Origin of the sequence: Kribbella sp. NPDC048915, from assembly GCF_040649595.1 — a bacterium.
In the GTDB taxonomy this organism is placed as follows: Bacteria; Actinomycetota; Actinomycetes; order Propionibacteriales; family Kribbellaceae; genus Kribbella.
Window position 1 is genome coordinate 1 of sequence record NZ_JBEZFT010000018.1, and the last position, 53962, is coordinate 53962.

At 67.7% G+C, this 53962-nt stretch carries 64 protein-coding genes, 2 tRNA genes and 1 riboswitch; of the genes, 43 read left to right on the top strand and 23 right to left on the bottom strand.

The features are described from left to right. Nucleotides 1-122: 122 nt before the first annotated feature. The gene (locus AB0B82_RS12345) at nt 123-746 is read right to left on the bottom strand and encodes a flavin reductase family protein (RefSeq protein ID WP_360165782.1); all 624 of its coding nucleotides are present in this window, start codon (nt 744-746) and stop codon (nt 123-125) included. 66 nt (nt 747-812) lie between these two features. Here AB0B82_RS12345 and AB0B82_RS12350 point away from each other — a divergent pair, with 66 nt between their 5' ends. Continuing rightward, nucleotides 813-1481, top strand: coding sequence for a helix-turn-helix domain-containing protein (locus tag AB0B82_RS12350; protein WP_360165785.1), 669 nt, complete (start codon nt 813-815; stop codon nt 1479-1481). Nucleotides 1482-1545: 64 nt separating this feature from the next. Beyond that, nucleotides 1546-1785, top strand: a complete 240-nt coding sequence (locus AB0B82_RS12355; protein ID WP_360165787.1) for a hypothetical protein — start codon at nt 1546-1548, stop codon at nt 1783-1785. Between the two features lie 469 nt (nt 1786-2254). Here the strand turns inward: AB0B82_RS12355 and AB0B82_RS12360 are convergent, their stop codons facing one another. The 5 genes from AB0B82_RS12360 to AB0B82_RS12380 all read right to left on the bottom strand — a co-directional run bounded on the left by AB0B82_RS12360 (nt 2255) and on the right by AB0B82_RS12380 (nt 5277). Continuing rightward, on the bottom strand, nt 2255-2914 hold the full coding sequence (locus AB0B82_RS12360) for a zf-HC2 domain-containing protein (RefSeq protein WP_360165790.1): 660 nt from the start codon (nt 2912-2914) through the stop codon (nt 2255-2257). After that, nucleotides 2911-3420: a sigma-70 family RNA polymerase sigma factor gene (locus AB0B82_RS12365; RefSeq protein ID WP_360165792.1), complete on the bottom strand. Its 510-nt coding sequence runs from the start codon at nt 3418-3420 to the stop codon at nt 2911-2913. The genes AB0B82_RS12360 and AB0B82_RS12365 overlap by 4 nt, the downstream gene beginning before the upstream one ends. Nucleotides 3421-3470: 50 nt before the next feature. Continuing rightward, nucleotides 3471-3851 (bottom strand): DoxX family protein, encoded by a 381-nt coding sequence (locus AB0B82_RS12370; RefSeq protein WP_360165795.1) that lies wholly within the window; start codon nt 3849-3851, stop codon nt 3471-3473. A gap of 97 nt (nt 3852-3948) precedes the next feature. Further along, a complete protein-coding gene (locus AB0B82_RS12375; RefSeq protein ID WP_360165798.1) occupies nt 3949-4794 on the bottom strand; it encodes a hypothetical protein in 846 nt (281 codons plus the stop codon). A gap of 63 nt (nt 4795-4857) precedes the next feature. After that, nucleotides 4858-5277, bottom strand: a complete 420-nt coding sequence (locus tag AB0B82_RS12380) for a MarR family transcriptional regulator (RefSeq protein ID WP_360165800.1) — start codon at nt 5275-5277, stop codon at nt 4858-4860. Nucleotides 5278-5329: 52 nt separating this feature from the next. Between AB0B82_RS12380 and AB0B82_RS12385 the strand changes: the two genes are divergently transcribed. From AB0B82_RS12385 to AB0B82_RS12400, 4 genes are all read left to right on the top strand, one after another. Continuing rightward, nucleotides 5330-5923, top strand: a complete 594-nt coding sequence (locus tag AB0B82_RS12385; RefSeq protein ID WP_360165803.1) for a TIGR03086 family metal-binding protein — start codon at nt 5330-5332, stop codon at nt 5921-5923. Nucleotides 5924-6095: 172 nt separating this feature from the next. Continuing rightward, nucleotides 6096-6197 carry a PASTA domain-containing protein gene (locus AB0B82_RS12390; RefSeq protein ID WP_360165806.1) on the top strand — a complete coding sequence of 34 codons (102 nt, stop codon included), beginning with the start codon at nt 6096-6098 and terminating at the stop codon, nt 6195-6197. A 108-nt stretch (nt 6198-6305) separates the two neighbouring features. After that, entirely contained in the window at nt 6306-6629 is a 324-nt protein-coding gene (locus tag AB0B82_RS12395; protein WP_360165809.1) for a YciI family protein, read from the top strand. Further along, nucleotides 6626-7849, top strand: coding sequence for a DUF6596 domain-containing protein (locus AB0B82_RS12400; RefSeq protein ID WP_360165812.1), 1224 nt, complete (start codon nt 6626-6628; stop codon nt 7847-7849). Before AB0B82_RS12395 ends, AB0B82_RS12400 begins: the two co-directional genes overlap by 4 nt. A 4-nt stretch (nt 7850-7853) precedes the next feature. Here AB0B82_RS12400 and AB0B82_RS12405 read toward each other — a convergent pair whose 3' ends face one another. Then, on the bottom strand, nt 7854-8519 hold the full coding sequence (locus AB0B82_RS12405) for a GntR family transcriptional regulator (protein WP_360165815.1): 666 nt from the start codon (nt 8517-8519) through the stop codon (nt 7854-7856). 137 nt (nt 8520-8656) lie between these two features. On the opposite strand from AB0B82_RS12405, the gene AB0B82_RS12410 reads away from it, so the two are divergent. Next, nucleotides 8657-9337: an alpha/beta hydrolase gene (locus tag AB0B82_RS12410; RefSeq protein ID WP_360165818.1), complete on the top strand. Its 681-nt coding sequence runs from the start codon at nt 8657-8659 to the stop codon at nt 9335-9337. A gap of 109 nt (nt 9338-9446) precedes the next feature. Here the strand turns inward: AB0B82_RS12410 and AB0B82_RS12415 are convergent, their stop codons facing one another. Further along, a complete protein-coding gene (locus AB0B82_RS12415; protein ID WP_360165821.1) occupies nt 9447-9677 on the bottom strand; it encodes a hypothetical protein in 231 nt (76 codons plus the stop codon). After that, entirely contained in the window at nt 9677-10582 is a 906-nt protein-coding gene (locus AB0B82_RS12420; RefSeq protein ID WP_360165824.1) for an ABC transporter ATP-binding protein, read from the bottom strand. Before AB0B82_RS12420 ends, AB0B82_RS12415 begins: the two co-directional genes overlap by 1 nt. A 72-nt stretch (nt 10583-10654) precedes the next feature. On the opposite strand from AB0B82_RS12420, the gene AB0B82_RS12425 reads away from it, so the two are divergent. Continuing rightward, the gene (locus AB0B82_RS12425) at nt 10655-11242 is read left to right on the top strand and encodes a TetR/AcrR family transcriptional regulator (RefSeq protein ID WP_360165827.1); all 588 of its coding nucleotides are present in this window, start codon (nt 10655-10657) and stop codon (nt 11240-11242) included. A gap of 494 nt (nt 11243-11736) precedes the next feature. Here the strand turns inward: AB0B82_RS12425 and AB0B82_RS12430 are convergent. From AB0B82_RS12430 to AB0B82_RS12440, 3 genes are all read right to left on the bottom strand, one after another. Further along, nucleotides 11737-11838, bottom strand: a tRNA-OTHER gene (locus AB0B82_RS12430). Between the two features lie 85 nt (nt 11839-11923). Then, complete coding sequence (locus AB0B82_RS12435) at nt 11924-12400, bottom strand: hypothetical protein (RefSeq protein ID WP_360165830.1); 477 nt, start codon at nt 12398-12400, stop codon at nt 11924-11926. 544 nt (nt 12401-12944) lie between these two features. Further along, nucleotides 12945-14060, bottom strand: a complete 1116-nt coding sequence (locus AB0B82_RS12440; protein ID WP_360165833.1) for a Shedu anti-phage system protein SduA domain-containing protein — start codon at nt 14058-14060, stop codon at nt 12945-12947. A 153-nt stretch (nt 14061-14213) separates the two neighbouring features. Between AB0B82_RS12440 and AB0B82_RS12445 the strand changes: the two genes are divergently transcribed. From AB0B82_RS12445 to AB0B82_RS12520, 16 genes are all read left to right on the top strand, one after another. Beyond that, on the top strand, nt 14214-15056 hold the full coding sequence (locus tag AB0B82_RS12445) for a phosphoribosylaminoimidazolesuccinocarboxamide synthase (RefSeq protein WP_360165836.1): 843 nt from the start codon (nt 14214-14216) through the stop codon (nt 15054-15056). Between the two features lie 2 nt (nt 15057-15058). Next, a complete protein-coding gene (locus AB0B82_RS12450; RefSeq protein WP_360165839.1) occupies nt 15059-15250 on the top strand; it encodes a hypothetical protein in 192 nt (63 codons plus the stop codon). Nucleotides 15251-15320: 70 nt separating this feature from the next. Further along, entirely contained in the window at nt 15321-16064 is a 744-nt protein-coding gene (locus tag AB0B82_RS12455) for a GntR family transcriptional regulator (protein WP_360165842.1), read from the top strand. 149 nt (nt 16065-16213) lie between these two features. Further along, nucleotides 16214-16534 (top strand): hypothetical protein, encoded by a 321-nt coding sequence (locus tag AB0B82_RS12460; protein WP_360165845.1) that lies wholly within the window; start codon nt 16214-16216, stop codon nt 16532-16534. 49 nt (nt 16535-16583) lie between these two features. Beyond that, nucleotides 16584-16931 (top strand): hypothetical protein, encoded by a 348-nt coding sequence (locus tag AB0B82_RS12465; protein ID WP_360165848.1) that lies wholly within the window; start codon nt 16584-16586, stop codon nt 16929-16931. A 128-nt stretch (nt 16932-17059) separates the two neighbouring features. Continuing rightward, on the top strand, nt 17060-17914 hold the full coding sequence (locus tag AB0B82_RS12470; RefSeq protein WP_360165851.1) for a hypothetical protein: 855 nt from the start codon (nt 17060-17062) through the stop codon (nt 17912-17914). Continuing rightward, nucleotides 17907-18749, top strand: coding sequence for an FtsK/SpoIIIE domain-containing protein (locus AB0B82_RS12475; protein ID WP_360165854.1), 843 nt, complete (start codon nt 17907-17909; stop codon nt 18747-18749). Before AB0B82_RS12470 ends, AB0B82_RS12475 begins: the two co-directional genes overlap by 8 nt. Nucleotides 18750-18751: 2 nt before the next feature. Further along, nucleotides 18752-18970, top strand: a complete 219-nt coding sequence (locus tag AB0B82_RS12480) for a hypothetical protein (protein ID WP_360165857.1) — start codon at nt 18752-18754, stop codon at nt 18968-18970. Then, nucleotides 18967-19293: a hypothetical protein gene (locus AB0B82_RS12485; protein WP_360165860.1), complete on the top strand. Its 327-nt coding sequence runs from the start codon at nt 18967-18969 to the stop codon at nt 19291-19293. Before AB0B82_RS12480 ends, AB0B82_RS12485 begins: the two co-directional genes overlap by 4 nt. Continuing rightward, on the top strand, nt 19290-19676 hold the full coding sequence (locus tag AB0B82_RS12490; protein WP_360165862.1) for a hypothetical protein: 387 nt from the start codon (nt 19290-19292) through the stop codon (nt 19674-19676). Before AB0B82_RS12485 ends, AB0B82_RS12490 begins: the two co-directional genes overlap by 4 nt. After that, the gene (locus AB0B82_RS12495) at nt 19673-19936 is read left to right on the top strand and encodes a hypothetical protein (RefSeq protein ID WP_360165865.1); all 264 of its coding nucleotides are present in this window, start codon (nt 19673-19675) and stop codon (nt 19934-19936) included. The genes AB0B82_RS12490 and AB0B82_RS12495 overlap by 4 nt, the downstream gene beginning before the upstream one ends. After that, nucleotides 19936-20991: a hypothetical protein gene (locus AB0B82_RS12500; RefSeq protein WP_360165868.1), complete on the top strand. Its 1056-nt coding sequence runs from the start codon at nt 19936-19938 to the stop codon at nt 20989-20991. Before AB0B82_RS12495 ends, AB0B82_RS12500 begins: the two co-directional genes overlap by 1 nt. A 114-nt stretch (nt 20992-21105) precedes the next feature. Continuing rightward, a complete protein-coding gene (locus AB0B82_RS12505) occupies nt 21106-21378 on the top strand; it encodes a hypothetical protein (protein WP_360165871.1) in 273 nt (90 codons plus the stop codon). 91 nt (nt 21379-21469) lie between these two features. Then, the gene (locus tag AB0B82_RS12510) at nt 21470-23026 is read left to right on the top strand and encodes a replication initiator (RefSeq protein WP_360166062.1); all 1557 of its coding nucleotides are present in this window, start codon (nt 21470-21472) and stop codon (nt 23024-23026) included. 26 nt (nt 23027-23052) lie between these two features. After that, nucleotides 23053-23250 carry a helix-turn-helix domain-containing protein gene (locus tag AB0B82_RS12515; RefSeq protein ID WP_360165874.1) on the top strand — a complete coding sequence of 66 codons (198 nt, stop codon included), beginning with the start codon at nt 23053-23055 and terminating at the stop codon, nt 23248-23250. A 2-nt stretch (nt 23251-23252) separates the two neighbouring features. Beyond that, nucleotides 23253-24470 carry a tyrosine-type recombinase/integrase gene (locus AB0B82_RS12520; RefSeq protein ID WP_360165877.1) on the top strand — a complete coding sequence of 406 codons (1218 nt, stop codon included), beginning with the start codon at nt 23253-23255 and terminating at the stop codon, nt 24468-24470. A gap of 42 nt (nt 24471-24512) precedes the next feature. On the opposite strand, the gene AB0B82_RS12525 is transcribed toward AB0B82_RS12520, so the two are convergent. Then, nucleotides 24513-24588, bottom strand: a tRNA-Lys gene (locus AB0B82_RS12525). 269 nt (nt 24589-24857) lie between these two features. Between AB0B82_RS12525 and AB0B82_RS12530 the strand changes: the two genes are divergently transcribed. Continuing rightward, a complete protein-coding gene (locus tag AB0B82_RS12530) occupies nt 24858-25397 on the top strand; it encodes a G5 domain-containing protein (protein ID WP_360165880.1) in 540 nt (179 codons plus the stop codon). Between the two features lie 6 nt (nt 25398-25403). On the opposite strand, the gene AB0B82_RS12535 is transcribed toward AB0B82_RS12530, so the two are convergent. Both AB0B82_RS12535 and AB0B82_RS12540 read right to left on the bottom strand, forming a co-directional pair. Then, complete coding sequence (locus AB0B82_RS12535; RefSeq protein ID WP_360165883.1) at nt 25404-25898, bottom strand: YceI family protein; 495 nt, start codon at nt 25896-25898, stop codon at nt 25404-25406. A 61-nt stretch (nt 25899-25959) separates the two neighbouring features. Beyond that, entirely contained in the window at nt 25960-26295 is a 336-nt protein-coding gene (locus tag AB0B82_RS12540) for a pyridoxamine 5'-phosphate oxidase family protein (protein WP_360165885.1), read from the bottom strand. Between the two features lie 141 nt (nt 26296-26436). On the opposite strand from AB0B82_RS12540, the gene AB0B82_RS12545 reads away from it, so the two are divergent. The 3 genes from AB0B82_RS12545 to AB0B82_RS12555 all read left to right on the top strand — a co-directional run bounded on the left by AB0B82_RS12545 (nt 26437) and on the right by AB0B82_RS12555 (nt 28473). Next, nucleotides 26437-27378 (top strand): DUF5937 family protein, encoded by a 942-nt coding sequence (locus AB0B82_RS12545; RefSeq protein ID WP_360165888.1) that lies wholly within the window; start codon nt 26437-26439, stop codon nt 27376-27378. 16 nt (nt 27379-27394) lie between these two features. After that, nucleotides 27395-27503: riboswitch (TPP riboswitch) on the top strand. Then, the gene (gene thiS, locus AB0B82_RS12550) at nt 27494-27697 is read left to right on the top strand and encodes a sulfur carrier protein ThiS (protein WP_360165891.1); all 204 of its coding nucleotides are present in this window, start codon (nt 27494-27496) and stop codon (nt 27695-27697) included. It overlaps the preceding riboswitch by 10 nt. A 2-nt stretch (nt 27698-27699) precedes the next feature. Next, nucleotides 27700-28473, top strand: coding sequence for a thiazole synthase (locus AB0B82_RS12555; RefSeq protein ID WP_360165894.1), 774 nt, complete (start codon nt 27700-27702; stop codon nt 28471-28473). Nucleotides 28474-29281: 808 nt separating this feature from the next. On the opposite strand, the gene AB0B82_RS12560 is transcribed toward AB0B82_RS12555, so the two are convergent. Further along, a complete protein-coding gene (locus AB0B82_RS12560; protein WP_360165897.1) occupies nt 29282-31144 on the bottom strand; it encodes a DUF6807 family protein in 1863 nt (620 codons plus the stop codon). An 81-nt stretch (nt 31145-31225) separates the two neighbouring features. On the opposite strand from AB0B82_RS12560, the gene AB0B82_RS12565 reads away from it, so the two are divergent. Further along, entirely contained in the window at nt 31226-31621 is a 396-nt protein-coding gene (locus tag AB0B82_RS12565) for a RidA family protein (protein WP_360165900.1), read from the top strand. A 35-nt stretch (nt 31622-31656) separates the two neighbouring features. Here AB0B82_RS12565 and AB0B82_RS12570 read toward each other — a convergent pair whose 3' ends face one another. Then, on the bottom strand, nt 31657-32529 hold the full coding sequence (locus tag AB0B82_RS12570; protein ID WP_360165903.1) for a serine hydrolase: 873 nt from the start codon (nt 32527-32529) through the stop codon (nt 31657-31659). Beyond that, nucleotides 32526-33398 carry a LysR family transcriptional regulator gene (locus AB0B82_RS12575; protein ID WP_360165906.1) on the bottom strand — a complete coding sequence of 291 codons (873 nt, stop codon included), beginning with the start codon at nt 33396-33398 and terminating at the stop codon, nt 32526-32528. The genes AB0B82_RS12570 and AB0B82_RS12575 overlap by 4 nt, the downstream gene beginning before the upstream one ends. 116 nt (nt 33399-33514) lie before the next feature. Here AB0B82_RS12575 and AB0B82_RS12580 point away from each other — a divergent pair, with 116 nt between their 5' ends. Further along, complete coding sequence (locus tag AB0B82_RS12580; protein ID WP_360165909.1) at nt 33515-34459, top strand: MBL fold metallo-hydrolase; 945 nt, start codon at nt 33515-33517, stop codon at nt 34457-34459. Nucleotides 34460-34471: 12 nt separating this feature from the next. Here AB0B82_RS12580 and AB0B82_RS12585 read toward each other — a convergent pair whose 3' ends face one another. Both AB0B82_RS12585 and AB0B82_RS12590 read right to left on the bottom strand, forming a co-directional pair. Next, nucleotides 34472-35206 (bottom strand): GNAT family N-acetyltransferase, encoded by a 735-nt coding sequence (locus tag AB0B82_RS12585; RefSeq protein ID WP_360165912.1) that lies wholly within the window; start codon nt 35204-35206, stop codon nt 34472-34474. 52 nt (nt 35207-35258) lie between these two features. Next, nucleotides 35259-36656 carry a PLP-dependent aminotransferase family protein gene (locus AB0B82_RS12590; protein ID WP_360165915.1) on the bottom strand — a complete coding sequence of 466 codons (1398 nt, stop codon included), beginning with the start codon at nt 36654-36656 and terminating at the stop codon, nt 35259-35261. A gap of 79 nt (nt 36657-36735) precedes the next feature. On the opposite strand from AB0B82_RS12590, the gene AB0B82_RS12595 reads away from it, so the two are divergent. Together AB0B82_RS12595 and AB0B82_RS12600 are read left to right on the top strand one after the other, a co-directional pair. After that, entirely contained in the window at nt 36736-38004 is a 1269-nt protein-coding gene (locus AB0B82_RS12595) for an FAD-binding oxidoreductase (protein ID WP_360165918.1), read from the top strand. A gap of 7 nt (nt 38005-38011) precedes the next feature. Continuing rightward, nucleotides 38012-38515, top strand: a complete 504-nt coding sequence (locus AB0B82_RS12600; RefSeq protein WP_360165921.1) for a tetratricopeptide repeat protein — start codon at nt 38012-38014, stop codon at nt 38513-38515. A 51-nt stretch (nt 38516-38566) separates the two neighbouring features. Here the strand turns inward: AB0B82_RS12600 and AB0B82_RS12605 are convergent, their stop codons facing one another. Together AB0B82_RS12605 and nhaA are read right to left on the bottom strand one after the other, a co-directional pair. Continuing rightward, nucleotides 38567-39028: a rhodanese-like domain-containing protein gene (locus AB0B82_RS12605; RefSeq protein ID WP_360165924.1), complete on the bottom strand. Its 462-nt coding sequence runs from the start codon at nt 39026-39028 to the stop codon at nt 38567-38569. 89 nt (nt 39029-39117) lie between these two features. Next, entirely contained in the window at nt 39118-40998 is a 1881-nt protein-coding gene (nhaA, locus tag AB0B82_RS12610; protein ID WP_360165927.1) for a Na+/H+ antiporter NhaA, read from the bottom strand. Nucleotides 40999-41183: 185 nt separating this feature from the next. On the opposite strand from nhaA, the gene AB0B82_RS12615 reads away from it, so the two are divergent. Both AB0B82_RS12615 and AB0B82_RS12620 read left to right on the top strand, forming a co-directional pair. Continuing rightward, the gene (locus tag AB0B82_RS12615; protein WP_360166065.1) at nt 41184-41849 is read left to right on the top strand and encodes a GAF and ANTAR domain-containing protein; all 666 of its coding nucleotides are present in this window, start codon (nt 41184-41186) and stop codon (nt 41847-41849) included. A gap of 223 nt (nt 41850-42072) precedes the next feature. Beyond that, a complete protein-coding gene (locus AB0B82_RS12620) occupies nt 42073-43218 on the top strand; it encodes an ROK family transcriptional regulator (protein WP_360165930.1) in 1146 nt (381 codons plus the stop codon). Between the two features lie 447 nt (nt 43219-43665). Here the strand turns inward: AB0B82_RS12620 and AB0B82_RS12625 are convergent, their stop codons facing one another. After that, nucleotides 43666-43839 carry a hypothetical protein gene (locus AB0B82_RS12625; RefSeq protein WP_360165933.1) on the bottom strand — a complete coding sequence of 58 codons (174 nt, stop codon included), beginning with the start codon at nt 43837-43839 and terminating at the stop codon, nt 43666-43668. A 50-nt stretch (nt 43840-43889) separates the two neighbouring features. Here AB0B82_RS12625 and alr point away from each other — a divergent pair, with 50 nt between their 5' ends. The 9 genes from alr (at nt 43890) to fdhD (ending at nt 53955) form a co-directional block, all read left to right on the top strand. Beyond that, complete coding sequence (gene alr, locus AB0B82_RS12630) at nt 43890-45029, top strand: alanine racemase (protein WP_360165936.1); 1140 nt, start codon at nt 43890-43892, stop codon at nt 45027-45029. Next, nucleotides 45026-45991 carry a D-alanine--D-alanine ligase family protein gene (locus AB0B82_RS12635; RefSeq protein WP_360165939.1) on the top strand — a complete coding sequence of 322 codons (966 nt, stop codon included), beginning with the start codon at nt 45026-45028 and terminating at the stop codon, nt 45989-45991. Before alr ends, AB0B82_RS12635 begins: the two co-directional genes overlap by 4 nt. After that, a complete protein-coding gene (locus tag AB0B82_RS12640; RefSeq protein ID WP_360165942.1) occupies nt 45988-46608 on the top strand; it encodes a M15 family metallopeptidase in 621 nt (206 codons plus the stop codon). Before AB0B82_RS12635 ends, AB0B82_RS12640 begins: the two co-directional genes overlap by 4 nt. Before the next feature lie 81 nt (nt 46609-46689). Beyond that, nucleotides 46690-47184 (top strand): NAD(P)H-dependent oxidoreductase subunit E, encoded by a 495-nt coding sequence (locus tag AB0B82_RS12645; protein ID WP_360165945.1) that lies wholly within the window; start codon nt 46690-46692, stop codon nt 47182-47184. Continuing rightward, entirely contained in the window at nt 47181-48704 is a 1524-nt protein-coding gene (locus AB0B82_RS12650) for an NADH-ubiquinone oxidoreductase-F iron-sulfur binding region domain-containing protein (RefSeq protein ID WP_360165947.1), read from the top strand. The genes AB0B82_RS12645 and AB0B82_RS12650 overlap by 4 nt, the downstream gene beginning before the upstream one ends. 76 nt (nt 48705-48780) lie before the next feature. After that, nucleotides 48781-51603, top strand: coding sequence for a formate dehydrogenase subunit alpha (fdhF, locus tag AB0B82_RS12655; RefSeq protein ID WP_360165950.1), 2823 nt, complete (start codon nt 48781-48783; stop codon nt 51601-51603). Beyond that, complete coding sequence (locus tag AB0B82_RS12660; protein WP_360165953.1) at nt 51600-51821, top strand: formate dehydrogenase subunit delta; 222 nt, start codon at nt 51600-51602, stop codon at nt 51819-51821. Before fdhF ends, AB0B82_RS12660 begins: the two co-directional genes overlap by 4 nt. After that, nucleotides 51818-53113, top strand: coding sequence for a molybdopterin molybdotransferase MoeA (locus tag AB0B82_RS12665; RefSeq protein ID WP_360165956.1), 1296 nt, complete (start codon nt 51818-51820; stop codon nt 53111-53113). The genes AB0B82_RS12660 and AB0B82_RS12665 overlap by 4 nt, the downstream gene beginning before the upstream one ends. Beyond that, on the top strand, nt 53101-53955 hold the full coding sequence (gene fdhD, locus AB0B82_RS12670) for a formate dehydrogenase accessory sulfurtransferase FdhD (protein WP_360165959.1): 855 nt from the start codon (nt 53101-53103) through the stop codon (nt 53953-53955). Before AB0B82_RS12665 ends, fdhD begins: the two co-directional genes overlap by 13 nt. The last annotated feature ends 7 nt before the right edge of the window (nt 53956-53962 follow it).

Here is a 53962-nt window from a genome sequence, read left to right on the forward strand (position 1 = left end):
GATCAACCGGCCGATACGAGTTCGCCACCACCCAATCCTCGAACCCCCAACCCACCAGAACCACCAGCGCCACGCCCCATTCCGCAACAGGCTCTGTAGAGGGTCAGGGGCGAAATGAAGTGCTATCGGCTGGGCGAGCGGGCGGGGGTGGGGGTTTCGGTGCGGAAGGAGTGGCCTCGTTCGGGGCCCAGGCCGAAGTAGTGGCGGAAGTTGTAGATGAGGGGCGACCAGGCGGCTGGGTTGACGTGCGAGGTGCCGGGTACGACGACGTCGGCGTGGGCGTGCACCCGCAGTACCCGGGCCTGAGCGATCAGGAAGTTGCCCTTGGCATCGAGTTCGGCGGCGTCGACCACGGCTTCGAACTGGAGCGGGCATTCGAGGACCCGCGGCGGACCAACCAGCTCAGACGCAACGGGTGTCAGACCGGCAGCGCCGAACTTGTCCCGCTCATGACGGAAGCGGGCCTGCTTGTGCGCCGGCACCGGATCGGCCGCCGTCAGTGGCGCGAGGCGTTCGACGGATTCCCAGAGCGCGGGCGGCGGGTAGTTGATGACGAGCTCCGGCCGCTCGCGCAGGTTGATCGCGGTCTGGCCTTCAGTACCGAGTCCGAGCACGACCACATCACCGAGCGCCCACGCCGAGGACATCGGTGCGAGGTTGGTGGTGCCGTCTTCGTTCTCGGTGCTGAGCAGTGCGACCGGCGTTCCGACGTACAGGATGGACGGTTCGATCGTCAGATGTGTCACACCGATCGAGGGTAGGTACGGGACGATTCGGCCGCTGCCTAACCGTGACGGCGGCATCATGGAGGCATGACTGCCGAGGGCGAGGAGCTGGCCGGCTGGGCGCGGATGCTGGCGGACGGGACGCGGGCGACCGTGTGCCTGGCGCTGCTCGACGGCCGGGACTGGACCGCATCGGAGCTCGCCAAACTCGCCAAGGTCTCCCGCCCGACCATCAGCGAACACTTGAATGTCCTGGTCGACGGCGGCCTGCTCACCGAGGTACGTCAGGGCCGTCACCGCTACGTGAAGCTCGCCGGCCCTGACACCGCCGAACTCATCGAGAACCTCGCCGCACTCGCGCCGCCGCAACGCGCCCAGCTCGAGAACACCCTTGCCGCACACAGCCGACGAGACGCCTTCGCGAGAGCGCGCACCTGCTACGACCACCTGGCCGGAAAGCTCGGCGTCACGATCGCCGACGCGATGACCGAGCGCGGCCTGGTCGACTGGTCCGACGGGATCACGTTGACCGCGAAAGGCCATGTCTGGCTGGAAAATCTCGGCATCGAGCTTCCGGTACGGCGAGGTCGGCCGGCTGTCCGTGCCTGCCTGGACGTGACCGAACGACGACCGCATCTTGGGGGTACGGTCGGTGCGGCGTTGTGTACTCACGCGCTGCAACAGGGCTGGGTGAAGCACATCCCCGGCGGCCGCGCGCTCAAGGTCGACGGGGCGGTCGAGGGTTTCGGATTCTGAGAAGGAACGGCGGGAACACGCTTTCAACAGGCGCCGCGACCGAATTGCACCTAGCCTTCGGGCCATGACTGAGTTCGAGCCCGGCACCGAGTTGGTGTCCCGACTCCCTCTGCCCAGCCATGTCGTCGTGCTCGTGGACGGCACCTGGTACCGCGGTTGGCTGATCGGCCGCGACCACGAGGAGTCGGGATGGACCGCCCTGGTGCAGTACGAGGGCGACGACGGCAGCGAGCGGACGGAACGCCTCCCGGCAGACCGGATCGCACTGCCGGCGTCGGACGGCCCGACTGAGAAGGCGTCGTAGCAGAGACGCCGAAACAGGCGCCGGAGGAGGGCGCCGGAGAGATCGTTCCAGGGAGGGAACGCAGCGCGAAGGCCCCCGGTGGGTGATGAATCCACCGGGGGCCTTCGCACGTAACGCACCAGCCGGCGCCTCAGAAGCATCGAGAAACCCGCCCCAGATCCTTCGGGCGGATCGACCTGGGACGGGAATCTCAGTGGCGTTACACACGGTGTATCGGCGGTGACGGCGCGAGTGTTACAGATTCGGCAGAACTTTCCGCCAGGTGGATCACAGCGCCGCGTCGATCCAGGAGTCGATACAGGAGTCGATACAGGACAAGACCAGAACGCCAACCCTGTGGAGGAAACAAGCCCTGGGCAGGAGGCGACCCCGGCGCACGTCCCTGAACACCGGGGTCTGAACCAACGACCTCTCGAGCGACCGCGGTTCTTGCTAGGTAGGTGCCCAGGTCAACACTGCCCATGCGTGATCAGAAGCGGACAGCGAGCAACACCCGGCCGGTCTCGGAGCTGCGGATGTCCAGCGCGCTGATCTCGTTGCGCCGCAGTTTGGTGGTCGCCGCCGGTTTCACCGTGGTCCCGGGTGAGGACGTCCAGCTCGCGATCAGTTCGACGTGACCGGACGTGTCGGTCACGTACAGCTCGTACCCGCGGGCGCGTTCGCTCGGCGTCGCGAGTTCGTCGTACCGGCAGCTGATCTCGATCGTCGTACCCCACGGCTCGGGTACCAGCCGCGCGTCCGCGGACAGCTTGCTGGACACGGTCTGCGCCAGGACGACGTAGTCACCCTTCGGTTGGTCGCGGGTCAGCGGGATCATGACCAGCGCGCCGATCACCGCGGCGGCGACGGCGATGCCGGTCGTCAACGCGGCGAAGCGGATCCGCTGCCGGCGCCGGTCGCGCTGCACCGTGCGCGCCAGGTCGGGCAACAGGTTCGGCGGGTCCGGGATGGCCGCCATCGCGCGGTCGGCCGGCAGCGCGGCGAGCACCCCCGGTACGCCGGCCAGCGACGCAACGGCGGCCGAACACTCCGCGCACGCGGACAGATGCTCCTCGTACAGCCGTCGGTCCTTCGCCGACAACGCGCCGAGCAAGTAGGCCGCATCCCAGTCCCGGTACGGGTCACTCACTGGCTCGTCACCCCCTTCTCCTGCAGCGCGAGCTTCAACGCCCGCAGCCCGTAGTGCAACCGCGATTTCACGGTGCCCGACGGAATGTCCAACTCCTCGGCGATGTCGGTGACGGTACGGCGGCCGTAGTACGCACGCACGATCACCTGCCGGTGTTCGTCCGACAACTGCGCCAGCGACTCGGCAACCAGCCATGAATCGAGTACGGCGTTCGCGTGGTCAGCACTCGGATTCTCCGGCAGGTCATCGCTGGCGACCTCCCGGCTCACGCGGGCGCTGCGCCGGTCGTCGATGACCAGGTTCCGGGCGACGGTGAACAGCCAGGCGCGGGCGCCGGCCTCGTCCTCGGTGAGGATGTTCGGACGTCGCCAGGCCCGCAGCAGGGTCTCCTGGACGACGTCCTCGGCCAGCCGGTCGTCACCGGTCAACCGGACGACGAACCGCCACAGGGCAGGAGCGTGCACGTCGTGCAGGTCACGCAGCAGCGTCGCCCGGTCATCGGCCATCGGCGCTCCTGCTCTGTGGAAGGTCGGGTCGAACATCGGGTCGACGCTGGTCACTCTGCCGCTGCGGCCGCCGGTTCTCGCCGGCTCGCGGTGCGCTGCACCGACCAGGCGCCGTTGCCCAGGACAGCGATCAGCAAGAAGGCGAAACAGAACAGTGCCGCCTTCTCGCCACCATTCTGCACAGGCAGCAGAGCATCCGCCTGGTGCACGGTGAAATACGCGTAGGCCATCGACCCGGAGCACAGCAGCGCGGCATACCGCGTCCCGGCCCCGATCATCACCAGTGCGCCGCCGACGCACTGGATCGCCGACGCCCACCAGGACGGCCAGGCGAACAGGTCGGCCTGCTTGCTGCCGAGTACTCCGAACAACGCGGCCGCGCCGTGGGTGGCGAACAGGAACCCCACGACGATCCGGAAAATGCCGATCACTTCCCTCTGATAACGCTCGAGCACCTGCACAGGGCCTCACTCCTCGCGGTGTGGTAGCGGTTGTGCCTGGTTCGAACGATTGAGCGGTCAGCTTGGTTCAACGCTGCGTGACGCGAAGATCACACTCCGAATCGATTGTCTTTCGGATGGCGCCTTGGTAGCCGCGGGCGGCGAGGGTCAGTCCGACACCCCACACGACGTACGCCGGGACCGCGACCCAGAAGAAGCTTTCCGGCAGACCGACGTCGCCGTACGCCGGTTTGCCCTGCACCGCGTTGACGGTCATCTGGATCAGGCCGACGGCGAAGTACGCCGTCATACCGACCCCGATCGTGTACGCCGGAACGAGCAGGAGCCGGTGTGGGAAGTACCGGCCGATCTTGTGAACGAGGAGGAACGGGAGGAGTGTCCCGGCGAGGATGAAGCCACCTTCGAACAGCAGGATCGACAGATTGCTCTCGTACGGCGTCTTGTCGAAGCCGACGACCGCCTGCGCGGCCAGCCGGGTCAGGCAGCCGACTACTGCGAGACAGGCGCCGACGATCGGGACCGCATCCGGCCAGGGTTCGGCGTCGGGCTGATGGCGTTTCGCGAGGCGGGCGAGCAGGACGGCGCCGGTCACCGCGCCGAGCCGGCTGAGCATTCCGAGCGGGTCGAACGGGATGCCGAGACCGGGCAGAACGGCGGCGACCAGATCGAGCAGGATGAACCCGGCCGCCGCGACCCAGCCCGCCGCGAGCACCCACAACAGCCGCGGCCAGATCCGCCCCGGTCCCGGTCGGCGAAGCATGACCAGCGCGGTGAGCAGGCAGCCGGCGACTGCGACCCAGTGCGGGATCAGGAGGTCGTTGCCCGGGAGTTTCCACTCCGGCGCGTGTCCGGTCGCGAACCAGAGCCGCAGACCGCCGTACGCCATCGCCCAGACCAACACTGCTCGTCTCATACGACCAGCCTGGCGAGACGCCGATCGGCACGGATCACCCGCGCGGGGGATCGCCCTCCACCGTCAGCGTGAGCTGTGGAGCTGCTGCAGGATGCGCAGGAACGCCTTGCGATCGGCGGGGGCGAGCGAGTCCAGGACGCTCTGCTCCTGCGCCTGGATCTCCTTGCGCACAGCACGCCGTACCCGACGTCCTTCCGGCGTGATCGCGAGCAGCCGAACGCGACGGTCGGCGGGATCCGGAGTGCGCTCGATCAGCCCGGACTGCTGGAGTTCGTCGAGGGTTCCGATGATGCGGGACTTGTCCGCGCCGATCGCTTCCGCGAGCGCGGCCTGCGTCCGGACCGGGGTGCCGTCGAGCGCGGTGAGCACGGAGTACCCCCACATCGACACGTGGTGTGCGGCGAGCACGGGTTGCTCGAGCGCGATCAGTTCCCGCACCAGCGGGTACAGCATCGCGGCGAGATCAGGACGCTCCGAGACCATGTCCGAAAAGGTAACACTAGCGCAATCATATGCTAGCGCCTACGATATGCACATGCATACTATTGACTACGTGGCCCTGGACGCCGAAGCCGTCCGGGTCAGCATCGACCTCGCCGCCACCGCCACCCCTGCCGATCTGTCCAGGCCGACGCCGTGCCGGGCCTGGACTCTGTACGGGCTGCTCGCCCACATGGCCACGCAGCACTACGGATTCGCCGCCGCCGCTCGCGGCTCCGCCGATCCGGACGCGTGGAAGCTGCGTGACCTGGGCGACGACCCGGTGAAGGCCTACATCGCGTCCGCGGAGCACGTACTGGAGGCGTTCGCGGAGCCCGGCGTCGTGGACCGCACCTTCCCGCTGACCGAGTTCGGTCCGGATGCGGCCTTCCCCGGCGCGCAGGCGATCAGCTTTCACTTCATCGACTACGTCGTCCACAGCTGGGACGTGGCGAAATCACTCGGTACGACGGTGCCGTTCGCGCCGGCCACGCTCGAGGCAGCCGAGGCGGTGGCGCAGGTCGTACCGGTTGGGGACATCCGGCTCGCACCGGGTACGCCGTTCGCGCCGGCCGTCTCCTGGTCCGGAGAGGATCGGCTGGACCGGATCGTGGCGCATCTCGGCCGTACTCCGAGTTGGCCGCAGTGAGTTTGCTGTCGGCAACTAATAACGGAAGGTGATGATTTCGGCGGCGGATGGGTACCAGATCTGCGGAGCGTTCGTCCCGCGGGGAGGGGGATGGTGACTCGGCGTTGGTGGACCGGCCCGGTCGGTGGTGCTGTGTCGCTGGTCGGCAGCACGCGACCGCCGCGCACCCATCGTGGACCGCAACAGGGTCGTGGTCTCGCAGCAGCCGGCTCCGGGGACGAAGGTAGCGCCCGACACCAAGATCACGCTTCGCTCGAAGAAGATCGGCGAGTAATTTCGCGACCGTTGTCGGATCGGCCGCGCGGAGTTCGTCGTACCAGTAGAACCGCGCAGCAGCGAAGATGGGCTGAGCGGTGCCGACAGCGGAGGAGATGATCGTCAGATGCAGTACCTCGTTTCCGTGATCGACGACAAAGAGAACCCGGGCAGCACGGACCGGATGCCGGACATCGACGAGTTCAACGACCGGCTGATCGCCGAGGGCTACTGGGTGTTCGCCGGCGGACTCGCGGCTCCCGAGGCGTCCACGGTGGTCGACAACCGGGGCGAGCAGTCCTTGGTCACCGATGGTCCGTTCGTGGAAACGAAGGAGTACCTGGCCGGCGCCTGGGTGTGGGAGTGCCCGGACCTGGACGTCGCGCTCAAGCTTGCCGCCGAGGCGTCGAAGGTCTGCGACCGCAAGATCGAGGTCCGGCCGTTCCTGTGAGCGACGTCGAGGAAGCGATCACCCAGGCGCATCACGGAGAGTGGGCGCGGGTGGTCGCCTCGCTGACCAGGCGCTTCGGCGATCTCGACATCGCCGAGGAGGCGGCCGCCGAGGCGTTCGCCGCTGCCGTCGAACACTGGCCCGCCGACGGCGTACCGCCCAACCCCGGCGCCTGGCTCACCACCACCGCCAACCGCCGCGCCATCGACCGGATCCGGCGCGAGAGCAAGCGCGACGACAAGCAAAAGGAGGCTCAGATGTGGTACGCCGAACCGCCTGAGCCCCTCGGCGTCATCGACGACGACCGGCTGCGGCTGATCTTCACCTGCTGCCACCCAGCACTGGCGATGGAGACCCGGGTTGCGCTGACGTTGCGGATGGTCGGCGGGCTGACAGTCCCTGAGATCGCGCGCGCCTTCCTCGTGCAGGAAACTGCGATGGGTCAGCGGATCACCCGCGCGAAGGCCAAGATCAAGGCGGCCGGGATTCCGTACCGCGTCCCGTCCGCGGAGGATCTGCCGGCGCGCGTGTCCGGCGTACTCGCGGTGCTTTTCCTGGTCTTCAACGAGGGGTATCTCGCGACCGGTCCGGATTCGGATCCCGTGCGGCACGAGTTGACCTCGGAGGCTATCCGGCTCACGCGGTTGATCCGTGCGCTGCTTCCGGACGACGGTGAGGTGGCGGGGCTGCTGGCGTTGATGCTGCTGATCGAGGCCCGCCGTACCGCACGGGTCTCGGCCACCGGCGAGCTCGTGCCTCTTGACGAGCAGGATCGTGGCGCCTGGGACACCACACTCATTGCCGAGGGCCACCAGTTGGTGCGATCCCGGATCGCGACCGGGATTCCTCCCGGCCGCTACCAGATCCTTGCCGCGATCAACGCCGTACACACCTCAGCGCGGGACATTCGGGACACCGACTGGTCGCAGGTGCTTGCCTTGTACAACCAACTGGTGTTGATCGATCGGTCGCCGATCGTCGAGCTCAACCGGGCGATCGCCGTCGCCGAGCTGGACGGTCCGGACGTGGCGCTCGGGATCGTGGATCGCCTGGCCGGCCAACTGTCCGGGTATCACGCGTACCACGCGGCTCGTGCCGATCTGCTGCGGCGAGTGGGGCGGAGTCAGCAGGCGCGGGAGGCGTACGACCGGGCGATCGAGCTGGCCGGGAACACTGGTGAGATCGCGTATCTCCGTCGCCGCCGGGACCAGTTGGGCTAGGGCATCAGGTCCGGAGTTCGTTGCCTGGGTCATCGATCGAGAGGCTGTGCCAGATGTCGTACGACACGGCCGCGGCGCCGTCCGCGTCGCCGCCTTCCATCAGGTCGATGAGCTTCTCGTGGCGACCGACCGACGCGCGCCCGTCGACGCCGAACCGCATCCGCTCCGCGCGCCGGATCAGCGGGTCGTAGCGCTCGATCACCGACTCGAGCGCCTGGTTGCCCAGAACCTTGACCGGCACGCCGTGCAGTTCCTCGTCCGCGGCAAGGGCGGTGCTGACATCGCCCTTCTCCACCGCCTCGGCGAACCGGCGGTTGGCGTCCCGCATCTCCTTGACGTCCTCCGGTGCGAGGCGGCCCGTCACCTCCCGTACGGCGAGTTCGTGCATCGCGGCGACGACATCACGCGCGTCCTTGACCGCCTGAACGTCGATGGTGCTCACCGTCGTCGAACGCCCCGGCAGCGCCACCACCAGCCCGCTGGCTCCGAGGCGCAGCAGCGCCTCGCGCACCGGCGTACGGCTGACACCCAGCCAGGCCGCGAGCTCGTTGTCCTTGAGCTGCTCACCCGGCCGGAAGGTCCCGTCGACGATGGCGTCCCGAAGGCGTCGGTAGACGTCGTCGCGCAGCAGGGTGCGGTCTACGGTCGGTGAGTTCCGGGGAATCGGCACACCAACATATTGCACCCTGCTCTCTGCGGGCTGTTGCACGGGCTGCGCGCTCCGATATATTGCATATCGGAGGCGGTTGCCAGGGCCCCTGCAGCTCCCGTTCCGGGAACACCCGGCGGCCGAGGGAGGACCACATCATGAGCATCAAGAACGTCGTACTCGTGCACGGCGCGTTCGCGGACGGCTCCGGCTGGCGCAACGTGTACGACGACCTCACGGCCCGCGGGTACCGCGTGACGATCGTGCAGAACCCGCTGACTTCCCTCGCGGACGACGTCGCCGCGACCACCCGAATCCTCGAGCAGCAGGACGGCCCGACGGTCCTCGTCGGACACTCGTGGGGCGGCACCGTCATCACCGAGGCCGGCAACCACCCGAAGGTCGCCGCGCTCGTCTACGTGTCGGCGTTGGCACCTGACTCCGGCGAGAACACCGCGAAGCAGTACGAAGGCTTCGCCGAAACGCCCGACTTCGTGATCGACGTCGGCGAGGACGGGTACGGGTTCCTCAACCGCGAGAAGTTCAAGGTTGGTTTCGCCCACGATCTCAACGACGCCGACGCCGCCTTCCTGCGCGACACGCAGGTCCCGATCAACATGGCCGTCTTCGAAACCCCGGTCACCCACGCCGCCTGGCACGACAAGCCCGCCTGGGCCGTCATCGCCACCGAAGACAAGTCCTTCGACCAGGCCATGCTCCAGCACATGGCCAAGCGCGCCAACGCCAAGATCACGAACGTCTCCGGCAGCCACGCCCTCTTCATCACCCAGTCCAAGACCGTCGCCGACACCATCGCCGAAGCCGCCGAAAGCGCGTAACAACCCGCTTGCCGTCCCAGCGCCGGGCGTCGCAGCTGAGACGGTTCCTGATCACGTAGCAACGCACCCAGCCCGACGCCGAGCAATGCGAAGAAGGTCACCGCGGCGATCACCCCATCGCGGTGGCGGGGATTCCGTTGCCGGTACCTGCCGCGGTACCGAACAGCAGTCGCTGTCGTGCCGCCGTCGCCAGCGGCGGCGCGAGCGTCGCGGGATCGTCGTTGAACGCGATGTTCAGGCTCGCGAACAGCGCCGTCAGTCCTATTGTGGCCAGCAGCAACCACATCCAGAGCCGAGTCGACCACAACTTGGCGAACTCGCCGGAAATCAACCGCGCCATCACGCACCTACCCGCGCATCGGCCGTGAGCTTGAAGAACAGCTCTTCCAGATCACTGTCGCGCTGCGCCAGCCACTCCAGCTCGACCCCGGCGGTGAACGCGACTCGGCCCACCGCCGCCGCGTCGACTCCTTCGACGAGCAGTACGCCGTTGTCCGCAGCTGTCACGCTGACGTCGTACTGGTCGGTCAACGCCGCGCGCAGTTGGTCGCCGTACCGGGTGCGTACCTCGACCACCGCTGCATGACGGTTCGCAAGCTCGGCCACTGGTCCCTGGTACAGCAGGCGCCCGCCGCCGATGATCACCACGTGATCGACAAGCTGCTGCATCTCGGTCAGCACGTGGCTGGAGATCAGAACGGTCCTGCCCTCGTCCGCGAGGCGACGAAGCAGTTGACGAAGCCAGACGATTCCCTCGGGATCGAGCCCGTTCGCAGGTTCGTCGAGCACCAGCACCTGTGGATCACCCAGCATCGCGACCGCGAGCGCAAGACGCTGACGCATGCCCAACGAGTACCCGCCGATGCGTCGTCGACCGGCAGCCGTCAAACCGACCATCTCGAGTACGGCATCGACTCGTTGGTGTGCGAAACCGTTCACGCGGGCGTAGATCTGCAGGTGGGCGCGACCAGTCCGACCGGGATGAAACCCGGACGCATCCAGCGCCGCACCGACGACCGACGCCGGCGCGGCGATGTCGGAGTAGGCGACCCCGCCGATCGTGGTCTCGCCCCCGTCCGGCCGGATCAGGCCCAGCGCCATCCGCAACGTCGTCGTCTTTCCTGCACCGTTCGGCCCAAGGAAGCCAGTCACTGTTCCCCGGGCGACGGTGAAGGTCAGATCATCGACAGCCCGGACCGACCCGAACGACTTCGACAACCCGCGTACCTCGATCCCGGCGCTCATGACGACTACGATGAAGTGTTAACAGCAAAGTGTCAACAGAGCTGTAAACACCTCGAGAGGACGAGACCCACGATGGCGAACCCATCCGAGGGCAAGCTGCTCAAGCGGCCCGAGCGCCGCCGGCTGCTCATCCAAGCCGCCGCGCGCGCCTTCGCCCGCAGCGGATTCGCCGCGACGAACCTGGACGACGTCGCCACAGAAGCCGGCGTCAGCCGGGTCCTGATCTATCGGCACTTCGACTCCAAGACACAGCTCTACGAGGCGGTCCTCGCCGAGATCAGCGATGAACTCCGCGTCGCGACCGGACACCCGGACCACCTCACGGCGAACGGCCTGCAGGCGCTCGTCTCGGTTGCCCGGAACAACCCCGACGGTTTCCGGCTGTTCTTCCGCCAGTCCGGACAAGAACCCGAGTTCCGACGCCACGCGGACGAGCTCCGCGACGCCATGAAGTCCACGGCCGCGCCGTACCTGAAGGAAGCCATCAAGGACCCGGCGCGACTACGCTGGGCAGCCGACCTCATCCCCACCATCGCGATCGAGGCCGTCATCGCCTGGCTTGACGCCGGCACACCCGCACCGGACACCGCCGCAGACACCATCACAGAGGTGATCGGCGCAGCCGTGACCGCCATCGCCGCCGACCCATCGCGAGGTTGACCGCGATGTCGAAGCCTGCGCGTCGTCCTGATGTTTTGGACTCGATGCGACCAGTTGCGATCTCGGCGGCGCGCCGTTCGTCTTCATGACGACAGGCGTTCCCTGCCACCTCAGAGGTCACCGTCCTCGCCCCTCCCCGAGCCTGGGCGATCCACGGCACCCACAGCCCGATCAGGTCTCGAGTGAACGTCACAGTCGAACCGCTCCGCGACTCCACCTCGAGCAAAGTGACCATCAACCTGGACTTCGATGGCCACGGCATCGGCAAGCTCCTCGTCCCGCTCCTGGTCCACCCTCAGTCACGCAGAGAGATTCGGAAACGAGAGCAGTGCGACAGGAGCCGATACGTCGCTCAGCACCGCGCCGCCAGCTGGCTGTGCGGTGGCGCCGATCCCCTCAGACGGGCCTACATCGGTCACTCTACGTATTGGCAGAATTGGTGCAGGCCCGACGGTCGCGGCCGACGCGCCGATCTGCGTCTGACCTGCGGAAACTGGTAGGCCCCGTGGGACTCGAACCCACAACCCGCGGATTGGGTATCCACGTCTGGCATCGACGTCCGCTGGTCGCCGACTCTGCCGTCTGACCTGGGAACTCTCACACAGTGTGATTGCCGTCGCTTGCCATCATCTCGCGGCGTTGTGCGTCCAAAGTGGTGGCGAAAGAGGTGGCTCAGAGCACCTACATGCCGTGTCGGCCGTCAGGCGCTGCTCGGCGACGCGAGCTTGTAAGGAGAACTGCGGTCCCGGCGGCGGCGCCGACCATTCCCATGCAGAGGTAGCCGTATCGGCTCCAGAAGTCGGGCTCCCAACCGGCTTCGCGCGCGAAGACTTCATCGCCGTTGTAGGCGTACTGGATGTCGATGCTCTGTCCCTTGCTTCGCCGAGGAACCAGGTACTTCTCGATCGTCGTCTCAACGTGCTCGCCACGCGAGGTCGTGAACGAGACTGTCAGTGGTTGTCCGCGGTCGATAATGGGCACGGGCTCGTCGACAACGACGCCAGTCACGACCGGTGCGTCCGCAAGGAGATCGTCCTCGTCCCGATCAAAAATGGTGATCCAGATACCCAACGGCAGCAGAGCGAGCAACACGAGTCCCACACGCATTGCCTCGCCGGATGGGCGTCCAAGCCGTATGCGCCGCCGGTGCTGTCCCATGCGACACATTGTGCGTCCTACTCCGCAACTGCGCGCACTTGACGCTTACGTGTCAACCGCACGAACAGACCTCCCGCATCGCCCCGATAGCTGCCGCCCTTAGGTGCGGTGCGGTGCGGGTCAAGGTCGAGCTTGCGAGTGGGAGCGGAGCGACCTTGCCTTGACGCGTGCCGTGCCGTGCCGTCCCCTCCATGATTGCTGTCGGGGCGATGCGGGAACCCACAGGCGAACTCGCGCGTGGGCCAGCAGGAGAAGGTGAGTGGCCGGCCGTTTCGGCGAGTGTTGCACCGGCAGGTTGTCGGGCGTTGTTGGCGAGTTCTTGCTGTCTTCGACCTGGCACCCTTTGGCACGTGCGCGCCAAGCCAAGGGACGCGCCCAGAGCGGAGCGCTAGCGGAGTGGCGGGCAGGCGGCCCGCCCTGTGGTGGCGGCGCGCATTCGGGCCCCTGGAGGGGCCCGTCTTGAAGACGTAGAGAAACTTGTCAGGTGGCGTTCGGGCACGCGGATCTGTTGGTGTTTCACAACTCGGACTCATGGAGCGGGCAGTTAGAACGGCGGTTCCTCAAGGGATCCGGGTAGCCAGTCGTCCGTGTCGCCGAACGGTGGTTGGCCGTCCAACTCCTGAGTACTCTGCTCGAATTCAAGGGCCTTCTCGGCCGCGTCGAAGAGGTTCTTGTAGGTCACAACTTCGATCCGCGATAGATGGGCGTTGTACGACCGAACGGTCTGATCGATCAGGTGTTCTGGCACCTCAGGCACGTGGTGCGGATGCCCAATGACTACAGTCGCGAATACCCTGCGGAAGTCGTACTGCTCCCCGAGATCACTCTCGTAGATCTTCGATAATCCCATCCCTTGCTCGTCGAGACTGCGTAGGTAGTTCATCGCCTGGGCCGTGGCTTCATGAACGTCATTGCCAACGATCCAGTGGTTTCGGTGCCGCTTGACGAGCTTGGGGATCACTGGTCCCTTGAGTTCGACGACATGCAGCGTCCCATCGGCCCCTAACAGCGGAATGTCGTGTTGATCGAGCGCCGTCAGGTTTCGACGGTCGGCGATACCCGAGTAGCGGCCTCCAAATAGCCAGTACGCCTCGCCGATGAGTTTCTGCATGGACGTCTCGGTGGCAGTGGGCGACAAGGCTGCCGTCTGCAGTTCGGCAACGAGCTGTCGCCGCCTCGCCAAAACGGCGATCTCGGACGCCGCCCGCCCCTCATCGGTGCTAGCCAGCAGTTCGAGCACGGACGGCAGGTCACTGTGGGCACGAAGCGCCGCCGCTAGCTGATCAACGTTCACGGAGTCCGCAAACAAGTCGATTAGTCCGGCGGTGGGGTCTTGCGAGTCAACAACCCGGTAGCGTCCTGTCTCCGACACCTGGGACGACAGAAATGCGATCAGCTTCGGGATCTCCTCGTTTTCACATGTCCATGAGGACTCGGGATTATCGAAGTCATACCCGGGATCGTTCCGGCGCTTGCGGTAGGTCGAGAACCGCAACTCCTGGCGCTTGACCTCACCAGTTGCTCTGTCGCCGTAGTTGAAAGCACGTACGGTCTTGCAGACGAGTGGGCCGACTTTGATCGTCGCCCCCTGTCCCCCCATCTGCCCTGGCCCGACTGGCTCATTTGCGACCCAGATCTTGAACTCGTCGTCGCCGTTCACGGCGCTACTCCCCTTCCCCCACGGTGTTCTATCCCCTTCAGGAAGGGTTGCAGTAGTGACACAGAGTCGCTACCCGAATGGGTGTGTCCTTGATAGATGACATCGGGCGGGGTGAAGGATCGATGCGTTCGGAGGTGTGCTAGAACAGTAACCGTGGAACTGCTGCATCGGGGCAAGGTTCGGGATGTGTACAGCGATCGCCCGGGGGAGGTGATCCTAGTTGCGACTGATCGCGTGTCGGTCTATGACGTGGTGCTGCCGACACCGATCCCTGACAAGGGGAAGTTGCTGACGTCGCTGTCGCTTTGGTGGTTCGAGCAGTTGGCGGACGTGATGCCGAACCACGTCATCTCAGCGACCGATGTGCCGGCCGAATTCGAGGGCCGCGCTGTGCGGTGCCAGCAGGTCGACATCGTGCAGGTGGAATGCATCGCCCGCGGCTACTTGGCTGGCCTCGGTTGGGATGCCTATCGGGAGACCGGGAAGATCTCGGGCGTCGAGATCAAGCCTGGATTGCTCGAAGGCGACAAGCTCCCGGAGCCGGTGTTCACACCGACGACCAAGACTGCCCCTGAGGACGGGCACGACGAGCCGATGACCTTCGACGAGGTCTCGGAGGCCGTTGGGGCGGAGCTCGCAGAAACTCTGAAGGAGAAGACGCTAGAGCTCTTCAAGCGCGCTACGGCGATCACCGATGGTCGTGGTGTGCACCTCGCGGACACGAAGTTTGAGTTCGGACTCGCCAAGGACGGGACCTTGGTCCTGGCGGACGAGGTTCTGACCTCGGATTCCTCGAGGTACTGGCGTGACGAGGACTGGAAGCCTGGACAGCGGCAGATCTCGTACGACAAGCAGTTCGTACGCGACTGGGCTCGCGATCTGGGCACGTGGGACAAGACTCCCCCCGGACCGGAGATCCCCCAAGCGGTCGTTGATGAGACGCGGGCCCGCTACGTTGCCATGTACGAACGCATCACCGGTCTGAAGTGGGATTGACGATGGCTACCTGGGACGAGATCGCAGAGGCACGGCTGGCTGACGTGTTGGAGCTGCAGAAGGTGCATAAACGCCTGCTCGCGGCCAGAGTACAGGGGATCGAACCAGATCCTCATGACGTTGAGATTGCCCGCTCGGTGGCGGCCACAGGCTATGGCGGCATCGACCGGGTCAACGCGCGGGACGATTACTAGACCCCTCCGCGCTCCAGCACCTATGATGGTGGTGTTCTAGAACACCGATTGGAGACGTTGAGGTTCAGCCATGCCCCCGAAGTTGGAGCGTCCCGCTCCCCCGTATCAGCAGATCGCGAACGAGATCCGCAACAAGATCTCGAACGGCGACTTGCAGGCCGGCGACCTGGTGCCGTCAGTCCGCTCGCTGATGCGCGATTACGGCGTGGCAATTGCGACCGCCCAGAAGGCACTGTCGGCTCTCCGGGCCGAGGGGTACATCAAGCCGGAACGCGGTGTTGGAAGCCTCGTCACCACGGAAGAGGAACGGGGCAGAGCGGCCAACGATCGAGTCGGGAAGGCTCGACGTACCGGCAAGGTCTACCCGACAGGTCAGTACGCGAAGATCACCGACGCGGGACTTACTGAGGCCACGGAGCAGATCGCGGATGCCCTTGGGGTCAAGGTCGGCAGTCGGGTGATTCGACGCATACGAAGGACATTCAGGGCTGACGGGAAACCAATCTCGGCATCGACTTCGTACTTCCGTGGTGATCTCGCGAAGCGCGCACCGCTTCTCTTGACCACTGAGCGGATCCGCGAAGGCACGTTTATGTACGCGGCCAACATCCTGAAGCGCAACGTCGATGCGTGGCAGGACCAGTTCGAGCCTGCGAGCGCCACGGCTGATCAGGCCGAAAGTCTCGGCTTGGAAGAGGGCGCTTTGATCATGCTCGGGCGCAACTGGATCTATGACGACACCGGCGATGTGTTGGAGTACGGCGAGAGCATCACGTACGGCCGAGTGACCTATCGAGGACGCCTCGGCGACTGATCGCCTAAGCGGTTGACGCTTAGGTGTCAACCCTCAGTTGTAAGTTCATCGCTCTTAGTGCTTGCCGACTCGAGATAGGTGTTCTAGTATCTGAACTAGAACACCCGCTCAACGGGAGCGGGTGTGACGCCTAGAAGGGGCGATTCCTGATGAAGCTGAACATCGACACCACGGGCAAGACGTTCACGGTCACCAAGGGTGTGGAAGAGAAGAAGGACCAGAACGGCCGGCAGAAGGCTGACCGGAACACCAACGAGCTGCTCTGGTCGGTTCAGGTGATGGCGCTCGACGAGACGGGCGGCGAGGTGATCAACGTGACTCTGGCGGGCAATGCCATGCCGAAGGTCAACGTTGGCGCCACTGTCGTGCCGGTCGAGCTGGAGGCCATGCCGTGGGCCACCAATGGGCGGAACGGTGTCGCGTACCGCGCCAAGACCCTCAACCCGGCGACGGGTTCCGCGAAGTCCTGATCTCCACTGGTCCCGTGATCTCGTGCAACTGCTCAGCTAAGGGGTAGTCATGTCGCAATCGATGGAGCATCGAACCATCACCGCGAATCAGGCACGGGCCGAGTACGTGGCCAAGTGCAACGAAATCATCGAGATCGAACTGGTGCTGGTCTTTCTGGACCAGAGCATCGCCAGCAGCCTGAACCGGGCTGAACCAGTCGTTGCGATCAGCAACGACGCGACCGCCGTCTACGCCTCGGAGGCGTTCTGGCAACTGCTGGACCTGTACCGCGAGGCCTGCAATCGTCGCCTCGATCTGTACGCCGCACGCGACTACGCGTACGCCGTCTGGAAGTCGGCTTCGACCGAAGCCACCGCGGCTGACACCTACGTGTCAACACCGCTGAACAACAGCTAGAAACCAAGAACGGCCCTCGAAAGGGCCGCTCCCTGGAAACGAGACGCCAAGTCGGGCCACTGGCCTAGGAAACCCGTCCCGGCTTGGTGTCTTTCCTGACTCAACCCCCACCAATGGGAGGTCTTGTCATGCCCAAATCTACCCGCTCGAAGTCGTCTTGGCGATCCCATCGCAGCGGACGGTCGAGCCGCGTCCTGCCTGGAGCAGTCGAAACTATCACCCGGCCCAATCAGACCTGGCCGGTCATTCTGCTCCTCACCATCTGGCGCTGGCGCTGGGAACTGTACGTCCTGGCCGCAATCGTCTACATCACCATCGCCCACGGCGAAGCGATCACCGGCTACTTCCAGTCGAACCCGCTGTGGCTCAACGCCCTACTGATCATCGTCCTGTGTGGCTGGATCGTCACCGACAATCCGGCACGCCGGTTCGTCCTGAACCGGATCTGGTGTGTCATCACCCGCCACCGCCTTCGTGCCTGCCTGATCGAGCTGCGGATCCTCAACTACTCGGGGAACCTGCCCTTCATCCTGGGGTGCTTCTCCACGAAGACCGGACAAGTCGTGTGGCTGTGGATGCGCCCCGGCCAATCGGTCGAAGACCTCGACAACAAGGCCGAAAGCCTCGCCTCAGCATGCTGGGCAAGCAAGGCCACCATCGCACGCTCGAAGCGCAACGCCGCCATCGTGCGGATCGAAATCGACCGCCGCGACCCCTTGGCGAAGAAGACCATCGACTCGCCTCTGCTCAACGACACCAGCGGCATGCCGGAAGCGGCAGTCGCCGACGACGCTGTCATGGCGTTCCTCACGCCCGACACCACCGACAGCGCCTCCGAGTCCACCACGAACGAAAGGCCGGCCAAAACCGGCAGTGGTGAGACGCGCGCTCGAACATCCAAGACCAAGACCACCGCTGCCGTGAATGACAGCCAGACGGTGATCTTGGGCGCCAACGGAGAAGACGTGTCCGACTATGTCTAGCTTCAACCCGAAATCGGTGTTCCCCCGGCGCGAGCCGGGGGTCACCCCTGCACCCAAGGGTGCACTGTCCATCTACGACCCGATCTACCTGGGCCTCGACGCACGCGGCAAACGAGTCCGCGTGACGCTGATGTACCGCAACATCCTCATCGGCGGCGAACCCGGCGCGGGCAAATCCGTAGCCCAAGGCAACATCGTCGCCCACGCCGCGCTGTGCACGGACGTGGATCTCATCCTGATCGACGGCAAGATCGTTGAACTCCTGCCGTATGCACCGGTCGCGAAAGAGTTCGTCGGCAACGACATGACCAAGGCGCTCCGCGTCCTGCGCGAACAACAAGCAGACCTGGATCAGCGCTATCTGCACCTGGCCCGCACGGGCCGTAAGAAGATCGTCGCTGGCGACGGCTTCCGTGCCAAGCTCCTGTGCATTGATGAGCTGGCGTACTTCACCGTCACCGTCGGCACCAAGGAACAGCAAGAAGAGTTCCGCACCCTGGTGCGCGACATCGTCGCCCGTGGCCGCGCCGCGGGCATCATCACCGTCGCATCCACCCAGCGCCCGAGCGCTGACATCGTCCCGACCTCGCTGCGGGACCTGTTCGGCTACCGGCTCGCGTTCCGGTGCGCCACCGACTCCAGCTCGGACATCATCCTCGGCACCGGCTGGGCCTCCCAAGGCCATACCGCCGTGGACATCGAACCCGAAGCCCTGGGCGTCGGGCTCCTCCGTGCCGAAGGCGGATTCCCCCGCCGACTCAAGACGGCGCACCTGCAAGACCACCACGTCAACCAGATCGTCCGCCGCGCAGTACACCTCCGAAGGGCGGCATAACCATGATCACCATCAAACCCGTCCCCGCCGACGCCTTCACCAGCGTCCGCGACACCGACGGCAACACCGGCTGGCTCCACGACTGCGGAGCCTTCGTCTACTCCCCCGACCAACCACACCGCTGCGGCGTTTGCTGGTCCGCACTCCGCAACGGCCAAGCCCATAACGGTTCTTGGCAACGCGCCTACGTCATCCGAGGCGACCAGGCGGTGGCGTCATGACGTTCTACGACGCCAACGGCGGCGAACGCGACGACCGCATGTTCATCGGCTACGAGTTCAGCGACGACACAGTGGCCGGCATCAACCTGGCCTGCAACGGCCAGACTCCGCTGGTCGCGATCGACCTCGGCAACACCCCGATCGAACTCGAACTCATCACTGGCTCCGTCACCGCGCTGAGCCAGCTGATCGACGCGCTCTACGAAGCACGCGCACTCCTCGAGGAACACCTCATCGACCACGCCACCAAGACCGACACCTGGAACCAGGACCAGGTCTTCATCCCCAACGACTGGACCGCAGAGAACGGAGACCAGCCATGAACGACACCCGACAGAACCGGCGCGACTTCCAGGACACGTACCGCGGCTGGAAGCGACTGCTCGAAGACAACGGGGCACTCATCGACAACGACGGGCGACTGCCCGAAGGCATCAAGGTCTGGACCCCGTACGGGGACATGGACCGCGGCGGCGATATCCCCGTGACCTACCGCGACCCGGCGTGGGCCTGGTACCAGGGAACGATCCTCGGCCAGTGCGACACCCACTGGTGGTTCGTCTTCCTCGGCTACGACAACCTGCCGTTCATCTGCCAACGCCACATCACCGAACTCCGACCGGTCATCACGACCGAACTCCGACCGGTCATCGTCCCGAACACGATCGAGAACGGCCCGCAGAACGAGGCGGGGGACCGCTCATGAGCACCGTCCGCAAGCCCTCCCCGGCGAAGCTGGCAGCCCGCTACCGGCGACTCGATCAAGCCATGTACGCCGTGTTCAGCGATGTCCTCGACCACTGCGAAGAAATCCGCGTCGAAGCCGAACAACGCCTCGGCACCACCGACGAAAACGACGTCATCGACGACGCCGAGTACGGCAAAGCCCTCGACCTGTTCAACGAGGTCTTTGACATCAAAACCCGCATCCAAACCTTCCGCACGACATGGATCGGAGACAACTGATGCACACGGCCACCACCACTCCGACGACGGCCCCGGCCACCGCAACAGCCGGTTCGGCAGTTGCGCATCGGGAAAGGCCGGCCACGACGACCAAGCTCACTGGTCTCACGGGCCACAACACGACCGCCCTCACCGGCATTGACGGCTGGACGGTCACCAAGACCACCGCCACCTACGCGGGCAGCCCCACAGCGGCACTCAACGCCGTCCAGAAGCGGATGGACCACGTCCGGGCCACCGAAGGCGGCAGAGCCACCGGCTACGCCTCACTGATCGCGGTCCGCAACAAGCTCCGCGAATGCTCCACCGGCGCCAGCCACCCCGCCGTCACCGTCACGGTCAAACGAGCCAAGAAGACAACGGCCTCCAAGACGACCCGGACCGGGTCCACGGCCTTGTCACCGAAGGCGCGGCTGACACGTAAGCGTCAAGGCGAACACACCACAGCCGAACTCGTGTCCGCGCTCGAAGCCGCATGGTCCGCGATCCGGACCAACCACACCGAAGTCCCCTCGGTCGTGATCATCGTCGGCTCCGGCACCGCCACCAAACAGGCCAAGTACGGGCACTTCGCGCCCACACGTTGGCAGCTCGGAGAACAAGCCCTGGCCGAAGTCCTCATCTCCGGCGAAGGACTCAAGCGGCCCGTCGAGGAAGTGTTCACCACTCTGCTGCATGAAGCCGCCCACGCACTCGCGGATGTGCGCGGGATCAAGGACACCAGCAGGCAGGGCCGGTGGCACAACCAGAAGTTCGCCGCGCTCGCCTCCGAGCTCGGCCTCGACACCACCAAAGACCCCCGCATCGGCTGGTCACCCTGCACCCTCCGGCAGGAAACCGCAGCCACCTACAAGAGCGTCCTCGCCGACCTGAAGGCCGCGCTCATCGCCTACCGCCACCCCGAGATGGTGGCCGGCACTTCCACCAAGAACAACAACAACGCGATCGCGTGTGCATGCCAGTGCCCGCGTCGTATCCGTGTCGCCAAACAGGTTCTCGAAGAAGGAGACATCACCTGCGGCGTCTGCGAAGCCACCTTCGTACCCGACGAGTAACCCAGCTGCCGAACTAGTTCGTTGCTGGCTCTCGCCTCCGGAATCCACGGGGTCCCGGAGACGAGGGCGAACACCGAACCACCCACCAGACCACACCGAAGGAAGGGAACCAGGATGACCACCATCCACAACGCGTACGCCGAAGTGACCGTCTATCACGCCGTCGCCGACAGCACCTTCCTGTGCGACTGGGCCGCCAACGACCACCTCGACGGCCACGACTGGTGCCCCGCCGTCCTCGAACCCGGCGACGACTACACCGTCATCGCCCTCGACGGACACGTCGAAGCCCGCTACTGCCCCGGCTGCGGCTACCAGCTCTTCGGCGTCCCCACCCTCGACCCCGCCCGCCCGCAAGTCCCGAGCGACAACCCCACCGCCGCTTGACACGTAACCGTCAACCACCCATCACCACACCGAGCCGGGAAGGGAGGAGCCGCCCGTGACCACCAGCAGCACGACTACCAGCACTGCCACGATGCCGATCGAGCCACCGAGCGGTTCCCAAGACCCGCTCCTGACTGTCCATGTCCATCGGCCTCGCGTCGATCCCGGCAAGCGCTCCAACCCCGCCTCCGGCCTCGAGCAAGCCGTAGCACGCGCCGCCTCAACCGCGGACTACGGCCAGTACACTGCGTGGCTGGACCACACCGCCTCGGCAGGGGGCTGCATCCGCCCCATCCAACTGCGCGGCGAAGCACACGTCGTGTCCGAACGCACCGGACGGATCATCTCCACCCGGCACACCGACCAGATGCCAGACGGCGTCATCTACAAAGCCTGCGGCAACCGCCGCGCCGCCGTCTGCCCTTCCTGCGCCGAGACCTACCGAGGCGACACCTACCAACTCGTGTTGGCCGGCCTCCAAGGCGGCAAAGGCATCCCCGCCACCGTCGCCCAGCACCCGTCCGCGTTCGTCACCTTCACCGCCCCCGCCTTCGGCCCCGTCCACGGCACCCGCTCGATCCGCACCCGCGACGGCCAGACCTGGACCATCAGGAACCGGCCTTGTCGACCCCGCCGCAACCCCGACCTTTGCCCGCACGGCATCGACCTGCGCTGTCACCAGACCCACCACGATGGCGAGAAGGTTCTCGGCACACCCCTGTGCCTGGACTGCTACGACCACGACCACCAGGTCGTCTGGAACGCCCTCTCAGGGGAGCTGTGGCGACGCACCATGGACCGCGCCAAAGAGATCCTGCGCGCCGAAGCCAAGAAGCACGGCGCAACGGTCAAGCTCTCCTACGGCAAGGTCGCAGAACTCCAAGCACGCGGCGTCGCCCACTTCCATGCACTCATGCGCCTCGACGGCGTCAACCCACTCGACCCCACCGTCATCGAACCGCCTGCCTGCGCCGCAACCTTCACCATGCTCGCCGACGCCGTACGCCGGGCCGCCGCCAGCACCCGGTTCCGGTCCCTGCCGCACCCCGACCGGCCCGAAGGCTGGCTCATCGAATGGGGAACCCAACTCGACCTCCGCCCCGTCCGGCTCGCCGTCGACGGCGCAATCACCGACACCGCTGTCGCCGGATACCTCGCCAAGTACGCCACCAAAGGCGCCGAAGCCACCGGGCACTCATCCGCACGGCTCACAAACGCCACCGTCAACCGGTACGCCAACCACCACACGCACGCCGGCCGACTGGTCGACGCCTGCTGGCGACTCGGACGACCCGGCTCCGACCTGGACGAAGCCGAAGCCGCCAAGAACTCCGGACGGCTGTCCTACCGGCGCTTGCAGCGCTGGGCACACATGCTCGGATTCGGCGGCCACTTCTCCACCAAGAGCCGCCAGTACTCGACCACCCTCAAGGCACTCCGCGAGGCACGGGCGAACTGGCGACGCGACCACCACCGCACCCAAGACCACACCGACGACGTCGAGACAACCCTCATCGTCGGCAACTTCACCTACGCAGGAACCGGTTGGAAGACCATCGGCGACGCGCTCCTCGCCAACACTGCCGCCGCCAAGGCCCGCGAGCACCGACGACTCGTCAAGGAACTGCTTGCCGAGAACAACGACTGACACGTAACTGTCAAAGGAGGAATGAAGTGTCTGTGCCGAAGCATCGAGATGATCGGCTGTGGAGCATCGAGGACCTGTCCGAGTTCCTCGGCGTACCGGTGCCGACTCTGTACAAGTGGCGTACGACTGGATATGGCCCGAAGGGCGTTCGCATCGGTCGATACGTGCGCTACCAGAAGGAAGTCGTGTACGGCTGGCTCAAGTCGCTTGACGGAGCGGCGTAGCTATGGCCAGACAGCCGCTACCCATCGGCACCTGGGGACAGATCCGAACGCACGAGGTGACCGACTCCAAGGGCCGCAAGGCATACCGTGCGATCGCGAATTTTCGGGACTTCAACGGTGAGATCGTGCGTGTCGAACGGCGCGGTAAGACGAGAGGTGCAGCTACGTCCAAGTTGCAGAACGCCTTGCGAGAGCGTGCAAAGATGGGCAAGGCTGGTACGTGGACACCGAACCACCGCTTCAACGAAGTAGCCGACGCCTGGGTCCAGGAGATCGATGAACTCGTCCAGGACGGATCTCGATCACCCCGGACAGTGCAGAGCTACAAGTCTGTGTTGACGAAGCACGTTCGTCCGGCACTCGGGGAACTGCGGCTGGCTGAGGTGACCACCGCTCGCGTGGACACGTTCATCCATAAGGTCAAGTCCAAGTCCGGGGTCCCAACCGCCAAGCTCTGCAGGAGCGTCACGTCCGGCGTGATGGGTCTGGCCGTTCGGAGTGGACCGCTCGACGCCAATCCGGTCCGCGAGATTCGCCGGATCGAGAGTTCACGTAGGAAGAAGCTCGCTCGATCCCTGACCGTCGAACAGATCGAGTTGTGGCTCAAGGCAGTTTCGGAGAACCCACGCGCCGTCAAGTCGGACATTCCGGACCTGAGCCTGTTCATGCTCAGTACCGGCGTTCGGATCGGGGAAGCTCTGGCACTCATTTGGGCTGACGTTGACCTGACCGCTGGAGTGGTTGATATCGACTGGACGATCGGCAGGGTGCCTGGGCAGGGACTCGTCCGGGGCCCAACTAAGTCTGAGGCCGGAGAGCGGACACTCGGTCTTCCTGATAGGGCTGTCGCGATGCTCCGTCGCCGGTTCGCAGCAGGTGTGAACCTCGATTGGCCAGTGTTCCCGAACAGCATCGGTGGATTCCGCGACCCCAACAACACGCTCCGGGATCTCCGCAAAGTACGGGCCGAGATCGAGTCGCTGGAGTGGGTCAAGTCACACAACTTCCGGAAGACGCTCGCGACCCTGCTGGACGATGCCGGCCATTCCGCACGGCAGATCGCTGACCAGCTCGGGCACAGTCGAGTCTCGATGACACAGGACGGATACCTCGGTCGGAAGATCCGCAACGCCGGTGCGGTCGAAGCCCTCAACGCCGTGCTCGGCACCGGGCCCGACGAGGAGCCGGACGGGCAAAAGGGTGGCAAAAGTGTGGGCTGAGAGGGTGGTCGTCGCGGTCATATGTGCTCTGACCTGGGCGTTTGGTAGGCCCCGTGGGACTCGAACCCACAACCCGCGGATTAAAAGTCCGCTGCTCTGCCAATTGAGCTAGAGGCCCTCAGGTGTGTGGGGAACAGTGTCGCAGGTTTGGTGGCGGGATGCTCAGTTGGGGGTTGCTTGACTACCGGGAGTGGTGGTACAGATCAGAATTCGTCCGGAGGGGCCGGGCGCTGACGATCCTGCCGCGGGGGGAACCGACGGCGGGGTGGGGGGTATTTCGTGGTGTTTCGTGCTGCGTGTGGGGCTGTGGTCCTGGCGGTGCTGGTGGTCGGGTGTGGGGCGGAGTCGGGGGGAGGTGAGCCGGCTCGGGTTGCGCAGGTTTCGCCGGTGGTGAGTACGCCGCCGCCCAGCGCACCGGCAGCGACAACGTCGACGCCGGCTGCCGAGGTCCAGACGCCGACCAAGACGGCGACCGAGCAACCGACCAACCCGGCGACCCAGAAGCCGGTGACGACGACCAAGGAGGTCGTGGAGTACAAGGTGATCGCGTTTAAGAAGAAGACGGTCACCGACGATTCGTTGCCCAAGGGCGAGAAGAAGATCCGTACGAAGGGCGTCAACGGGACGCGGCGGCTCGTGTACCGCGTCACGTACGTCGACGGCGTACAGACTGACAAGGAGCTGGTGCGGCAGGAGGTGGCGAAGGAGCCGCGGTCGCAGGTGACGGCGGTGGGGACGAAGGTGGATGAGCCGGAGCAGTCCGGTCGGTGTGATCCGAACTACTCCGGCTGCGTGCCGATCGCCACAGACGTCGACTGCTCGGGCGGGAGTGGGAACGGGCCGGAGTACGTGAGCGGTCCGATCAGGGTCATCGGTCGCGACATCTACCGGCTCGACTCCGACAACGACGGGATCGCCTGCGAGTAAGCGGGGTCAGGCGCGGGTTGCCGTCAGCGACAGGTCCAGCTCGACGGCGGGGCGTACCAGCGCGGTGGTCAGAGCGTTCCAGTTGGCGCGCCAGGTGTGGCGGTTGATCGCGCGGGACGCCTGAAGGTGGAGAGTGTCGCCGGCGTCCGTTACGGAGACGGGGACGGTCAGCGGGTGCGTCGTACCGCGAATCGTGAGGTCGCCGGCGACCTCGAACCGGTCGGCGCCCGTTGGGGTGACGCCGGTCGCCACGAACGACATCTCGGGGTACGACGCGACGCCGAAGAACTCCTGACGGAGCTGGGCGTCGCGTCGTGCGTCGCCGGTCTCGACGCTGTCCATCCGCACCTTCAACCACCCGGTCGACGCCGCCGGGTTCGTCCTGTCCACCTGGAACGCGCCCTCGGCCACGGCGAACAGACCGCGCACCTTCGGGCCGACACGGTGCGCGGCCACGAAACCGATCCGTGTCCGCGCACTGTCGAGTACGTACTGAGTCATACCGGATACGACGGAGCAGTACGGCGAAGTGTCAGGTACGACGAGGCAGTACGGCGAACTGTCAGCCGATCACGCCCGTGGTGATGCGTCGCGAGGTGATGTCGAACACGGCGTCCTCGGGTGGGGCAGCGAGGTACCCGGCGCGGGCTTCCTCGGGGAGGTACTTGTCCACGACAGCGTGCAGAACCTCGTCGGGCAGGGGACGCAACTCCGCCTCACCCTGCACGTTGACGTACCTGGCGGTGGCGCCTTCGACGGTCTGGATCGAGACGGACAGCCGGCCGGAGCCCTCCTGATGCAGGCGCGCCTTCTTCGAGCGGGAGGACGTCATCACCTGGAACCGTCGTTCGCCGGACAGATACCGGAACCAGACGGGCGTCACATGGGGCGCGCCCACCCGGGCTCGTCGACGGCCAGCACGGCCACCAACGGCTGAGCCAGGAACGACACCATCTCGTCTGAGGTCATCGTGCGGAATCCCATGGCACCCGACGATTTCAGATGCCACCGACAAGTTCCGGATTTAGGATGCGGCTACATGCTTACCTATCGGCTGACGGCGCAGGACTTGGCGGACGTTCGGTTCGCGGTGTCGCCGGTGGCCGAGATGGTGTTGTCGTTCCGGGCGCTGCGGGATCCAGGGCGGTTTCCGTTGCAACTCGGCTGGGTCCGCGCGGTGCAGACAGACCTCAAGGATCTCGACTGGGACGTACTGCGCTGGCTCGTCAACGACACTATGGGCAGCCCGGACTTCCTCACGCCGCGCCCGTCCTCGCCGCTCACCCAACTGTCGGACGAGCTCGATCTGATCGCAGCCGTCGACGAGGACACGTACGTACGCCAGATGACCGCGGTCAACGGCAAGCCTCCGACGATGACCATCGACCAGGTCGTCGAGGCCATGCGCCAGTACTGGGACGCCGTCATGGCGCCGTACTGGAGCCGCATGCGCACCCTCCTGTCCGCGGACATCAGCTACCGCGGGCACATACTCACCCAGCACGGCACCGGTGCGATGCTCAACGGGCTCGGTCCGGCGATCACGTACGAAGACGGTCTGCTCAAGGTTGACCGCGTGGCCGAGCAGAGTCGCGTCGAGGACGTCGCCGGGCGCGGGCTGGTGTTGCAGCCGACGCTGTTCGGGCCGCATGCGGTGATCCCGTTCGACCCTGGTGCGGAGCCGTTGCTCGGCTATCCCCCGCGCGGGCAGGCGAATCTGTGGTCGGTCGCCGAGCCGCCAACACGCAAGGACCTGGCGCAGTTGATCGGTACGCCGCGAGCGCACATCCTCGAACTGCTCACGCATCCGCGCACCACGACCGACCTGGCCGGTGAACTCAACGTCACCCCGTCCGCCGTCAGCCAGCAGCTCCAGCTGCTCCGGCGGACCGGGTTGGTCGAGCCGCAGCGCACCGGCAAGCAGGTCCTGTACCGCCCGACCGAGCTCGCGGCCCTCCTCACCGGCACCGCTGTCGATTGAGCTGTCAGCTATAGTCGATGGTGTCCGCGGGAGCTCAGGGAGTGGGCTGAGAGGGTGACCGATCGTCACCGACCGCCGAACCTGAATCGGGTAATTCCGGCGTAGGGAGGAAGCGATGGAATCCGTCTGGGTGAACGGTACGGCGACCGACGGGACAGTTGGCCGATCCGTGGCCGAGCTGATCGCGGAGTACTCCGACCGCAGCACGGGGATCGCGGTCGCGGTGAACCAGAACGTGCTGACCAAGGCCGAATGGGCGCAGACCACGCTCAAACCGGGTGACCGGGTCGAGATCGTCAGCGCGACGCAGGGAGGCTGACGATGGACGACCCACTGGAGCTCGGCGGGCGGACGTACACCTCCCGGCTGATCATGGGAACCGGCGGCTCGGCGAACCTCGAGGTGATGGAGGAGGCATTGATTGCCTCCGGCACCCAACTCACCACGGTCGCGATGCGCCGGCTCGGGACCGGTCACGAGGGTTCGGTTCTCGACGTACTGAAGAAGCACTCGATCGACGTGCTGCCGAACACGGCCGGCTGTCATACCGCGGCCGAGGCGGTGCTGACCGCGAAACTGGCACGTGAAGCGCTTCAAACCGACCTGATCAAGGTCGAAGTGGTCGCCGACGACCATCTGCTGCTCCCCGATCCGGTCGAGTTGCTCGACGCCGTGGACGCGCTGGTGGCCGACGGGTTCACCGTGCTGCCGTACACGAACGACGACCCGATCCTGGCCCGCCGGCTGGAGCAGGCAGGGTGTGCGGCGGTGATGCCGTTGGCCGCACCCATCGGTTCGGCGCTCGGCATCCGGAACCCGCACAACATCGCGCTGATCGCCGAAGCGGCGAACGTTCCGGTGATCGTCGACGCCGGCATCGGTACGGCGAGCGACGCCGCGCTGGCGATGGAGCTCGGCTGCGACGCGGTGATGCTCGCGACCCCGGTGACCCGCGCGGAGAAGCCCGCGCTGATGGCCGCCGCGATGCGCGACGCCGTCAGCGCCGGAAGGAACGCCCGCCTCGCCGGCCGCGTGCCGAGGCGCTGGCAGTCCGCCCTCGCCTCGTCACCCACAACCGGCTTGCCGACGTTCTGACGCCGATACCCGGTCCGCTACGGGTCAACCGGCTCCAGTGATTGATGTGTGGGTTGCGTGTCTGCTACGCGACGGGACAACCCCGCGTGTTGGGGGGTTCTTCGTCGGTATACGAGCAGAGAACCCCGGCGGGGTTGTCCGTTCGTATGAGGTTGGCCGCGTCGGCCGGCGTACGGGATGAAGTCGGGGGCTTGAACAGGTTGTGGTGGGTGTGGACAGGTTGTTGCCTGTCCAAGGTCCCGGGATGGGGCGCACGGTGCCGGGATGGGGCGCACGGTCCCGGGTGGGTGTGCACGGCCCCGGGCGGGTATGCAGGGTCCCCGGTGAGTGTGCACTGCCCCGGGCGGATATGCAGGTCCCGGGTGGGTGTGCAGGGCCCGGGAGGGTGTGCAGGGCCCCCGGGAGGGTGTGCACGGTCCCAGCGCGGGGTGCACGGTTCCGAATGGGTGTTCGCGGTCCCGATCGGAGGTCAAGGGCTCGGCTGCGGGAAGTAGCGCTCGTGCAGCGCCGTCGTACAGCGCCGTCGTACATCGCCGTCGTACAGCGTGGGCGCTGACTCGGTCACTCAGGGTAGGCCGGGTTCACACCAAACCTGCACCGCCTGCACTGCGCACCGGCGGAAATGCTCCTAGGAGAGTTTTCCGCACGACAGTGGAGGATTCTGCCCCGCCAGGCGCCGAAAACCCTCCTTAGATCAGTCAGCAGACCCCGTTGACCGCTACAACCGGCCTGCCGACGTTCTAACGCCTCCACCCGACCGCCGGCGCTTACGCCTACGACCGGCCGCGCCTACGCCGCCGGACATCCGCTACAACCGGCCCGCCAGGGTTTTGGCTTCGGTCTCGTCCAGGGTTCGGTCGAGGAGAAGTGCGGTGAGTGACAGCGGTAGTTCCTCGTCGGGCCGGAGCGCCAGCGGCTGGTCCCACGCGAGCGCGGGGCACGCGCCGATGTACTCCTCCGACCGCAGAAACCACGGCCGGATCTGATCGGGCTGCAGCAACAGCAGGCTGACGTCGTCCTGCACGAAGGCAAGCCATGGGCTGCGGGACCCGAAGGCTGCCGACAGACCACTGCCGGAAGCGCTCAGGATTGTCGTCGGCGCGGACGGCAGTCGCCAGAAGATCCCGCCGTACGCCGCGCCCTCGCGGCCGCAGGTGGCCGGGCTGTCGATCTGGATCGGGCCGTACCGCGCGGTGAGCGTGCTCTGCCAGTCCAGACGCCAGCCGCCGAACGCCAGATCGCCGACGAGGCGGCGCTTCTCGATCAGGTGGGGCCGGCCCTGGGCGTCGTACCAGGTGATGTCGTCGACGAGTTCGCGGTCCTTGACCGTCACCCCGCGGCTGCGTTGCTGGCCGTGGTTCCGCAGCAGCATCGGGCCTTGATCGCGGACGTACGTCCGGCCGCCCCAGTACGACGTCCCGTTGACGAGCGCGACCGACAGTGAGAGCCCGTAGTGATGCCGATGGTCGCCCGGGTTGACCTCGGTCAACGGATGGCCGCCGAGCGTCCGGACGGGATGCAGGTACGGCCGCGGGGCGTGCACCTGCGGCATCCGCTGCCCAAATTCGTACCGTGCGAGCAGTCCGGCCGAGCTCCCGAGCGCGAAGATGTCGCCCTGTTGCTGCCACGCGATCCCGGCGGCCGGTGCCTCCGCGGCCAGTCGCTGCTCCCGCGGCACCGGGCCGGTACTCGCCCGCACTGCCAGCCGCAGCTCTGGTACGTCGTCCGCCGCGTCGGCCGATCCCGCGATCGCCGCATGCAATCGCTGCCACGCCAACTCGCCCAGATCCCGTTGCGGCGCGCGCACAGTGGTCAGCGACGGTACGGCGAAACGCGCCAGGCCGATGTCGTCCATCCCGGTCACCGACAGATCTGCCGGTACGGCGACCCCGACCTCGTTGAGCCGCGCCAGCAACCCGAACGCGACCAGATCGTTGAACGCGACCACCGCGGTGACCTGCGCGTCGAGCACCCGTTCCACGGCGGCGTACCCGTCCTCGATCGACCGCCCGCACTCGAGCCGGACCAGGTCGAGCCCGGGAATCTCCCGCTCCGCGACGTCGAGCGCCCGGATCCGCAACGTGTTGGACGCGCTCGCCGCCGGACCGGACAGGAACGCGAGCCGCCGGTGCCCGAGGCCGACCAGGTGGTCGACGACGATCCGGACCGCGCGGCCGTAGTCGACGACCACCGACGACACCTCCGGCGGGCCCTGGCGGTTGACCAGGATGACGGGTTGGACCTGCGGGAGCAGCTCGCGCAGCCGCTCCTCGTCCATCCGCGGTGAGACCATGACGAGCGCGTCGCAGCGCCGTCGGGCCTCGATCGCGATCGCCGCCTCGGCCTCGGGGTCCTCGTCGGTCTCGGCCACCAGCACCTTGTAGCCGGCCGCCGCGGACGCGTTCGTGATCCCGCGCAGGATCTGCTGGAACAGCGGGTTGCCGAGGTCCGGCACGACCAGCGCGACCATGTTCGTGCGGCCCAGCGACAGGCTGCGGGCCAGGTCGCTCGGCCGATAGTCGAGCCGCTCGGCCGCCGCGCGCACCCGGGCGACGATCTCGGGTGCGACACTGAGCCGGCCGTTCATCACCCGGGACACGGTCGCGCGCGACACCTGCGCCGCCCGCGCGACGTCGGCGATCGTGATCGTGTCCTTCGGTCTGCGTCCCACCCCCGTATCCTCTCGCGATGGAAACCGGTTTCTCAACCCTCTGGCCGCGCATGATGGGAGCACACAGCGGACGGAGGAAGTGTGAGCAACTTGGAGTATCCGCAGGTCGCGGGCGTTGCACCGGGCAACGGCTACAGCCACGTGGTGACCGGAACCGGCCAATGGGTCGCGATCTCCGGACAGGTCGCACTGGACGAGAACGGGCAATTCGTCGGCCTCGGCGACCCCGGAGCGCAGGCCGAGCAGGTGTTCGCGAACCTGGAGCGCTGCCTGGCGACCGCCGGCGCGACGTTCGCGGACGTCGTGAAGCTGACGTACTTCGTCACCGACATCGGCCACCTGCCGGCGGTCCGGACGGTGCGCGACCGGTACATCCCGGGGCCGAAGCCCGCGAGTACGGCGGTGCAGGTCGGCGCCCTGTTCAGCCCCGACGCCCTGCTCGAGATCGAGGCCTACGCCGTCATCCAGCCGGCCTGAGCCCGACGCCGGCCGCCCGGCGAAGGCCGGAAGTCCTAACGCAACAGATCGACCGCCACCCGCGCCGCCTCGCCGATCGCGGCGTCGACGCGGGGCTGGCGGAAGTCACCACGCGCCGCGAGCGTGAGGACGGCGACCGCGAACGAAGCCCCACCAGGCAACGTCACCACGCCCGCCTCATGCCGCAGCGCACCGAACGTCCCGGTCTTCCCCGCGACCCGAACACCGTCGTACGGGAACCCGGACGCCAGCCGATGCAGGAAGATCTGCCGATGCATCGTCGCCTTCACGAACGCCGTCTGATCGGCGGACAGCAACTCCCCCGCCCACAACCGCCGCAACAGCAACGTCAGGTCGCGCGGCGTACCCGCTGACCCGTTGGCCGCCTCGTAGACCCCGGCCGGGTCGGTGCGGTCGTTGTCGGCGAGTACGGCGAGCGCCGCGTCCGCCGTGTTCGCACCCGTTCGGCGCTGGAGGTCGCGCAGGTTCCCCGCCGTACCGCGAAGGACCCAGGTACGGCGCAGTCCGAAGGACTCGATGATCGTGGCGAGCCGGCGCAGCCCGACGATGTCCAGCAACGCGTCGGCGGAGGCGTTGTCCGAGACCGTGGCCATCGACAGCGCGAGGTCCCGCAGCGACACCGTGACCGGGTCCGCGAACAGGGACAGCCCGGTCGGCCCGTCGGTCTTGTCCGCGGGATCGATCGTCACCCGTTCGCGCGGATCGAGCTCCCCCTCGTCCACCAGCCGGCAGAATCCGGCGAGCAGCGGCAGTTTGTAGACCGACGCCAGCGGAACGACGACGTCCGCGTCGTGTTCGACCGTCGCGTCGGGGTCGTCGAGCGAGACGGCATGCATCCAGCCACGGACGCCGGCGTCGTCGAAGATGCTCCGGATGCGCGCGTTCATGACGCGAGCGCCTTCGTGAGCTGGTGCATCACGTCGTTCGGCCGCAGGAACGGCGTCCGGGTCCGCGACCAAATGAGCCGGAGCCGCACCGGCAGCGGATCGTCGGCCAAGCGGTGCCGGGTGACGCCCGGCGCGCTCAGCGACGGGTCGGCGGTGATGACCACCGCCTGCCCGGCCGCGACCATCGCCAGTCCGGCGCGCTCGTCGGTCACCACGACCGTGCCGCCGTCCGGCCGGTGCAGCGCCAACGTGTCGAGGAACAGGTCCCGCGCGGCCGGCGCCTCCGCCCGCGGCCGAACCGCTACTGGCAGCCCTTTCAAGTCCCGCAGCGAGACGACCTCGCCGTCCACGATCGACGCGGGCACCAACGCCCAGGTCGGCAGCAACGACACCGGCCCGGCCTCCAGACCGTCCAGCACCGTCGGATGCTGTACGGCGGCCAACGTCAAACGGCCCGTACTGACCTGGTTGACCAGCGAACTCGTCGGCGCCGTCACCACAGTGACCCGGCTGCCGGAGATCACCGCGCCACACGCCGCGGCCACCGCCGCACCCGTCGACGTCGGCACCTCGGGCGCCAGACCGAGCCGAATCTCGGGCCCCTCCGGCTCACGGGCCAGGGCCGCCTGGCGTAGCTCCTCGATCGAGGCCAGCGCCCGCCGCGCATACGGCAGCAGGTCGGCACCGGCGGCGGTGAGCTCGACCTGACCGGCGCCGCGCTCGAACAGCTTCGCGCCGATCAGCGTCTCCAGCCGGCGCAGACCCTGCGACAGCGGCGGCTGGGTGATGCCGATGACCCGCGCGGCATCACCGAAGTGCTGCTCCTCGGCGAGCGCGACAAAGATCTGCAGATGCCGCTCGGTCAGCATGGACCCGGCTGACCTGCGGTGATACCTCCAGACAATCGCTTCATACGCAAGAGCCTATTCGACATGGCCCGCCGAACTCACCTTGACTGCCGATAACGAAAGGAGACAGCGTGAAGGTGAGCAGACGAGGAATGCTGGCGGGCGCGGCCGCGGCCGGAGCTGCCGGGGTGGCCGGCGCCGTCGGGCTGGAGGGCCGGAGCGAAGCAGCCACGGAGCCCAAGAGCCAAGCGAAGCCCAAGAGCCAAGCGAACCGGGAGCCGGTCGAACTGACCTGGTTCGGGACGCATGCCTGGCAGATCCGGTGCGGCAAGAGCATCGTGCTGACCGACCCGTGGCTGACCCGGTTCCAGACCGGGACGTTCACCCCGGAGGGCGCGGACCCGAAGTCGAAGCTGGTGATCAAGCCCGACGTGATCGACCGGCATCTGAGCACCGCCGACGCGATCCTGGTGCACCACGGCCACTACGACCACATGGCCGACGTACCGTACGTCGCGAAGAAGACGCAGGCGACTGTGCTGTGCACGGAGACGCACGCCAATGTGCTCCGCGCGATGAAGACACCGAACGAACTGCTGTCGCCGGTGCGCGGCGGCGAGTACCTGCCGTTCGAGGGCTTCACGATCGAGGTGTTTCCGTCGCTGCACTCGTGCGGCGGCAAGCGCCACACGTACGCGTACCCGGGCTACCGGTACGACGTCCCGTCGCGGCCGCGCGTGATCGAGGATCTGGTCGAGGGCGGGACGCTCGCGTACGTGATCACGATCGGCGGCCTGCGCATCCTCAGCCTCAGTACGGCGAACTTCGATCCGAACGCGCTGCGCGATCTCGAGGTCGACGTCGTGTTCGCGGCGCCGGGTGGCGAACCGGGCATCACCGATCGGCTGCTGCGGACGGTCAAAGGCGTCCGGACCGTGATCGCGACACATTGGGACGATTTCGACCAACCGCTCGACCGGCCCGGCGTCCCGTGGACCGATCTGACGCCGCTGCAGACGTCGGTCGAGAAGGCCGGCGCCGAGTTCGTCCGCATCGACCTCCGGCAGCAGATCACACTCTGACCGCCCGGGAGCTCAGGCTTTGACGCGGTAGTGGTACCGCGAGACGGTCCGGAAACCGAGGCGTTCGTACAGGGTCCGGGCGGCGAGGTTGCTCTCCAGCACACTGAGCCAGACCCACTTGGTCGTTGCCGCCTGCAACAGTCCGTGGATGATCGCGGACGCCAGGCCCTGGCGGCGGAAGCGTTCGTCGACGGCGAGGCAGTACAGCCCGGCCGTGTCGTCGACGAGCGCGAGCCGCCCCACGGCCTTCGCGGCGCCGTCGGGCCCGGGAACGGTCGCGTAGAGCGCGTTTCCGCGCCGCAGGATCTCCTCGGCGGTAGCCCGGGCGTCGTCGCCGCGCCCGTCGATGCTCCACCAGCAATCGGTCCAGGCGACGGACGGCGTGCTGGATATATTCACCTCGACTTCCGGCGCCGGCAGCTGGGCGAGGACGTCGGTGAGCAGGCCGCACTGCACCAGCGTCGGATTCCGCACCTCGTACCCGCGGGCCGCAAGCCGGTCGTCGAGGTCGCTCGGCTGCACCGCCGGCCCGATCTGGAACGACGGCCGGATGCCGTGGGCGACGTACAGGTTCTCCACATAGTCCAAGGCTTTGTCCAGGTCGAACGGCGCGCTCGCGGGCAGCACCGAGTTGGCTCGCAGGGTGACTCCGGCGTCGTGTCGCACCAGCCAGCCGTCCAGCTGGGTGAGGTGCGCGGCCTGCCAGCCCTGGTTCATCAGGGCGTCCATACGAGCTTCGGCGATCATTCCAGCAAGCGTAGAACCAGCCGAATTGAATTGCAACAGAATGGATAGTTATTCATCGATTGCGGATCGCGGCCACCGCTTCCGCGAGCAACTCGATGCCCTCCACGACGTCCCGCCGGGACAGCGATCCGTACCCGAACACCAGCCCGGACGGACCGGACCCGGCGATCCAGTACGGCGCCAGTCCGTACACCCCGAGCCCGCGCAGTAAAGCCGCGGCGCGCAGCGCTTCCTCGTCGAGATCCGGTGGCAACCAGGCGAGCACGTGCAGCCCCGCCGACACCCCGACCGGTTCGAAGTCCGGCAGCCGTACCGCAAGCCGCTCGACCAACGTGTCGCGCAACGTCCGGTACCGCGGCCGCATCCGCCGCAGGTGCCGGTCGAACTCGCCCCGCGCGACGAAGTCCGCGAACGCCAGCTGATCGAAGACCGGCGATCCGCGGTCGTCCATCAGCTTGGCCACGGCCATCGGCTCGACCAGCCACGACGGCAGGATCAGCCATCCCAGCCGCAGCCCGGGCGCCAACGTCTTGCTCGCGGTTCCGGCGTACGCGACACGATCCGGGGCGAGACCCTGCACGGCACCGACGGGCTCGCGGTCGTAGCGATACTCCGCGTCGTAGTCGTCCTCGATGACGAGCCCGCCCCACGCGACCAGCGCGGCCCGCGTCTCCGCGGAAGCCACCGCGCCGGTCGGGAACTGATGCGCCGCGGTCACCAGGACCACGTCCGCACCCGACCGCGCGAGCGCAGCCACGTCGATCCCGGTCTTCAGCACCGGTACGCCGACCACGTCGAGACCGGCGGCCCGCGCCACGTCTCGCAGGTCGTTGTCCGACGGATCCTCCGCAGCCAGCCGCCGATACCCCTGTGCCGCGAGCACCTGCAGCAGCAACCGCGAACCTTGCGCGAAGCCGTTGCAGATCAGCATGTTCTCCGGGCGGGCCGCCGTACCGCGGACCCGGTTCAGGTAGTCGGCGAGCGCGGTCCGCAGTTCGATCGTGCCGCGGCCGTCGATGTAGGCCAGGCTGCGGTACGGCGTCTCGTTGAGGACCCGGCGTACCGATCGAAGCCAGGCGGCGCGCGGGAACTGTGACACGTCGGGGCGGCTGTAGCGGAAGTCGATTCGCGGCGGGCCGTCGACCGGCTGCGGCGCGGACGTCGCCTCGACCACCGCGACGTCGGAGACCTGCGTGTACCCACCGCCGCGACTCACCAAGTACCCCTCAGCGACGAGCTGCTGGTACGCCTCGACGACCACACCACGGGACAGCCCGAGGTCCTGGGCCAGCGCCCGCGTCGACGGCATCACCGTGTCCGCGCGCAGCAATCCGGAGCGGATCCTGGTCCGGATCCCGCTCTCCAGTTGCTGATGCAGCGGCACGCCGCTGTCCCGGCGCAGCTCGACCAGAAGTTCACCGGCGCCGGAACTGGTCCTGGTTCGGCTCACAGAACTGGACCTTATCGATGGACCGCCGGGCTGTCAGGGTGATGGGCACAGCTGATTCAGCGGAGGGGAGCTGACCAGGATGACCGGATTCCTGCGCAAGGGTGACGCCGGGTACGACGAGGCGCGCACCGTCTGGAACGCGATGATCGACCGCCGGCCCGCGGTGGTCGCGCGGTGCGCCACGACCGAGGACGTCGTGGCGGCGGTCCGCTTCGGCCGCACGCAAGGCCTCGAGATCGCGGTCCGCTGCGGCGGGCACAACATCGCCGGCCTGGCGGTCCCGGAGGACGGCCTGATGATCGACCTGACCCCGATGAACGCCGTCCGCGTGGACCCGGCGACGCGGCGCGCGTGGGTCGAGGGCGGCGCAATGCTGGGCGAACTTGACAAGGCGTCGCAGGAGTACGGCCTCGCGACGACCGCTGGGAACGTCTCGCACACCGGCGTCGGCGGCCTGACCCTCGGCGGTGGGATGGGCTGGCTGGCCCGGCGTTTCGGCCTGTCGTGCGACAACGTCCTGAGCTTCGAGCTCGTGACGGCGGACGGTTCCGTCGTACGGGCGAGCGCGGACGAGAACGCGGAGTTGTACTGGGGCCTGCGCGGAGGCGGCGGCAACTTCGGGGTCGTGACGATGTTCGAGTTCCAGCTGCACCAAGTGGGAACGCGAGCGCTGACTGCCGAGTTCAGCTATCCGGTGTCGGCCGGGCTCGATGTACTGCGCGGCTGGCGGGACCTGAACGTCGAGGCACCACGGGACGCCACGTTCACCGCGTTCGTGGACGGCACCCAAGTGGTCGTCGGGTACGTGTGGGTCGGCGAGGGCGGATACGACCTGGTGCCTGCATTCCGCAAGCTCGGCCCGGTGCAGAACGAACTGGTCGACGAGACGACGTACCTGCAACTGCAGACGCGCGAGGACAACGTGCAGGGGCATCGCTTCCGGCGGTACTGGAAAGGCCATTACTTCGATGTGTTGCCCGATGAGGCAATCTCCGCGATGCTCGACAACCCCGGCGTGCCGGCCAGTCTGCAGGCGTACGGCGGTGCGATCGCCGACGTACCGGCGGACGCCACCGCGTTCAGCCGCCGCGACACGCTGTTCGAGATGGTCACCGCGTCCCGCTGGGAGAGCCCGGCCGAGGACGAGGAGCGGATCACCCGGCTGCGCGGGTACGCGGCAACGTTGGCGCCGTACGCGAGCGGGGCGTACGTGAACACGCTGAACGAGGACCCGATCAACCGCGCCTTCCCGCCCGCGACGCTGGAGCGGCTGATCGCGTTGAAGACGGCGTACGACCCGGAGAACGTCTTCCACCTGAATCAGAACATCAAGCCGCACGCGGCATGATGGAGGCGTGACCACCGAACTCACCCCGGAACTGGCCGCGACGATCGAGGAAGCGTTCGCGCGCCGGGACCGGGACAACATGGGGCCGACGATCGCCTTCTTCGAGAAGCTGCTGACCGAGCACCCCGGCAACCCGTACGTGCTCTACGAGGTCGGCGGGTCGTACGACACGGCCGGCGACGAGGAGAAGGCGATCGGGTACTACGAGCGCGCCCTGCCCGGACTGACCGGCGAGACGCGCCGCAAGTGCCTGCTGCAGTACGGCAGCACGCTGCGCAACCTCGGCCGCTTCGACGACTCGCTCGCGGTTTTCAAGGACGCCTGCGCCGAATACCCGGAATCCGACTCGCTCCGGGTGTTCAAGGCGCTCACGCTGCAGGCCTCCGGTCAGCACAACAAAGCGCTCGCGACCCTGCTGCTGGTGATCGCGGACAAGGTCGACTCCGCCGAGATCAAGCGCTACGAGGCGGCCATCCGCGGCAACGCCGACTACCTCGCCCACCTGCCCTGAAACCGACCCTGTCCTGAAAACGGCCCTGTCCTGAGAAGGCCGCCTGGGGTTTCAGCAGGCGCAGGCGACGCCGCGCGGCGCCACCAGCGGGTCGGACTCGCGCCGCTCGACGCCGTCCGCGGTCTCGATCGGCGCGCCTTCGCGGACCCAGTACTCGAAGCCGCCGATCATCTCCTTGACCGGGTAGCCGAGCCGCGCGAACGCGAGCGCCGCCTGGGTCGCGCCGTTGCACCCCGGGCCCCAGCAGTACGTGATGACCGTGGCTCCGTCCGGGACGAGCTCCGCGGCGCGCGCCGGGATGTCGCGATGCGGCAGGTGGATCGCGCCGGGCAGATGCCCCTGGTCCCAGCTCTCCTGGCTCCGGCTGTCGACCAGCACCCAGTCGGTCACGCCGGCGCCGATGTCCGCGGCGACGTCGGCCGCGTCCACCTCGACCGCGAGCCGGCCGGCGAAGTGCGCCACGGCGGCATCCGGTGCGGCGGCGGGAACCCGCAGTACGGCGGAAGTGTTCATGAACTGCCTCCTCGAGGATCGGGAGGCACCAGCGTCCGGCAGAGCGGCGACCCGACGACAGTGGCAGTAAGGACCTGGTACCTCAAAATTCAGCCACGGGTGATCCTGGCCCGCGCCCGCGCCACCTTGATCGCTTGCTTGAGCGTCTCCACGTCGTACGCCCCGTAGTGCCGCTGCCCGTTGACGAAGAACGACGGCGTACCGGACACCCCACTGATGTCCGCCGACTCGACGTCGCGCGCGATCCGGCCGGCCGCGGCATGGCGCATCACGTCCTCGTGCAACCGGTCGACGTCCAGGCCGAGCTGTTGCGCGTACTGCAGCAGATCCTTCGGCTGCAGGCGATCCTGGTTCGAGAGCAGCAGGTCGTGCATCTCCCAAAACGCTCCCTGCGCGGCCGCCGCCTCCGCCACCTCGGCGGCGATCTGCGCCCGCGGGTGGACGTCGGACAGCGGGAGATGCCGCCACACGTACCGCAGGTCGTCGTCCTGCAACAGGGCGCGAACGGTCGGCTCGGCCATCCCGCAGTACGGGCACTCGAAGTCGCCGTACTCGACCAGTGTCACCGACGCGTCCTCCGGGCCGCGGATATGGTCGACCTCGGGATCGACCGGATCGGTCAGATCGGTCAGTTGCTCCGCGTTCCCGAGCAGCGCCATCGCCCGCTTCGGCGGCGACAACCGCTTGGCGGCGGTGAACACCGTCCAGGTCAGTGCCGACGCGACGACGACCGCGGACAGCAGCCCGACCTTCGCCTCGGCCAACTGCGCGCCGTCGAACGCGATCGTGGCGATCAACAACGACACCGTGAAGCCGATGCCGGCGATGGTCCCGCTGCCGGCCACTGCGGCCCAGCCGACCCCCGGCCGGATCCGGCCCCGGCTCAGCCGGTCGACCAGGTAGGACACCGACGTCACCGCGAGCGGTTTGCCGACGACGTACCCGACCAGGATGCCGAGCGTGATCGGCGAGGTGAACGCGCGCCCGAGGAACGCCGCGTCGATCGTGACTCCGGCGTTCGCGAGGCCGAAGAGCGGGACAATCAGGTAGCTCGTCCACGGGTGGTACAGGTACTGCAGCCGCTCGTTGGGAGAGATCGTCGCGGTCAGCCCGACCGTTGCGGACCGGGCGAGCTCCGGCGTCGGCTGCTCCCGGAACAGACGGAACAGGCCGGTCGCCTCCTCCAGTTGCTCCCGCCCGGGCGAGTACGCCGGCGCGGTCAGGCCGATCGCCAGCCCGGCGACCACCGGATCGACGCCGCTGCGCAACAACGCCGCCCACATCAGGACGCCGAGGATGACGTAGAGCCAGGCTTTGCGGACCCGAAGGATCGCCAGCGTGAGCACGATGGCGAACGCCACGATCGCCGCCGCCAGCGGCATCACCGCGATGTTCTCGCTGTAGACGACCGCGATCACCACCAGCGCGAGCAGGTCGTCGACCACGAACACCGTCAGCAGGAACACCCGCACGCGGTCCGGCACGCCGCGGCCGACCAGCGCCAGCAGGCCGAGCGCGAGCGCCGTGTCGGTCGACATCGCGACACCCCAGCCGTGCGCGCCCGGTCCGCCGGCGTTGAAGGCCAGGTAGATCAGGATCGGCGCGATCATCCCGCCGATCCCGGCCAGCATCGGCAGCAAAAGCCGGCTGCGGTCCCGGAGGTCGCCCAGGTCGAACTCGCGCCGCGCCTCCAGGCCGACCACCAGGAAGAACAGCGTCATCAGGCCGTCGTTGATCCACTCCCGCAGATCCAGGCTGAGATGATCTCCCCCGAGCGCGATCGAGAAGTCGGTCCGCCACACCTCGTCGTACGTCGCCGGCGACACGTTCGCCCAGAGCAACGCGAGCACAATGGCGGCCGCGAGCACTCCCGAGCTGCCTGCCTCGGTCCGGAGGAACGACCGCAGTGGCGCTGCGATCCCACGCCGCCAATCGGTCCGGCCGCTCAACAGACCAGACAAGTCCGCCATGCCGGACACAATAACCGCGAGCCCGCTTGCGGCCGACGGTCGTCTTGGCCAGAGGGATCGCCGTGGCTCACTTACCGATCCGGGCAGTGGGGCTGCATTATTACTGTGCCGACTTTTGGTGCACTGCTGCACGACATGCCCTGGAGACCCCAGTGACTGAGCCTGAGATCGCCAACACGGCGGACATGTTTGCACGCCTGGCCGTCGACCTGCACGACGCGCCCGGTGTCGAGGAAACGGTGGACGCCGTCGTGCAGTTCGCGCTGCACGCCTTGAGTTGTTCGTACGCCGGGCTCGTGCTCTACAGCCGCGGCGCGCGAGCCGAAGTGGTTGCGGTGACCGATCCGGTCGTCGCCGAGGTCTACGACCTGCAGCTCAGCAACAACAACGGGCCGCTCGTCACAGCGCGGCAGGAACGGACCTCGGTGCTGATCGCCGACACGACCGGCGACGATCGCTGGCCGAACTGGGCGGCCGAGGTGGCGGGACTCGGGATTCGCAGCGTGCTCGACGTACCGTTGCTCACCGGTGACGCAGCGCGTCAGGTCGCCGGTGTACTCGGGCTGTACAGCCCGAAGCCGGACGCCTTCACCGCGGACGACGAGGCGGTCGCGCACATCCTGGCGCGGCATGCCTCGGTGGCGGTGGCGTCCGCGCGCAACGAGGAGACGCTGGCGCAGGCCGTCGACGCCCGGAAACTGGTCGGTCAGGCGATGGGCATCCTGATGGAGCGCTTCGACCTGGACGCCGACCGCGCGTTCGCGATTCTCAAGCGGTACTCGCAGGACTCCAACACCAAACTGCGCGACGTCGCGCAACAGTTGATCGAGACGCGCAAACTCCCGCAGTGAGAGGAATCTGACACCGTTGTCGCCCTGGCGGCACCGGAAATGCGAGGCATACTTCGAGAGGAGCCTGACGCCGGGGCTTGTGCGGCCAGTACCGCGGACCGGGTCACGTCCCGGCGTCCTGCGCCCCGTCCCCGCGCGGCGGCTCCCCGTCGATCGACCTGCTGCCCTTATGTGTTCTCGTCGGTTCGGCCACTGTCTGTGTACGCCGGGTTAGGCTGAGGCAATGGGTGAGTGGCGGCCGCTGTCCGGCCCCTCGCGGCAGGTGGCGCTGGAGATCCTGCTCGACGGGCCACTGTCGCGCGCCGAGCTGTCCCGGCGCGTCGGCCTGTCGCCCGGCAGCTTGACCCGCTTGACCAAGCCGATGGTCGAGTCGGGCCTGCTCGTCGAGGTCGAGGGTGGTCCCACCGATTCCCGCGTCGGCCGGCCGTCCCAGCCGCTCGATCTGGACGCGAACGCGCACCACTTCGTCGGCATCAAGCTCACCGGCGACTCCGCGATCGGCGTCCTGACCACGCTGCGCGCCGACGTCCTCGCGAGTGTCGAGCACCCGATTCCGGACCCGACCCCGTCCGCGGTCGCCGACCTGGTCCTCGAGATGACCGACGAACTGGCGGTCCAGGTGCCGGGCCGGACGCCGATCACCGGCCTCGGCGTCGCGATCGGCGGCCGGGTGGCGAACCGTTCCGAGGTCCGCTGGGGCCCGTACCTGAACTGGGTCGACGTCCCGTTCGGGGAGATCCTCGCCGCGCACACCGGGGTCCCGATCGTGGTCGCGAACGACCTGACCTCGCTGACCGAGGCCACGCACTGGTTCGGCGCCGGACGGAACTCGCAACGCTTCGTCCTGCTCACCGTCGGCGCCGGCATCGGGTACGGACTGGTCATGCACAACAAGATCGTCGACAGCCCGGACGTCACGCTCGGTCTGATCGGTCACTATCCGCTGATCGCCGACGGTCCGCTCTGCGATCGCGGCCATCGCGGCTGTGCGCTCAGCCTGCTGACCGTCCCGGCGATCACCTCCCAGGTCAGCGCCGCCGTCGGCCGCCCGGTCGAGTACGACGAAGCGCTCGAGCTGGCCGCGAAGGGCGACCCGGCGGCAGGTGCGGTGATCGGCCGGGCCGGGCGCGCGTTCGGCAAACTGATCGCAGCCGCCGCGAACTTCACCATGCCCGAACTCGTCGTCCTCGGCGGCGAAGGCGTCCGGCTCGCCGAGGTCGCACACGACGACCTGCTCACCGGTCTGCACGCCGACCGGCACCCGTCGGCCGCCGAACTGCCGATGGTGCTGCAACCCGCCGACTTCAGCGAATGGGCCCGCGGCGCCGCCGTGGTCGCCATCCAAACCTTCGTCCTCGGCACCGAATAACTGGGCCGGGACCATGCACACCCACCCGGGACCGTGCACCCCGTCCCGGGACCGTGCACACCCACCCGGGACCGTGCACACCCACCCGGGACCGTGCACACCCACCCGGGACCGTGCACACCCGCCTGCGACCTTGCATACCCGCCTGGAACCTTGGACAAGCAATAACCAGTGCACACCCACCACACCCTGTGCAAGCTTCCGTCCTCGGCCCGCACGACGACCGGCGCAGCCGACCTCGTACGAACGGATATCCGACGCCGTGGCGGCGTGGCGACGTGGCGGCGTGGCGGCGTGGCGGCGTGGCGGCGTGGCGGCGTGCTGCGTGCTGCGTGGCGGTGCGGTGTGGTCGTGGGGGTTTGCGGGTCTCCGCCGCACGACGGGTTCACCCACCGTGTTGTGGGTTCCGTACCCCTCACACGGGTCAGGAACCCACAACACCATGGGTCAACCCACCCCGCGGGAACGCGCGCGGTCGTCCAGCGCGGGCGCCGACTCGATCATCCGGACCCGGGTCCGGGCCCGGCGCGCATCGGTCACAAGAGCCGAATAGCCGGGCGAACTCCCGCAGCGCTCGTCCTTGTGGATGAGGGTGGTCATACCAGGGTCGTAGGCAGACATCGTCCCATCCTCCGATGATCGGTGTCGTTGCCGAAAACAACAATGACGGTATGAATCTGGTCGAGTCCCGCCACCGCCCGGCGCCCCGTGGGATCGTCACCGGACTGGCGGAGGCGGTGGTCGATCTGTCCGCCGTCCGCGAGAACGTCCGAACCTTCAGAAAACGTGTTCCGCAGCAGGTCCTGGCGGTCGTGAAGGCCGATGCCTTCGGCCACGGTGCCGTCCCGGTCGCCCGCGCCGCGGTCGAGGCCGGGGCGACCTGGCTCGGCGTAGCGCGCGCCGATGAAGCGCTTCAACTCCGCGCGGCCGGGCTGACCGTTCCGATTCTGACCTGGCTGTACGACGCGGCGGAGCTTGTCCTGCTGGGCGATCTGGACGTGGACGTGAGCGTGTCCACGGTCGCCGAACTGCAGCGCGTCGTGTCCACCCCGAACGTCCACGCGGTGCACCTGAAGCTGGACACCGGTCTGCGCCGGGCCGGCAGTGCGCCGAATCAGTGGATCGAGCTCACCCGTACGGCGGCGCACTACGAGGCGCTCGGCGCCGTCACGGTCCGCGGGATCTGGTCGCATCTCTCGCACGGCGACTCCGCCGACGCGGTGCGGAGCGAGCGGCAGCTACAGCTCCTGCGGACCGGGGTGAGCCTTGCCCGCCGCGCCGGTCTGCGGCCGAGCGTCGTCCATCTGGCCAACTCGGCCGGCGCGGTCACGCTCGATGCGGCGGGTACCGACCTGGTCCGGATCGGCGCCGGCCTGTACGGAATCGACGAGCTCGGCATCGGCCTGCGGCCGGCGATGCGGCTGATCAGCAAACTGACCCAGGTACGCCGGATCCGCGCCGGCGAAGGCGTGTCGTACGGACACGATTTCGTGGCCGATCGCGACACCACGGTCGGCCTGGTCCCGATCGGGTACGCCGACGGCGTGCCGCGAACCGCCGTACCGCAGGCGAGTGTGCTCTGCCGCGGCGTCCGGATGCCCGTGATCGGACGGATCGCGATGGACCAGTTCGTCGTCGACGCCGGTGATCACGCGGTGGAACTCGGCGAACCCGTCACGCTCTTCGGCGACGGATCGGCCGGTGAACCAACGGTCGCCGACTGGGCTGCATGGGCGGGCACCATCCCCCACGACATCTACTGCGGCATCGGGTCCCGGGTCCCGCGCCGCTACGAGGAAGGCAACCGATGAAGATCGCGGTCGTGATGGGCGGCGCGAGCGCCGAGCACAAGGTGTCGCTGGCGAGCGGACGGGGTATCGCCAAGGCGGTCGAGATCCTCGGCCACGAGGCGATCCCACTCGTGATAGATGCCCAGGGCAACTGGACGGACGGGCAGCACGAGGCGATCGAGATCCTGCAGAGCTGTGACGTGACGATCCCGGCGCTGCACGGCGCGGGCGGCGAGGACGGCCGTCTGCAAGGATTCCTCGAGCAGTTGGGCGTGCGGTACGTCGGCAGCCGGATCGCGGCCAGTGCGATCGGCCTGGACAAGAACCTGACCAAGACGATCCTCGCGGCGCACGGCATCCCGGTAACACCCGGCGTCACCTTGCGCGGCGCCGATCTCAGCGACGCCGAGGCCGCGTTGCAGAAGCTGAAGCTCGCCGAGCTGGACTTCCCGGTGTTCGTGAAGCCGGCCAACGGCGGCTCGAGTTTCGGCGTCACCCGCGCGACGGACCGGACGACGCTGCTGGCAGCGATCGCGGTCGCCGCCGAGTTCGATCCGCAGGTGCTGGTCGAGCGGGAGATGGCCGGCCGGGAGATCGATGTCGCGGTGCTGGAGTTCCCGGACGGACGGGTCGAGACCGCACCGGCACTCGAAATCCATGCCGATCCGGAGCAGCCGTTCTTCAACGCGACGGCGAAGTACGACAGCAGCGCGACGCAGTTCGTCGTACCGGCCGAGCTTGATGCCGAAGTGGCCGAGCGACTGCGGCGGACTGCACTGGACGTGTTCGAGGTACTCGGCTGTGCGGGGCTGGCTCGGGTGGACTTCTTCGTACCGCGGGACGGCATGCCGGTGGTCAACGAGGTCAACACGTTCCCCGGTTTCACCCCGGCGTCGCAGTTCCCGCGGATGTGGGCGGCGGCCGGACTGTCGTACGCCGAGGTCGTCGACACGCTGATCCGGACGGCGGTGGCCCGCGGATGACCGTGCTGCTGACCGACGAGCGGGTCACCGGCATTCCGGCGATCGAGAACGGCGAGCCGCTGGTCGAGCTGTTCACGCGGGACGTGCTGACCACGGGGCAGCAGTTCGCGCGGGAGAGTGTGGCCGATCGGCTCGCGATGGCCGACGCGTTCCTGCCGGCCGGCATTCGGCTGCACGTGGTCGAGGCACTGCGCCCGGTCGACAGCCAGCGGCAGATCTGGGACACGTACCGCGCCGAAGTGGCGCGGCTCCATCCGGGCAGCTCGGAGCGGGACCTTGACGTGTTGGCCAGCCGGTTCGTGTCGCCGATCGACGTCGCGCCGCACGTGGCCGGCGCGGCGGTCGACCTGACGCTGGTCGGCGCGCACGGACCGCTCGATCTCGGGACCCCGATCGACGCGACGCCCGAGCAGAGCAGCGGCGCCTGCTTCTTCGCGGCCACCAATATCAGCCGCGAGGCCAGGACCAATCGCGCACTGCTCGCCGACGTCCTCACCGCGGCCGGTTTGGTGAACTATCCGACCGAGTGGTGGCACTGGTCGTACGGCGATCGCTACTGGGCCTACGTGGAGCAGCGCCCGACCGCGCTCTACGGCCCGGCCTACAGCATGAGCTGACAGCTGGTGATAGGTGCTGCCTATCAGCTCATAGGCAGCATTGCTTTGACCGCGCCGGATTGGCGACGGAATGTTGTATACATGACGAGCGAGGTCGTGACCGCCGCCCCCGTCCCGGTCCCCGGGCGCGCCCAACGAGTGCGGGAGATCGCGCAGGACCTCCGCGGTCTGCGCGGTGCGCTGATACCGATCCTGCACGCCGTCCAGGACGAGCTCGGGTACGTCGACCAGCCCGACGTCGCGGTGATCGCCGACGTCTTGAACCTCTCGGTCGCCGAGGTGCACGGCGTCGTCACGTTCTACAAGGACTTCCGGCGTACGGCGGCCGGCCGGACGACTGTCGCGATCTGCCAGGCCGAGGCGTGCCGGTCGGTCGGCGCGGTCGAACTCGCGGAGCACGCGCGCCGCACGATCGGGTGCGGCTTCGGCGAGACGACGTACGACGGCCGCGTCACGCTCGAAGAGATCTACTGCTTCGGCAACTGCGCCCTCGGCCCAGCGGTCCAAGTCGCCGGCAAACTGCACGGCCGGGTCACGCCGGCTCGTCTGGACGCACTCCTCGGGGAGGCACGATGACGTCGCGCGTCTTCGTACCGCGGGACTCCGCCGCTCGCTCCGTCGGCGCGGACGATGTCGCGGAGCGCTTCGCCGCTACACCGGCCGAGGTCGTCCGGACAGGCTCGCGCGGCATGTTGTGGCTGGAGCCGCTCGTCGAGGTCGAAACCCCCGCGGGCCGCGTCGGGTACGGTCCGGTGGCGCCGGAGGAGGTCGACGGCCTGATCGCCGCGGGCCTGCTCGACGGGGCCGAGGTCGGACCGTACCTCGGTTTGGTCGAGGAGCTGCCGTGGATGAAGCGGCAGCAGCGGTTGACGTTCCGACGGGTCGGCGTGATCGATCCGCTGTCGACCGCGGACTATGTCGCGCACGGCGGGCTGGCCGGGCTGCGTACGGCGCTCGCGATGCCGCCCGGTGACGTGGTCGAGACGGTCGTCGAGTCCGGGTTGCGCGGCCGCGGTGGCGCCGGGTTCCCGACCGGGATCAAGTGGCGGACGGTGCTCAACGCCGACGCCGACCTCAAGTTCGTCTGCTGCAACGCCGACGAAGGTGACTCGGGGACGTACGCGGACCGGATGCTGATCGAGGGCGATCCGTTCACGCTGATCGAGGGCATGACGATCGCGGCGTACGCCGTCGGCGCCGCGGAAGGGTACGTCTATCTGCGCTCGGAGTACCCCGATGCCGTGGCGACGCTGACGGCGGCGATCTCCCGCGCACGCGAGGAGGGCTGGTTGGGGCCGGACGTCCTTGGCTCAGGGTTCGGCTTCGACCTGCACGTCCGGGTCGGCGCGGGTGCGTACATCTGCGGCGAGGAAACATCGATGCTCGAAAGCCTGGAAGGCAAGCGCGGCATGGTCCGCGCGAAGCCTCCGATCCCTGCACTGGAAGGGCTTTTCGGGCGGCCGACGGTGGTCAACAACGTGTTGTCGTTGGCAACGGTTCCGGTGATCCTCGCGGACGGCGCGGCGGCATACGCGGCGTACGGGACGGGCCGGTCGCTCGGCACCAGCGTGTTCCAGCTCGGCGGGAACGTGGCGCGCGGCGGGATCGTCGAGACCGCGTTCGGCATCACGCTCGGCGAGCTGGTGAACGATTTCGGCGGCGGTACGGCGTCCGGACGTCCGGTGCGGGCCGTTCAGGTGGGCGGCCCGCTCGGGGCGTACCTGCCGGTCGACCAGTTCGAGCTGCCGATGGACTACGAGGCCTTCGCGGCGGCCGGCGCGATGGTCGGGCACGGCGGGATCGTGGTGTTCGACGAGACCGTGGACATGGCCGCGATGGCGCGGTTCGCGTTCGAGTTCTGCGCGGCCGAGTCGTGCGGCAAGTGCACGCCGTGCCGGGTCGGCGCGGTCCGCGGTGTGGAGACCGTGGACCGGATCCTGAACAGCACAGGCGGCGAAGACAGACAGCAGAATCTGGTCCTGCTCGAGGACCTGTGCGAACTGATGACCGACGGCTCGCTGTGCGCGATGGGCGGGCTGACCCCGATGCCGGTACGCAGTGCCGTCCGCCACTTCGGAGAGGACTTCCAGGCATGAACGAGCGAAGCGAGTTCATCATCCAACACTGCCCGGTCTGCGCCTCAGTCGCGCCCGGAGCGAAGCGAGGACGCGAATGAGCTTGTTGAAGGAGCCTGATTTCGGTACGCCGGCGCGCCCGGGCGCGGCGACGGTCGGGCTGACCGTCGACGGGGTCGCGGTGCAGGTGCCGCCGGGGACCTCGGTGCTGCGGGCGGCGAAGGAAGCCGGCGTCGACGTCCCGAAGCTGTGCGCGACCGACAACCTGGAAGCGTTCGGGTCGTGCCGGTTGTGCGTGGTCGAGATCGACGGCGTCCGCGGTACCCCGGCCTCCTGTACGACGCCGGTCGCGGACGGGATGGTGGTCCGGACGCAGAACGAGCGGCTCGGGAAACTCCGCCGCGGTGTGATGGAGCTGTACATCTCCGACCACCCGCTCGACTGCCTCACCTGCTCGGCGAACGGCGACTGCGAACTGCAGGACATGGCCGGTGTCACCGGGTTGCGCGAGGTCCGGTACGGCTCCGGGGTCGAAGCCGGCGCGAACCACATGCACCTGCCGACCGACTCCTCCAACCCGTACTTCGACTTCGAGGCGTCCAAGTGCATCGCGTGTTCGCGGTGCGTGCGGGCCTGCGACGAGGTGCAGGGCACGCTCGCGCTGACGATCGAGGGCCGCGGGTTCGACTCCAAGGTCGCGGCCGGTGCCGGGGTGTCGTTCTTCGAGTCCGACTGTGTTTCCTGCGGCGCCTGCGTCCAGGCCTGCCCGACGGCGACCTTGCAGGAGAAGTCGGTGGTCGAGCTCGGAATGCCGACGCGGACCGTGCTGACGACCTGTGCGTACTGCGGTGTCGGGTGCTCGTTCAAGGCCGAGTTGCGCGGTGACGAGTTGGTGCGGATGGTGCCGTACAAGAACGGCGGTGCGAACGAGGGGCACTCGTGTGTGAAGGGCCGGTTCGCGTTCGGGTACGCGTCGCACCCGGATCGGGTGCTCGAGCCGATGGTCCGGAACACGATTTCGGAACCGTGGCGGAAAGTTTCCTGGGACGAGGCGATCTCGTTCACCGCGCGCCGGCTGCGCGAGATCCAGGCCGCGCACGGCCAGGGTTCGATCGGGGCGATCACGTCGTCGCGGACCACGAACGAAGAGGTGTACGCGGTCCAGAAGATGGTCCGCGCGGTGTTCGGCAACAACAACGTCGACACCTGTGCCCGGGTCTGCCACTCGCCGACCGGGTACGGGCTGAAGCAGACCTTCGGGGAATCGGCCGGAACACAGGATTTCCGATCCGTCGACTCCTCGGACGTGATCCTGCTGATCGGGTCGAACCCGACCGACGCGCACCCGGTCTTCGGGTCCCGGATGAAGCAGCGAATCCGCCAGGGCGCGAAGCTGATCGTGATCGATCCGCGGCGGATCGACCTGGTCCGGACGCCGCACGTCGAGGCGGCGTACCACCTCGAACTGGCCCCGGGGACGAACGTCGCGATCATCAACGCGCTCGCGCACGTCGTGGTCACCGAAGGCCTGGTGGACAACGATTTCGTCGCGAGCCGCTGCGAGGACTTCGAGGCCTGGGCCGAGTTCATCGCCCGGCCGGAACACAGTCCGGAATCAGTTTCGGAAATTTCCGGCGTACCGGCGGAAAGGATCCGCGAAGCCGCCCGGCTGTACGCCACCGGTGGAAACGCCGCGATCTACTACGGTCTCGGCGTCACCGAGCACAGCCAGGGCTCGACGATGGTGATGGGGATGGCCAACCTCGCGATGGCCACCGGCAACATCGGCCGCCCCGGCGTCGGCGTGAACCCGATGCGCGGGCAGAACAACGTGCAGGGTTCGTGCGACATGGGTTCGTTCCCGCACGAGCTGCCCGGGTACCGGCACGTGTCCGACGACGACGTCCGCGACATCTACGAGAAGCTGTGGGGTACGCCGATCCTCGACGAGCCCGGGCTGCGGATCCCGAACATGTTCGACGCGGCGATCGACGGCTCGTTCAAGGCGCTGTTCGTGCAGGGCGAGGACATCGCGCAGTCCGATCCGAACACGCAGCACGTCTTCGCGGCGCTCGGTGCACTGGAACTGCTCGTCGTCCAGGACCTGTTCGTCAACGAGACCGCCAAGTTCGCTCACGTGCTGCTACCGGGGACGTCGTTCCTGGAGAAGGACGGCACCTTCACCAACGCCGAACGGCGGATCAACCGGGTCCGGCCGATCATGGCGCCGCGGACCGGCAAGCAGGAATGGGAGATCATCTGCGAGATCTCGCAGGCGATGGGCTACCCGATGCACTACGACTCGGCGGCGCAGATCATGGACGAGATCGCGCTCACCACGCCGACGTTCGCCGGCGTGTCGTTCGCGAAACTCGACGAGCTCGGGTCGATCCAGTGGCCGTGCAACGTCGAGCACCCGTCCGGGACGCCGATCATGCACTCCGACGAATTCACCCGCGGCAAGGGGCGGTTCATGGAGACCGTGTACGTCCCGACGTCGGAGCGCTCGACGCGGAAGTTCCCGCTGATCCTGACCACCGGGCGAATTCTGTCGCAGTACAACGTCGGCGCGCAGACCCGCCGTACGGCGAACGTCGCGTGGCACGCCGAGGACGTGCTGGAGATCCACCCGCACGACGCCGAGGTGCGCGGCATCTCGGACCGGGACATGGTCGCGTTGTCGAGCCGGGTCGGGCGGACCGAGCTGCGGGCGAAGATCTCGGACCGGATGCCGGTCGGCGTCTGTTACACGACGTTCCACCATCCGGTCAGCGGCGCGAACGTGGTCACCACCGACAACTCCGACTGGGCCACCAACTGTCCCGAGTACAAGGTCACCGCGGTGCAGGTCGATCTGATCCCCGAGACCGTCGCCGACGGTGCTGCACAGGAGCCGGTCATTGCCGGGAGCAACCGATGAGCGGCGGCGTCCCGCCGTACGTGCGGCTGGCGAACGAGATCGCGCGGCAGTTCGCCCACCGTGCGCCGGACGACGCCGCCACCGCCATCGCCAACCACGTGAAGGCGGTCTGGGACCCCCGGATGAAGCGGGCGCTGATCGCCCATGTGGACGCCGGCGCGACCGACCTGGACCCGGCCGCGGCGCTGGCCGCGCGGAAGCTCCAGGCCTCCTCGTGACGCCCAGCCAGGCGTCCGGGGAGCGGGATGTGTTCGACAACCCGGAGTGGGTCGGCGAGGCTGGGCCTGTGCAGGACGGCCCCGGGAAAGTTCCGACCGCCGGCCACCTCCGGGCGCGACGAGACGCGATGCCGTGGGACGTGGCCCGGCGGCTGGCGCACGCCGCGGCGGTGCCCGGGACGGTGGTGACGCGCACGCTGCACGAGGCGGACGGGTGCGTGCTCGCGACTCCGTTGGTGTCGTCGGTGACGGTACCGCCGGTGGACCGGGCCGCAATGGACGGGTACGCCGTACGCGGTCACGGACCGTGGCGGGTGGTCGGGCATGTCGAGGCTCAGCGGGCGGATGCCGGTGCGCTGGAGGACGGGCAGGCGGTGGGCATCGTCACAGGTGCCGCGGTGCCTGCCGGTGCTACGTCGGTCCTGCGGTCCGAGGACGCTGTCCTGACGGACTCTGTGTTGGAGGGACCAGCTGGGGAGGGACGGCACATTCGGCGGGCCGGCGAGGAGTGCCGGCCGGGCGAGCAACTGCTGCCTGCCGGGGTGGTGGTCGGTCCGGCCGTGCTCGGGCTGGCTGCGACGGTCGGTCTGAACCGCCTGACCGTGATCCCGCCGCCTACGGTCGCCGCTCTGGTCACCGGCGACGAACTCGTGCACCGTGGCCCGTCGGCGCCGGGCCGGGTCCGCGACGCCATCGGGCCGATGCTGCCCGGGCTTGTTCGTCGCGCGGGCGCCTCGGCTCGGGCGGTGCGGCAGCTGCCGGATTCGCGCTCGGAGTTGATGGATGCGTTGCGGTCGGAGACGAAGGCCGAGCTGGTGCTGGTGTCCGGGTCGTCGGCGTCCGGTCCGGCTGATCACTTGCGGCCTGCTCTGACCGCGCTGGGTGCGGAGTTGATCGTCGACGGCGTCGCCTGCCGGCCGGGTCATCCGCAGGCGCTCGCACAGTTGCCGGACGGACGTCTGGTGCTCGGGCTGCCCGGCAATCCGTTCGCCGCGCTGGTCGCGTTTCTGACGTTAGGCGTGCCCGTGCTGTTGCGCATGCGCGGGCTTCCGCTCGGCGATCTCCCGCAGATCGTCGTACCCGGCGGTGTCGAGTGCCATCCGCACGACACCCGCCTCGTTCCCATCCGCCGTACCGCCCACGGCGCCGTACCCGTCGGCCACGGCGGCGCCGCCATGCTCCGCGGCCCAGCCGCCGCCGACGCCCTGGCCGTCGTAGCCCCCGGCCCGTCCGAAGCCATCGCCGCCCGCCTGCTCCCCCTCGATCCCGGGGCCGTGCCATGGGGCGGCTGATCGCGCGGCGGCCGGTGGTTCGGCTGACGCCGGCCGGGTCACGTTCGCGGCCGGACTCGATCGCGGTCGAGGAGCCGCTGGAGCTGCGGGTCGACGGGAAGCCGCTCGCGGTGACCATGCGGACGCCCGGGCACGACGTCGAGCTCGCGCACGGGTTCCTGCACACCGAGGGCGTGATCGGCAGCATCGACGACATCCGCGACGCGCGGTACTGCGACTCCCGCGACGACGAGGGCCGCAACACCTACAACGTGCTCGATCTCGGACTCGCACCCGGCGTTCCCGCGCCGGTGACCGGCGTCGAGCGCAACTTCTACACGACGTCGTCCTGCGGCGTCTGCGGCAAGGCCTCGCTGGACGCCGTACGCACGAAGACCCGCTACTCCCCCGCGGACGACGACGTCACCGTGCCGTACGACGTACTCGCCGGACTGCCCGACGCGCTGCGGGCGCGGCAGCAGGTGTTCGACCGTACGGGCGGCCTGCACGCAGCGGGCCTGTTCACACCGGCCGGCGACCTGCTCGCGGTCCGCGAGGACGTCGGCCGCCACAACGCCGTCGACAAAGTCATCGGCTGGGCCCTCCTCAACGGCCGCATCCCCGCCCGCGGCCTGATCCTGATCGTCTCCGGCCGCACGTCCTTCGAGCTCGCCCAGAAGGCAGTCATGGCCGGCATCCCCATCCTCGGCGCCGTCTCCGCCCCCAGCTCTCTCGCCATCGACCTCGCCACCGAATCCGGCCTCACCCTCGCCGGCTTCATCCGCAACGGCGCCATGAACCTCTACAGCCGCACCGACCGGATCAACCTCGAGTCCGCGAAGGTCAGTACGACGTTGGCATGAACCATTG

Excerpts from the sequence above, each read along its gene's own strand:
- AB0B82_RS12350 (WP_360165785.1), top strand. The coding sequence starts at position 813 with ATGACTGCCGAGGGCGAGGAGCTGGCCGGCTGGGCGCGGATGCTGGCG.
- AB0B82_RS12355 (WP_360165787.1), top strand. The coding sequence starts at position 1,546 with ATGACTGAGTTCGAGCCCGGCACCGAGTTGGTGTCCCGACTCCCTCTG.
- AB0B82_RS12365 (WP_360165792.1), bottom strand. The coding sequence starts at position 3,420 with ATGGCCGATGACCGGGCGACGCTGCTGCGTGACCTGCACGACGTGCAC.
- AB0B82_RS12375 (WP_360165798.1), bottom strand. The coding sequence starts at position 4,794 with ATGAGACGAGCAGTGTTGGTCTGGGCGATGGCGTACGGCGGTCTGCGG.
- AB0B82_RS12380 (WP_360165800.1), bottom strand. The coding sequence starts at position 5,277 with ATGGTCTCGGAGCGTCCTGATCTCGCCGCGATGCTGTACCCGCTGGTG.
- AB0B82_RS12385 (WP_360165803.1), top strand. The coding sequence starts at position 5,330 with ATGCATACTATTGACTACGTGGCCCTGGACGCCGAAGCCGTCCGGGTC.
- AB0B82_RS12395 (WP_360165809.1), top strand. The coding sequence starts at position 6,306 with ATGCAGTACCTCGTTTCCGTGATCGACGACAAAGAGAACCCGGGCAGC.
- AB0B82_RS12410 (WP_360165818.1), top strand. The coding sequence starts at position 8,657 with ATGAGCATCAAGAACGTCGTACTCGTGCACGGCGCGTTCGCGGACGGC.
- AB0B82_RS12415 (WP_360165821.1), bottom strand. The coding sequence starts at position 9,677 with ATGGCGCGGTTGATTTCCGGCGAGTTCGCCAAGTTGTGGTCGACTCGG.
- AB0B82_RS12420 (WP_360165824.1), bottom strand. The coding sequence starts at position 10,582 with ATGAGCGCCGGGATCGAGGTACGCGGGTTGTCGAAGTCGTTCGGGTCG.
- AB0B82_RS12425 (WP_360165827.1), top strand. The coding sequence starts at position 10,655 with ATGGCGAACCCATCCGAGGGCAAGCTGCTCAAGCGGCCCGAGCGCCGC.
- AB0B82_RS12435 (WP_360165830.1), bottom strand. The coding sequence starts at position 12,400 with ATGGGACAGCACCGGCGGCGCATACGGCTTGGACGCCCATCCGGCGAG.
- AB0B82_RS12450 (WP_360165839.1), top strand. The coding sequence starts at position 15,059 with ATGGCTACCTGGGACGAGATCGCAGAGGCACGGCTGGCTGACGTGTTG.
- AB0B82_RS12455 (WP_360165842.1), top strand. The coding sequence starts at position 15,321 with ATGCCCCCGAAGTTGGAGCGTCCCGCTCCCCCGTATCAGCAGATCGCG.
- AB0B82_RS12460 (WP_360165845.1), top strand. The coding sequence starts at position 16,214 with ATGAAGCTGAACATCGACACCACGGGCAAGACGTTCACGGTCACCAAG.
- AB0B82_RS12465 (WP_360165848.1), top strand. The coding sequence starts at position 16,584 with ATGTCGCAATCGATGGAGCATCGAACCATCACCGCGAATCAGGCACGG.
- AB0B82_RS12470 (WP_360165851.1), top strand. The coding sequence starts at position 17,060 with ATGCCCAAATCTACCCGCTCGAAGTCGTCTTGGCGATCCCATCGCAGC.
- AB0B82_RS12475 (WP_360165854.1), top strand. The coding sequence starts at position 17,907 with ATGTCTAGCTTCAACCCGAAATCGGTGTTCCCCCGGCGCGAGCCGGGG.
- AB0B82_RS12480 (WP_360165857.1), top strand. The coding sequence starts at position 18,752 with ATGATCACCATCAAACCCGTCCCCGCCGACGCCTTCACCAGCGTCCGC.
- AB0B82_RS12485 (WP_360165860.1), top strand. The coding sequence starts at position 18,967 with ATGACGTTCTACGACGCCAACGGCGGCGAACGCGACGACCGCATGTTC.
- AB0B82_RS12490 (WP_360165862.1), top strand. The coding sequence starts at position 19,290 with ATGAACGACACCCGACAGAACCGGCGCGACTTCCAGGACACGTACCGC.
- AB0B82_RS12495 (WP_360165865.1), top strand. The coding sequence starts at position 19,673 with ATGAGCACCGTCCGCAAGCCCTCCCCGGCGAAGCTGGCAGCCCGCTAC.
- AB0B82_RS12500 (WP_360165868.1), top strand. The coding sequence starts at position 19,936 with ATGCACACGGCCACCACCACTCCGACGACGGCCCCGGCCACCGCAACA.
- AB0B82_RS12505 (WP_360165871.1), top strand. The coding sequence starts at position 21,106 with ATGACCACCATCCACAACGCGTACGCCGAAGTGACCGTCTATCACGCC.
- AB0B82_RS12510 (WP_360166062.1), top strand. The coding sequence starts at position 21,470 with ATGCCGATCGAGCCACCGAGCGGTTCCCAAGACCCGCTCCTGACTGTC.
- AB0B82_RS12520 (WP_360165877.1), top strand. The coding sequence starts at position 23,253 with ATGGCCAGACAGCCGCTACCCATCGGCACCTGGGGACAGATCCGAACG.
- AB0B82_RS12535 (WP_360165883.1), bottom strand. The coding sequence starts at position 25,898 with ATGACTCAGTACGTACTCGACAGTGCGCGGACACGGATCGGTTTCGTG.
- AB0B82_RS12545 (WP_360165888.1), top strand. The coding sequence starts at position 26,437 with ATGCTTACCTATCGGCTGACGGCGCAGGACTTGGCGGACGTTCGGTTC.
- thiS (WP_360165891.1), top strand. The coding sequence starts at position 27,494 with ATGGAATCCGTCTGGGTGAACGGTACGGCGACCGACGGGACAGTTGGC.
- AB0B82_RS12555 (WP_360165894.1), top strand. The coding sequence starts at position 27,700 with ATGGACGACCCACTGGAGCTCGGCGGGCGGACGTACACCTCCCGGCTG.
- AB0B82_RS12570 (WP_360165903.1), bottom strand. The coding sequence starts at position 32,529 with ATGAACGCGCGCATCCGGAGCATCTTCGACGACGCCGGCGTCCGTGGC.
- AB0B82_RS12575 (WP_360165906.1), bottom strand. The coding sequence starts at position 33,398 with ATGCTGACCGAGCGGCATCTGCAGATCTTTGTCGCGCTCGCCGAGGAG.
- AB0B82_RS12585 (WP_360165912.1), bottom strand. The coding sequence starts at position 35,206 with ATGATCGCCGAAGCTCGTATGGACGCCCTGATGAACCAGGGCTGGCAG.
- AB0B82_RS12595 (WP_360165918.1), top strand. The coding sequence starts at position 36,736 with ATGACCGGATTCCTGCGCAAGGGTGACGCCGGGTACGACGAGGCGCGC.
- AB0B82_RS12605 (WP_360165924.1), bottom strand. The coding sequence starts at position 39,028 with ATGAACACTTCCGCCGTACTGCGGGTTCCCGCCGCCGCACCGGATGCC.
- nhaA (WP_360165927.1), bottom strand. The coding sequence starts at position 40,998 with ATGGCGGACTTGTCTGGTCTGTTGAGCGGCCGGACCGATTGGCGGCGT.
- AB0B82_RS12615 (WP_360166065.1), top strand. The coding sequence starts at position 41,184 with ATGTTTGCACGCCTGGCCGTCGACCTGCACGACGCGCCCGGTGTCGAG.
- AB0B82_RS12620 (WP_360165930.1), top strand. The coding sequence starts at position 42,073 with ATGGGTGAGTGGCGGCCGCTGTCCGGCCCCTCGCGGCAGGTGGCGCTG.
- AB0B82_RS12625 (WP_360165933.1), bottom strand. The coding sequence starts at position 43,839 with ATGTCTGCCTACGACCCTGGTATGACCACCCTCATCCACAAGGACGAG.
- alr (WP_360165936.1), top strand. The coding sequence starts at position 43,890 with ATGAATCTGGTCGAGTCCCGCCACCGCCCGGCGCCCCGTGGGATCGTC.
- AB0B82_RS12635 (WP_360165939.1), top strand. The coding sequence starts at position 45,026 with ATGAAGATCGCGGTCGTGATGGGCGGCGCGAGCGCCGAGCACAAGGTG.
- AB0B82_RS12640 (WP_360165942.1), top strand. The coding sequence starts at position 45,988 with ATGACCGTGCTGCTGACCGACGAGCGGGTCACCGGCATTCCGGCGATC.
- AB0B82_RS12645 (WP_360165945.1), top strand. The coding sequence starts at position 46,690 with ATGACGAGCGAGGTCGTGACCGCCGCCCCCGTCCCGGTCCCCGGGCGC.
- AB0B82_RS12650 (WP_360165947.1), top strand. The coding sequence starts at position 47,181 with ATGACGTCGCGCGTCTTCGTACCGCGGGACTCCGCCGCTCGCTCCGTC.
- fdhF (WP_360165950.1), top strand. The coding sequence starts at position 48,781 with ATGAGCTTGTTGAAGGAGCCTGATTTCGGTACGCCGGCGCGCCCGGGC.
- AB0B82_RS12660 (WP_360165953.1), top strand. The coding sequence starts at position 51,600 with ATGAGCGGCGGCGTCCCGCCGTACGTGCGGCTGGCGAACGAGATCGCG.
- fdhD (WP_360165959.1), top strand. The coding sequence starts at position 53,101 with ATGGGGCGGCTGATCGCGCGGCGGCCGGTGGTTCGGCTGACGCCGGCC.